Source organism: Luteibacter yeojuensis, assembly GCF_000964085.1.
GTDB classification, from domain to species: Bacteria; Pseudomonadota; Gammaproteobacteria; order Xanthomonadales; family Rhodanobacteraceae; genus Luteibacter; species Luteibacter yeojuensis_A.
Map to the genome: position 1 here is coordinate 1 of NZ_JZRB01000026.1, position 49,204 is coordinate 49,204.

Annotated in this window: 48 protein-coding genes and 2 tRNA genes; 36 read left to right on the top strand and 14 right to left on the bottom strand. The window is 68.8% G+C overall.

What is annotated here, in order from left to right:
* Positions 1–153: 153 nt before the first annotated feature.
* Positions 154–618 (bottom strand): glycine zipper 2TM domain-containing protein, encoded by a 465-nt coding sequence (locus tag VI08_RS12610; RefSeq protein ID WP_045829954.1) that lies wholly within the window; start codon positions 616–618, stop codon positions 154–156.
* 26 nt (positions 619–644) lie between these two features.
* On the bottom strand, positions 645–1,271 hold the full coding sequence (locus VI08_RS12615; protein ID WP_045829955.1) for a glycine zipper 2TM domain-containing protein: 627 nt from the start codon (positions 1,269–1,271) through the stop codon (positions 645–647).
* 145 nt (positions 1,272–1,416) lie between these two features.
* On the opposite strand from VI08_RS12615, the gene VI08_RS12620 reads away from it, so the two are divergent.
* The 21 genes from VI08_RS12620 (at position 1,417) to VI08_RS12720 (ending at position 20,092) form a co-directional block, all read left to right on the top strand.
* On the top strand, positions 1,417–2,184 hold the full coding sequence (locus tag VI08_RS12620) for a TatD family hydrolase (protein ID WP_045829997.1): 768 nt from the start codon (positions 1,417–1,419) through the stop codon (positions 2,182–2,184).
* Positions 2,185–2,299: 115 nt separating this feature from the next.
* Positions 2,300–2,815, top strand: a complete 516-nt coding sequence (locus VI08_RS12625; RefSeq protein ID WP_045829956.1) for a MarR family winged helix-turn-helix transcriptional regulator — start codon at positions 2,300–2,302, stop codon at positions 2,813–2,815.
* Entirely contained in the window at positions 2,812–4,281 is a 1,470-nt protein-coding gene (locus tag VI08_RS12630; RefSeq protein ID WP_045829957.1) for an efflux transporter outer membrane subunit, read from the top strand. Before VI08_RS12625 ends, VI08_RS12630 begins: the two co-directional genes overlap by 4 nt.
* Entirely contained in the window at positions 4,278–5,474 is a 1,197-nt protein-coding gene (locus VI08_RS12635) for an efflux RND transporter periplasmic adaptor subunit (protein WP_045829958.1), read from the top strand. Before VI08_RS12630 ends, VI08_RS12635 begins: the two co-directional genes overlap by 4 nt.
* The gene (locus VI08_RS12640; RefSeq protein ID WP_084621485.1) at positions 5,471–7,045 is read left to right on the top strand and encodes a DHA2 family efflux MFS transporter permease subunit; all 1,575 of its coding nucleotides are present in this window, start codon (positions 5,471–5,473) and stop codon (positions 7,043–7,045) included. Before VI08_RS12635 ends, VI08_RS12640 begins: the two co-directional genes overlap by 4 nt.
* A 106-nt stretch (positions 7,046–7,151) precedes the next feature.
* Positions 7,152–7,652 (top strand): polyhydroxyalkanoate synthesis repressor PhaR, encoded by a 501-nt coding sequence (phaR, locus tag VI08_RS12645; RefSeq protein WP_045829959.1) that lies wholly within the window; start codon positions 7,152–7,154, stop codon positions 7,650–7,652.
* Between the two features lie 82 nt (positions 7,653–7,734).
* Positions 7,735–9,102 (top strand): FAD-dependent oxidoreductase, encoded by a 1,368-nt coding sequence (locus VI08_RS12650; protein WP_045829960.1) that lies wholly within the window; start codon positions 7,735–7,737, stop codon positions 9,100–9,102.
* A gap of 165 nt (positions 9,103–9,267) precedes the next feature.
* Positions 9,268–9,894, top strand: coding sequence for a heme ABC exporter ATP-binding protein CcmA (ccmA, locus tag VI08_RS12655; RefSeq protein WP_045829961.1), 627 nt, complete (start codon positions 9,268–9,270; stop codon positions 9,892–9,894).
* Positions 9,891–10,577 carry a heme exporter protein CcmB gene (ccmB, locus tag VI08_RS12660; RefSeq protein ID WP_045829962.1) on the top strand — a complete coding sequence of 229 codons (687 nt, stop codon included), beginning with the start codon at positions 9,891–9,893 and terminating at the stop codon, positions 10,575–10,577. Before ccmA ends, ccmB begins: the two co-directional genes overlap by 4 nt.
* A gap of 65 nt (positions 10,578–10,642) precedes the next feature.
* The gene (locus tag VI08_RS12665; protein WP_045829963.1) at positions 10,643–11,410 is read left to right on the top strand and encodes a heme ABC transporter permease; all 768 of its coding nucleotides are present in this window, start codon (positions 10,643–10,645) and stop codon (positions 11,408–11,410) included.
* Complete coding sequence (gene ccmD, locus VI08_RS12670) at positions 11,407–11,607, top strand: heme exporter protein CcmD (RefSeq protein ID WP_045829964.1); 201 nt, start codon at positions 11,407–11,409, stop codon at positions 11,605–11,607. The genes VI08_RS12665 and ccmD overlap by 4 nt, the downstream gene beginning before the upstream one ends.
* Positions 11,591–12,058, top strand: a complete 468-nt coding sequence (gene ccmE / locus VI08_RS12675; protein WP_045829965.1) for a cytochrome c maturation protein CcmE — start codon at positions 11,591–11,593, stop codon at positions 12,056–12,058. The genes ccmD and ccmE overlap by 17 nt, the downstream gene beginning before the upstream one ends.
* Positions 12,055–14,019 carry a heme lyase CcmF/NrfE family subunit gene (locus VI08_RS12680; RefSeq protein ID WP_045829966.1) on the top strand — a complete coding sequence of 655 codons (1,965 nt, stop codon included), beginning with the start codon at positions 12,055–12,057 and terminating at the stop codon, positions 14,017–14,019. Before ccmE ends, VI08_RS12680 begins: the two co-directional genes overlap by 4 nt.
* Entirely contained in the window at positions 14,016–14,558 is a 543-nt protein-coding gene (locus VI08_RS12685) for a DsbE family thiol:disulfide interchange protein (protein ID WP_045829967.1), read from the top strand. The genes VI08_RS12680 and VI08_RS12685 overlap by 4 nt, the downstream gene beginning before the upstream one ends.
* Positions 14,558–14,992 carry a cytochrome c-type biogenesis protein gene (locus tag VI08_RS12690; RefSeq protein ID WP_045829968.1) on the top strand — a complete coding sequence of 145 codons (435 nt, stop codon included), beginning with the start codon at positions 14,558–14,560 and terminating at the stop codon, positions 14,990–14,992. The genes VI08_RS12685 and VI08_RS12690 overlap by 1 nt, the downstream gene beginning before the upstream one ends.
* A complete protein-coding gene (locus tag VI08_RS12695; RefSeq protein WP_052697894.1) occupies positions 14,989–15,657 on the top strand; it encodes a tetratricopeptide repeat protein in 669 nt (222 codons plus the stop codon). Before VI08_RS12690 ends, VI08_RS12695 begins: the two co-directional genes overlap by 4 nt.
* Positions 15,658–15,714: 57 nt before the next feature.
* Entirely contained in the window at positions 15,715–16,824 is a 1,110-nt protein-coding gene (gene metX / locus VI08_RS12700) for a homoserine O-acetyltransferase MetX (RefSeq protein ID WP_045829969.1), read from the top strand.
* 43 nt (positions 16,825–16,867) lie between these two features.
* Positions 16,868–17,446, top strand: coding sequence for a cysteine dioxygenase family protein (locus tag VI08_RS12705; RefSeq protein ID WP_045829970.1), 579 nt, complete (start codon positions 16,868–16,870; stop codon positions 17,444–17,446).
* Positions 17,447–17,469: 23 nt separating this feature from the next.
* Positions 17,470–17,556 (top strand) — tRNA-Leu (locus VI08_RS12710).
* 147 nt (positions 17,557–17,703) lie between these two features.
* Positions 17,704–19,020, top strand: coding sequence for a methyl-accepting chemotaxis protein (locus VI08_RS12715; RefSeq protein ID WP_045829971.1), 1,317 nt, complete (start codon positions 17,704–17,706; stop codon positions 19,018–19,020).
* 172 nt (positions 19,021–19,192) lie between these two features.
* Positions 19,193–20,092: a DUF3800 domain-containing protein gene (locus VI08_RS12720; RefSeq protein ID WP_052697896.1), complete on the top strand. Its 900-nt coding sequence runs from the start codon at positions 19,193–19,195 to the stop codon at positions 20,090–20,092.
* Positions 20,093–20,324: 232 nt separating this feature from the next.
* On the opposite strand, the gene VI08_RS12730 is transcribed toward VI08_RS12720, so the two are convergent.
* A complete protein-coding gene (locus tag VI08_RS12730; protein WP_157006734.1) occupies positions 20,325–20,669 on the bottom strand; it encodes a hypothetical protein in 345 nt (114 codons plus the stop codon).
* Positions 20,670–20,772: 103 nt separating this feature from the next.
* Positions 20,773–22,725 carry a formylglycine-generating enzyme family protein gene (locus VI08_RS12735; protein ID WP_045829974.1) on the bottom strand — a complete coding sequence of 651 codons (1,953 nt, stop codon included), beginning with the start codon at positions 22,723–22,725 and terminating at the stop codon, positions 20,773–20,775.
* Positions 22,726–22,831: 106 nt separating this feature from the next.
* Between VI08_RS12735 and rnd the strand changes: the two genes are divergently transcribed.
* From rnd to VI08_RS12750, 3 genes are all read left to right on the top strand, one after another.
* The gene (rnd, locus tag VI08_RS12740) at positions 22,832–23,953 is read left to right on the top strand and encodes a ribonuclease D (protein WP_045829975.1); all 1,122 of its coding nucleotides are present in this window, start codon (positions 22,832–22,834) and stop codon (positions 23,951–23,953) included.
* A 54-nt stretch (positions 23,954–24,007) separates the two neighbouring features.
* A tRNA-Ala gene (locus VI08_RS12745) sits at positions 24,008–24,083 on the top strand.
* Between the two features lie 93 nt (positions 24,084–24,176).
* The gene (locus VI08_RS12750) at positions 24,177–24,818 is read left to right on the top strand and encodes a MarC family protein (RefSeq protein ID WP_045829976.1); all 642 of its coding nucleotides are present in this window, start codon (positions 24,177–24,179) and stop codon (positions 24,816–24,818) included.
* Between the two features lies 1 nt (position 24,819).
* On the opposite strand, the gene ftrA is transcribed toward VI08_RS12750, so the two are convergent.
* On the bottom strand, positions 24,820–25,782 hold the full coding sequence (gene ftrA / locus VI08_RS12755; protein ID WP_045829977.1) for a transcriptional regulator FtrA: 963 nt from the start codon (positions 25,780–25,782) through the stop codon (positions 24,820–24,822).
* 93 nt (positions 25,783–25,875) lie between these two features.
* Between ftrA and VI08_RS12760 the strand changes: the two genes are divergently transcribed.
* From VI08_RS12760 to pgaD, 5 genes are all read left to right on the top strand, one after another.
* Complete coding sequence (locus VI08_RS12760) at positions 25,876–26,268, top strand: rhodanese-like domain-containing protein (RefSeq protein ID WP_045829978.1); 393 nt, start codon at positions 25,876–25,878, stop codon at positions 26,266–26,268.
* A 113-nt stretch (positions 26,269–26,381) separates the two neighbouring features.
* Positions 26,382–28,451 carry a poly-beta-1,6 N-acetyl-D-glucosamine export porin PgaA gene (gene pgaA / locus VI08_RS12765; protein ID WP_084621486.1) on the top strand — a complete coding sequence of 690 codons (2,070 nt, stop codon included), beginning with the start codon at positions 26,382–26,384 and terminating at the stop codon, positions 28,449–28,451.
* A 5-nt stretch (positions 28,452–28,456) separates the two neighbouring features.
* Positions 28,457–30,346, top strand: coding sequence for a poly-beta-1,6-N-acetyl-D-glucosamine N-deacetylase PgaB (gene pgaB / locus VI08_RS12770; protein ID WP_052697897.1), 1,890 nt, complete (start codon positions 28,457–28,459; stop codon positions 30,344–30,346).
* Entirely contained in the window at positions 30,343–31,593 is a 1,251-nt protein-coding gene (pgaC, locus tag VI08_RS12775) for a poly-beta-1,6-N-acetyl-D-glucosamine synthase (RefSeq protein WP_045829981.1), read from the top strand. Before pgaB ends, pgaC begins: the two co-directional genes overlap by 4 nt.
* On the top strand, positions 31,590–32,033 hold the full coding sequence (gene pgaD, locus VI08_RS12780) for a poly-beta-1,6-N-acetyl-D-glucosamine biosynthesis protein PgaD (RefSeq protein ID WP_045829982.1): 444 nt from the start codon (positions 31,590–31,592) through the stop codon (positions 32,031–32,033). The genes pgaC and pgaD overlap by 4 nt, the downstream gene beginning before the upstream one ends.
* Positions 32,034–32,121: 88 nt before the next feature.
* On the opposite strand, the gene egtB is transcribed toward pgaD, so the two are convergent.
* The 9 genes from egtB to VI08_RS12825 form a co-directional block, all read right to left on the bottom strand.
* Positions 32,122–34,302, bottom strand: a complete 2,181-nt coding sequence (egtB, locus tag VI08_RS22455; RefSeq protein ID WP_045829983.1) for an ergothioneine biosynthesis protein EgtB — start codon at positions 34,300–34,302, stop codon at positions 32,122–32,124.
* A gap of 17 nt (positions 34,303–34,319) precedes the next feature.
* The gene (locus VI08_RS12790) at positions 34,320–34,697 is read right to left on the bottom strand and encodes a DUF427 domain-containing protein (RefSeq protein ID WP_045829984.1); all 378 of its coding nucleotides are present in this window, start codon (positions 34,695–34,697) and stop codon (positions 34,320–34,322) included.
* Positions 34,698–34,825: 128 nt separating this feature from the next.
* Positions 34,826–35,908 carry an SAM-dependent methyltransferase gene (locus VI08_RS12795; RefSeq protein WP_045829985.1) on the bottom strand — a complete coding sequence of 361 codons (1,083 nt, stop codon included), beginning with the start codon at positions 35,906–35,908 and terminating at the stop codon, positions 34,826–34,828.
* Positions 35,905–36,693, bottom strand: coding sequence for a DUF1295 domain-containing protein (locus VI08_RS12800; protein WP_045829986.1), 789 nt, complete (start codon positions 36,691–36,693; stop codon positions 35,905–35,907). Before VI08_RS12800 ends, VI08_RS12795 begins: the two co-directional genes overlap by 4 nt.
* The gene (locus VI08_RS12805; protein ID WP_045829987.1) at positions 36,690–37,925 is read right to left on the bottom strand and encodes an SAM-dependent methyltransferase; all 1,236 of its coding nucleotides are present in this window, start codon (positions 37,923–37,925) and stop codon (positions 36,690–36,692) included. Before VI08_RS12805 ends, VI08_RS12800 begins: the two co-directional genes overlap by 4 nt.
* On the bottom strand, positions 37,906–38,694 hold the full coding sequence (locus VI08_RS12810) for a DUF1365 domain-containing protein (RefSeq protein WP_045829988.1): 789 nt from the start codon (positions 38,692–38,694) through the stop codon (positions 37,906–37,908). Before VI08_RS12810 ends, VI08_RS12805 begins: the two co-directional genes overlap by 20 nt.
* Positions 38,691–39,953, bottom strand: a complete 1,263-nt coding sequence (locus VI08_RS12815; RefSeq protein ID WP_045829989.1) for an NAD(P)/FAD-dependent oxidoreductase — start codon at positions 39,951–39,953, stop codon at positions 38,691–38,693. Before VI08_RS12815 ends, VI08_RS12810 begins: the two co-directional genes overlap by 4 nt.
* A gap of 3 nt (positions 39,954–39,956) precedes the next feature.
* Positions 39,957–40,907: an acyl-CoA desaturase gene (locus tag VI08_RS12820; RefSeq protein ID WP_045829990.1), complete on the bottom strand. Its 951-nt coding sequence runs from the start codon at positions 40,905–40,907 to the stop codon at positions 39,957–39,959.
* A gap of 69 nt (positions 40,908–40,976) precedes the next feature.
* A complete protein-coding gene (locus VI08_RS12825) occupies positions 40,977–41,717 on the bottom strand; it encodes a hypothetical protein (RefSeq protein WP_052697898.1) in 741 nt (246 codons plus the stop codon).
* A gap of 134 nt (positions 41,718–41,851) precedes the next feature.
* Here VI08_RS12825 and VI08_RS12830 point away from each other — a divergent pair, with 134 nt between their 5' ends.
* From VI08_RS12830 to VI08_RS22075, 7 genes are all read left to right on the top strand, one after another.
* The gene (locus VI08_RS12830) at positions 41,852–42,409 is read left to right on the top strand and encodes a sigma-70 family RNA polymerase sigma factor (protein ID WP_045829992.1); all 558 of its coding nucleotides are present in this window, start codon (positions 41,852–41,854) and stop codon (positions 42,407–42,409) included.
* Positions 42,406–43,128 carry an anti-sigma factor gene (locus VI08_RS12835; RefSeq protein WP_045829993.1) on the top strand — a complete coding sequence of 241 codons (723 nt, stop codon included), beginning with the start codon at positions 42,406–42,408 and terminating at the stop codon, positions 43,126–43,128. The genes VI08_RS12830 and VI08_RS12835 overlap by 4 nt, the downstream gene beginning before the upstream one ends.
* 113 nt (positions 43,129–43,241) lie before the next feature.
* Positions 43,242–44,738 carry a GGDEF domain-containing protein gene (locus tag VI08_RS12840; protein ID WP_045829994.1) on the top strand — a complete coding sequence of 499 codons (1,497 nt, stop codon included), beginning with the start codon at positions 43,242–43,244 and terminating at the stop codon, positions 44,736–44,738.
* Between the two features lie 56 nt (positions 44,739–44,794).
* Positions 44,795–46,612 carry a vWA domain-containing protein gene (locus tag VI08_RS12845; RefSeq protein ID WP_084621487.1) on the top strand — a complete coding sequence of 606 codons (1,818 nt, stop codon included), beginning with the start codon at positions 44,795–44,797 and terminating at the stop codon, positions 46,610–46,612.
* 20 nt (positions 46,613–46,632) lie between these two features.
* Positions 46,633–47,187: an RNA polymerase sigma factor gene (locus VI08_RS12850; RefSeq protein ID WP_045829995.1), complete on the top strand. Its 555-nt coding sequence runs from the start codon at positions 46,633–46,635 to the stop codon at positions 47,185–47,187.
* A 1-nt stretch (position 47,188) separates the two neighbouring features.
* A complete protein-coding gene (locus VI08_RS22070) occupies positions 47,189–47,992 on the top strand; it encodes a hypothetical protein (RefSeq protein ID WP_052697899.1) in 804 nt (267 codons plus the stop codon).
* A complete protein-coding gene (locus VI08_RS22075) occupies positions 47,989–48,585 on the top strand; it encodes an IMPACT family protein (protein ID WP_045829996.1) in 597 nt (198 codons plus the stop codon). Before VI08_RS22070 ends, VI08_RS22075 begins: the two co-directional genes overlap by 4 nt.
* Positions 48,586–49,204 lie beyond the last annotated feature (619 nt).

Here is a 49,204-nt window from a genome sequence, read left to right on the forward strand (position 1 = left end):
AATCCGCGAAGAACCTTTTTTTTGCCTAAAAAATGTAGGAGCGCACTCCGTGCGCGATGCTCTTCCAACAGCCACCGCGAGACGTGCGGGTGGTCGCGAAAAGATGTCGCGCGCAAGCGCGCTCCTACATGGGCTGTTTAGCCGTATAGACGGCTAGAGGCGATACACATGGTCGCCGCGGATCTCGACGTAATCGCCGGGCCGCAGGTTCGGATCCTCCTGCTGCGTGACCACCGCCGAGCGGCCGTCATCCAGGCGGATGCGCACCTGCCACGCCACGTCCTGGCCATTGCGCTTGCCGACCTGGTTGCCGACGACGCCGCCGACCACCGCGCCACCGACGGTGGCGGCCGAGCGGCCATCGCCCTTGCCGATGGTGCTGCCGAGCACGCCACCCGCCACCGCGCCAATCACGGCGCCCAGCGGCGACGACTGTCGGTCGGTGTAGATCTGCTGCACGTCGTCGACGCGCCCGCACTGCGAGCAGCGGCGTGAGCCGCCCTCGTAAACCACGCGATCCTCGCGAACCACCCGGCGTGGCTGCTCATAACACGCTGTCAGCGACAGCGGGACGATGGCGGCCATGACGAGGCCGAACTTACGGACGATGCTATGCATGGGGACGTCCTCGCGGCTCGATGGGGTTACTGGCGCGCGTCGGAGACGACCGACACGCCTTCCTGGACTTCGACGCGGTCGCCCGGGTCGTGGTCCATGCGGACCGAACGGGTCACGCCGTTATATTCGTAGCGGACATCGTAGGCGACGATCTTGTCACCACTCGTACCCGGCACGGTTGAGCACTTGCGCACCGTGCTGGTCACCGTGTTGGTCTCCTGGCGGCGCTCCTGGATCTCGTGGCCGGCGTAGCCGCCACCCACCGCACCCGCCACCGTGGCCAGCGTGCGGCCCTTGCCGCCGCCGATCTGGTTGCCGAGCAGGCCACCCGCCACCGCGCCGATGGCCGTACCGGCGATCTGGTGCTGGTCCTTGACCGGCGCACGGCGGGTCACGACTTCATCGTGGCATTCGCGCTGCGCCGCGGTGCCCGCCTGGCGGACCGGGTCGACGCTGACGACGCGTGCGTACTTCGGGCCCGCCGGCTCGGGCGCCGGGGCCGGGGCCGGGGCCGCTTCCACCGGGGCCGCGGCGGGCGCGGGGGCCGGGGCGTTCGCCACATCGGCGTTCGCATCACGGTTGCAGGCAGAAAGGCTCAGCACCAGGGCCGCGCCCAAACCGGCGTTCAGGACGGAAATCTTCAACCTGCTCATAACCCTACTCTCCTGGACAGTGCGACGTTCTGCTGGGGCCACTCGGCCCACGATTCTTCGCAAGAACGCGTCGAGGACATTTGACAATCGTTAAACTGAACGACGCCTTAGACTAGGCCCCGGAAGCAAAACGGCAATGAACCGCATGCACGAACTGGTAGACACCCACGCCCACCTGGACGACAGCGCGTTCGACACCGACCGCGGCGCCATGTTCGACCGCGCGGCCCAGGCCGGGGTGCGGCGCTGGGTGGTCCCCGCCATCGACAGGGGCAACTGGAAGGCCATCGAGCACTTGTCGGCGTCGCGTGAAGGCGTGTTCCCTGCCTACGGCTTGCATCCGCTCGTGCTGGACAAGCACCGCGACGAGCACCTGGACGAACTGCCCGCGTGGCTCGATGGCCACGGTGCCGTGGCCGTCGGCGAGATCGGCCTCGACTACTTCGTCGAAGGCCTTGACCCCGATCGGCAGCGCGACCTCTTCCTGCGCCAGTTGCACATCGCGAAGGAACACGGCCTGCCCGTGATCGTCCATGCGCGGCGCGCTTTCGAAGAGACGATCCACACGCTGCGCCGCGTCGGCGGCCTGCGTGGCGTCGTGCACAGCTTCGCGGGCAGCGAGGAGCAGGCGCGGCAGTTGTTCGAACTGGGCTTCCACATCGGCATCGGCGGCCCGGTGACATATGAGCGGGCGAACCGTATCCGCCGGGTGGTGGCGCAGATGCCGCTGGAGTGGCTGCTGCTCGAGACCGATGCGCCGGACCAGCCGTGTGCGCACCGGCGGGGGGAGCGGAATGAGCCGGCGTTCATGGTGGACGTGTTGGAGACCATTGCGGGGCTCAGGGGTGTCGAGCCGGCGGAGGTTGCCAGGGTGACTACGGGGAACGCGGTGGGGTTGTTCTCGCTCGCTTAGGGAGGGGCATCGCGCGCGAGCGCGCTCCCACAGACACAGGCCTGAGAAATATCTTGCCGCGGCAAGGAAGTGTTTGCTAGGCTGATAGTTCACCAGCGAACTATCCGCCAGCGAAATGTCTAACCTCAAAGCGTGCGTGGACGCCCTCTACGAGGGTGTCGACCGGGTGGCCGACAACATCCCGGGCCTGCCGAAGTGCGAAGTGCTGCTTATCCGCCTGCTGCTGCTGACGGGCGAGGCACTGCAGCGCGACGTGGAAAACAAGCTGAAGCCGTTCGACATGAACGACAGCGATTTCCGCACGCTGATGATGTTGTACTCGTCCGCCGACGGCAGCTCCACGCCCGGCGAGCTGTGCGCGCTGGCCGAACAGAAGCCCACCAACATGACCCGCATCACCAACCTGCTGGTGAAGCGCGGGCTGATCACGCGCAGCAACGCCACGCACGATCGCCGCCAGGTGGTGCTGACGATCACCGCCGATGGCAGGCGCTTCGTGCGCAAGCTGCTGCCGCCGATGTTCCCCGAGGTCGTGACCAAGTTCTCCTGCTTCAGCCAAACCGAGCGGCAGACCTTCGAGCGCCTGCTGAAGAAGCTTGCCCTGCACCTGGATACCGCGGACACCCCATGAACCGAACCTTGCTCCGCCCCGCCCTTCTGGCGGCCACGCTGGCCGTGGCGCTCGCGGCCTGCCACGTGCCGGCGAAGATCGACCGGCCCGCGCTGCGCGCCGACGTGCCCCTGGCCGGCCTTGACGCCGGCACCCGCGCCGGCTGGCCCGCCGCCCAGTGGTGGCGCGTGTACAACGACCCGCAGCTCGACCAGCTGATGGACATGGCCCTGCGCGGTTCGCCCGACCTCGCCCAGGCGAAATCGCGCGTGGACAGCGCGCAGCAGAACATCCGCGTCGCGGCGGCACAAGCCGGCCTGCGCGTCGATGGCAGCGCGCAGGTGACCCGCCAGCGCATGAGCGAACACGGCCTCATCCCTGCGCAGTTCCTTGGCTTCACCTGGTACAACCAGGCCGACCTGGGCGTGCAGGTGAGCTACGACTTCGACTGGTGGGGCAAGAAGCGCTACGCGATCGAGGCGGCCATCGACAGCGCGCGCGCCGCGGAAGCGGAGCGCTCGGCGTCGTCGCTGTCGATCCAGGCCATGGTGGCCGATACGTATTTCGGCTGGCTCACCGACGAAGCCCGCGTGGCGCTGGCGGACCAGGCCATCCAGGCACGCGAGCGCGCGCTGCGCATCGCCGCGCTCCGCGTGAAGCAGGGCGTGGACCTGCCCGACACGGCCCAGCAGGCGCGCGCTGAACTGTCCGCGGCCCGCCAGCAGAAGACCGCGCTGGAAGGGTCCGCCGCCATCCGCCGCGCCGCGCTGTCCGCGCTTGTCGGCGTTTCGCCCAACGCGCTCCCTGCGTTGTCACCGCGCGCCCTGCCCGACGTGGCGCCCGGCCTGCCGTCCAATGTGGGCACCGACCTGATGGCCCGCCGCCCGGATATCGCCGCTAGCCGCTGGCAGGTCGAGGCCGCGCTGCGCCAGACGGATGCGGCGCGCGCGCAGTTCTTCCCCGACGTGAGCCTCAGCGCCATGGCGGGCCTGTCCAGCATCGACATGGACAAGGTGTTCAACGCCGACAGCCGCGTGTTCTCGCTGACGCCCGCCCTGCACCTGCCGATCTTCGAAGGCGGTGCGCTGGAGGCGAACCACGGCGTGAGCAAGGCCCAGCTCGACGCGGCGGTGAGCCAGTACAACGCCACCGTGGCCTCGGCCGCGCGCGATGTCTCCACGCAGGCGCTTGGCGCCCAGCAGCTCGCCGCGCGCCGCACGCAGCAAGGCGACGCCGTGGATGCGGCCACCACGCTGCTCGCCAGCGCGAAGGCCCGCGCCGCGCGTGGCGTCCGCGACGACCGCGAGTCGCTCGCCACCCAGGCCACGCTGCTCCAGCAGCAGGACATGGCCACCGACCTGCACGGCCAGGCGCTTTCCACCGACGTGGGCCTCATCAAGGCCCTCGGTGGCGGTTACCGCGCCGACACCCCTCCTTCCCCTTCCCCTTCCACCACGCCTAGCACCGACGGAGCCCAGAGCCCATGAGCGCCACCCCCAACGACACGACGCCCCCGGCGGAAAGTGGCAACGCGCCCAAGGACAAGCGCAAGCGCGGCCGCGCGCTGCTCATCGCGTTCATCGTCCTCGTGCTGGCCGCGGCCATCTGGCTGCTGCTGTGGCTGTTCGTCTTCTCCACGCGCGAAACCACCGACGACGCCTACGTGGGCGGCAACCAGGTAGGTATCTCCGCGCAGGTGCCAGGCATCGTCGTGGGCGTGTTCGCCGACGATACGCAGCGCGTGAACGCCGGCCAGGTGCTGGTGAAGCTCGATGCCACCGATGCCGATATCGCCCTGCGCAAGGCCACCAGCGCGCTCGCGCAGGCCGTGCGCCAGGTGCGCCAGCAGACGCAGAGCGCCGCCAGCGCCGATGCCTCGCTCGTCGCCCGCCGCCAGGACCTCAAGCGCGCGCAGGATGACCTGAAGCGCCGCCTGCCCCTGCTCGCCGAGAAGGCCGTGGCGCCCGAAGAAGTGCAGCATGCCCGCGATGCCGTGACCAGCGCCGAATCCGCGCTGGAATCCGCCCAGCGCCAGGCCGATGCGGCCCGCGCGCTCGTCGATGGCGCGGACGTGGAGAACAACCCCTCGGTGCAGCAGGCCCGCGCAAGCTTCCGCCAGGCCTGGGTCGCTTCGCAGCGCAACGCCATCGTCGCGCCCATCGACGGCTACGTGGCCCAGCGCAGCGTGCAGGTGGGCAACAGCGTGCAGCCCGGCCAGCAGCTGATGACCGTGGTGCCGCTGCACGACCTGTGGGTGGATGCCAACTTCAAGGAAAGCCAGCTGCGCCACGTACGCATCGGCCAGCCCGCGAAGGTGGAAGCCGACATCTACGGCGGTGGCGTGGAATACCACGGCCACGTGGTGGGTCTCGGCGCCGGCACGGGCAGCGCGTTCTCGCTGCTGCCTGCGCAGAACGCCACCGGCAACTGGATCAAGGTGGTACAGCGCGTGCCCGTGCGCATCGCCATCGATGCCGCCGACCTCGACAAGCACCCGCTGCGCATCGGCCTCTCCACCGCGGTGACGGTGGACATCACCGACGACAAGGGCGACGTGCTGGCCAAATCGCCGTCGACCACGCCCGTGGCGCAGACCACGGTGTATGACGACGTGGCCGCCAAGGCCGATGCCGCCGCCGACACCGTCGTGCAGCAGAACCTTGGAGCAAGCGTGCCTTGAGCGACGCCATCGCCACGCCGGATGCCGCCCCCGCGCCCGCCGCGGGGCCCAAGCCGCTGCACGGCCTGCCGCTGGTCCTGGTGACCATCGCGGTCGCGTTCTCGACGTTCATGGAAGTGCTCGACATGACGATCGTGAACGTGGCCGTGCCGCATATCGCGGGCAGCCTGGGCGTGAGCGCGAACGAGGGCACGTGGGCCATCAGCTCGTACGCGCTGGCCAGCGCGGTGATGCAGCCGCTCACCGGCTGGATCGCCAAGCGCTTCGGCGAGGTGAAGACGTTCTGCTTCTCGGTCGGCCTGTTCGTGGTGTTCTCGATGCTTTGCGGCCTGGCGACGAACATGCCCATGCTGGTGCTGTTCCGCCTGCTGCAGGGCGCGGGCTCCGGCCCCATGGTGGCGCTGTCGCTATCGTTGCTGCTGTCGACGTACGCGAAGGAGAAGCAAGGCATCGCGCTGGCGATGTGGGCGATGACCGTGGTGGTGGCACCCATCTTCGGGCCGATCCTCGGCGGCTACCTCACCGACAACTTCTCGTGGCCGTGGATCTTCTACATCAACGTACCCGTGGGCGCGGCGGCCGGCGTCATCACGTGGGCCATCCTGCGCACGCGTGAAACGACGACGGTCCGCGCACCGATCGATTCGGTGGGCCTTGTCCTGCTCGTGGTGGGCGTGGGCTCGCTGCAGTTCATGCTGGACAACGGCAACGACCACGACTGGTTCGCCTCGCCGATGATCCTGGCCCTGGGGCTCATCGCGGCGGTGGCGCTGGTGTTCCTCGTCATCTGGGAGCTCACCGCCAAATACCCCGTGGTGGATCTTTCGCTGTTCGGCCGGCGCAACTTCGCCGTCGGTGTCACGGCGTTGTCGCTGGGCATGCTCGCGTTCTTCGGCATCAACGTGGTGTTCCCGCTGTGGCTGCAGACGACGCTGGGCTATACGGCGACATGGGCCGGGCTCGCCACCGCGCCGGTCGGCATCCTCGCGTTCCTCGTCTCGCCCATCATCGGCCGCAATATCCAGCGGCTGGAACTGCGCGCCGTGGTGACGTTCGCCTTCATCGTGTTCGCATTCACGTCGTTCTGGTTCGCCGGCTTCAACAGCGGCGCCTCGTATGCGTCGCTGGTGCTGCCGCGCTTCATCATGGGCATCGCCATCGCGTGCTTCTTCATCCCGTTGAACCAGATCTTCCTGTCGGGCCTCCGGCCGGACCAGATCGCGGGCGCCTCGGGGCTGGCGAACTTCTGCCGCACGCTCGCGTCGAGCGTCTCGACCGCCATCACCGTGACGCTTTGGCAGCATCGCGGCGAGGCGCACCACGCATCGCTCACCGAGTACGTGAATCCGGCAGCGCCCGCCGCCACGGCCTACATGCAGCACCTCCAGGGCATTGGCCTCCACGGCAAGGCGCAGCTCTCGGTCATCGACCAGGTGGTGACGCGCGAGGCGTTCACGCTGGCCGTCAATGACGTTTTCTGGGGCTGCGCGATCCTGTTCCTGGCCCTGATTCCGGTCCTGTGGCTGGCGAAGCCACCGTTCGGAAATGCGGGTGGCGCAGCGGGCCATTAAATCCAAGTTACGTAAATCGATCCAAATTCACATACGCGGAACGTAAACGTTTACACGCCGTGAAACCAACTGGTGCGGTGCAATACCTCGTGGTAGCGTTCGCCGCATGGCACAAACCCTACGCATCATCAAAAAGTATCCGAACCGTCGGTTGTACGACACGGAAATCTCGAGCTACATCACGCTGGAAGAAGTCCGCCAGCTGGTCCTCGACGGGGAGCATTTCGAAGTCCGGGACGCCAAGTCGGGCGAGGACCTCACCCGCTCCGTGCTGCTGCAGATCATCGCGGAACACGAGGAGCACGGGCAGCCCATGCTGTCGTCGCAGCTCCTGTCGCACATCATCCGTTTCTACGGCGATTCGCTGCAGGGCTTCATGGGCCCGTACCTGGAGCGCAGCCTGCAGGTCTTCCTCGACCAGCAGCAGCAGTTCCGCAACCAGCTCAACACGATGATGGGCCAGACCCCCTGGTCCATGCTCAACGAGATGACCGAGCGCAACCTCGACGTGTGGAAGTCGATGCAGCGCGGATTCCTCGACGCGGCCACCGCCAAGCCGGCCGCCGCCACGCACGTGCCGCCGCGCGGCGGCAAGAAAGCCAGCTGACGACCGGCACCGGCCGGGGCCTTGCCCCGGCTGGCGTTGCGGCGCACGATGCGCTGCCCCGCAATATCGCCCAGGCAGGCCCATGCCCCGTAACGACATCGCCGTGGTCGGCGCCGGCCTGGTCGGCGCCCTTGTAGCCACCCTGCTCACCCAGCGCGGTTTCCGCGTCACCGTCTACGAAAAGCGCCCCGACCCGCGGCTCGCGGGGTTCAGCGGCGGCCGCTCGATCAACCTCGCCCTGGCCGAACGCGGCCTCCATGCCCTGCGTGCCACCGGCCTCGCCGACCAGGTGCTCGGGCAGGCCGTGATGATGCGTGGGCGCATGGTCCACGACCCGGCCGGCCACAGCGGCCTGCAGCGCTACGGGGTCGACGATTCCGAAGTCATCTGGTCGGTCTCGCGCGGTGGGCTCAACACGCTGATGCTCGACGCCGCGGAAGCCGCCGGCGCCACCATCCATTTCGGCCAGGGCCTGGCCGGTGCCGATTTTGAGCGCGGCACGCTGACGTTGCATGCCGCCGATGGCAGCGAACGCACAGTGGAAGCGCCCGTGGTCATCGGCGCCGACGGCGCCGGCTCCGCGCTGCGCGCCGCCATGCACCGGCACGCGCCGCTCGGCGAGCGGGTCGAGGAACTCGGCCACGGCTACAAGGAGCTGGAGATACCCCCCGGCAGCGATCCCGGCGCGCCGTTCGCCATCGAGCGCAACGCGCTGCACATCTGGCCGCGCGGCCACTACATGTGCATCGCGCTGCCCAACCGCGAAGGCAGCTTCACCGTCACGCTGTTCCTGCCGAACGAGGGCGAGCACCCCAGCTTCCGTACCATCGCGGGCGCCGGCGCCGCCGAGGCGTTCTTCCGCACCGAATTCCCCGACGCGCTCGACCTCATGCCCGACTTCGCGGCCGATTGGTCGGAGCACCCGGTAGGCTCGCTCGCCACGCTCTACCTCGATCGCTGGCACATCGGCGGCCGCGCGCTGCTCATCGGCGATGCCGCGCACGCCATCGTGCCGTTCCACGGCCAGGGCATGAATTGCGGCTTCGAGGATGCCGCCGAGCTCGCCACCCTGTTCGCCGCCACGCCGGGCGACCCAGCCGCGGTGTTCGCGGCGTTCGAGGCCACGCGCAAGCCCAATGCCGACGCCATCGCCCAGATGGCGCTGGAGAACTACGTCGAGATGCGCGACAAGGTGGCGGACCCGCGCTTCCTGCGCATGCGCGAACTGGGCGGCCTGCTGGCCCAGCGTTCGCCCACGCACTACCTGCCCCGCTACCGCATGGTCACCTTCACCCACCTGCCCTACGCCTACGCGCTGGAACGCGGCCGCGCGCAGGACACGCTGGTGGAGCAGCTGCTGAAAGGCCACGACGACGTGGCCTCGGTGGACCTCGACGCGGCGGTGCGCACGCTCGAGGCCACGCTGCCGCCCCTGCCGCCCCTTCTCTGACGCGAACGAGCCCCCTGTAGGAGCGCGCTTGCGCGCGACATCTTGCGCCCCGCGGCATGGGATGCCGGCTCTTGTGGGAGCTTGCTTGCAAGCGATCGCGCGCAAGCGCGCTCCCACACAGAGCGGAGCCCCACAAGCACGCCCGCCGCATGTAAGAATCACCGGATGACTTCACCATCGCCCCTGCTCGAAGCCCGCGCCCTGTGCTTTTCCCGCCAGGACGAGCCCGTGTTCGGGCCGGTGGACTTCGCGCTGCATGGCGGCGAGGTGGCGCTGGTGGAAGGCGACAATGGCAGCGGCAAGACCACCCTGATGCGCGTGCTCACCGGCATGCTGCACGCGGGCGAAGGCGAAGTGCTGCTCGATGGCGCGCCGTTCGCGCTCGACACCATGGCAGGTGCGGTCGTGTTCCTCGGCCACCACCTGGGCCTGAAGTTCGATCTTTCCGCCCGCGAGAACCTCGCGGTCTCGGCCGGCCTGTATGGCGTGCGCGCGGGCACCTCCATCACCGCCGTCCTCGGCGATGTGGGCCTGGCGGGTTTCGAGGACGAGCCCGTGCGGCGCCTCTCCGCCGGCCAGAAGAAACGTGCCGCCCTGGCCCGCCTGCTGCTCCTGCCCGCCCGTGTGTGGCTGCTCGACGAGCCCTACGCCAACCTCGACCGCGAGGGCATCGCCCTGGTGAACCGCCTGCTGCGCGACCACGCCGCCCGTGGCGGCGCCGCGCTGGTGACCAGCCACGGCGCGGTCACCTTCGCCGGGGACGAGCCCCGCCGCATCCGGTTGCACGCGTGACGCCCGGCAGCACGCCCGCCGCCTGCGCCGCCCTGCTGCGACGCGACCTGACGCTGGCCTGGCGCCGGCGCGGTGACATCGCCCTGCCCGTGCTTTACGCGGTCATCGTCGTCACCCTGTTCCCCTTCGCGCTCGGGCCCGAGCCGCAGCTTCTCCAGCGCATCGCGGGCGGCGTGGTGTTCGTCACCGTGCTGCTGGCCATGCTGCTCTCGCTCGATGGCCTGTTCCGCCCCGATATCGACGATGGCTCGATGGAGCAGCTGATGCTGGCCCCGCAGCCGCTGGCGCTGCTGGTGGGCATGAAGATCCTGGCCCACTGGCTTACCGCCGCCCTGCCGCTGGTGGTAGTGGCGCCGGTGCTGGCAAGCATGCTGCACCTGCCGCCGCCAGCCATCGTGGTGCTGGTGGTGGCCCTGGCCGTGGCCACACCCCTCCTGAGCCTGCTCGGCGCCGTGCTGGTGGCGCTGGCGGCCGGCGCGAAGCGCTCTGGTATGCTTCTGGCGCTCATGTTGCTGCCGTTGTGCGTGCCCGTGGTGATCTTCGCCGCGGGGGCCGTGGCCGCCGCGCAGGACGGCCTGCCCTGGATCGCGCCCATCGCGTGGCTTGGCGCCGGCCTTGCCCTTGCCGTGGTGCTCGCGCCCCTGGCTTGCGCCGCCGCGCTGCGCATCGCGATGGATACATGAACGCACGCAACCGCGGCGGGTCCATGGGGGACTCACCGCGATGCAAGAACCGTTGACGAGGACGAATGGCTAACTGGGTTCCCCTCTGGCTGCACCGCCTGGGATCACCGCCGACTTTCTACCGCTTCGCGGGCGCCGTATACCCGTGGGCGCTGGGCCTCGCCTTCGTCCTTGGTGCCATCGCGCTCTACGGCGGCCTGGTGGTTGCGCCGGCCGATTACCAGCAGGGCGATGCGTACCGCATCATCTTCATCCACGTGCCCAGCGCATGGATGAGCCTGTTCATCTATGGCGTGATGACCCTGGCCGCGTTCATCGCGCTGGTGTGGCGCATCAAGCTGGCCGAGACGGTGGCGATGGCGTCCGCGCCCATCGGCGCCGCGTTCACCGCCATCACGCTGGCCACCGGCTCGCTGTGGGGCAAGCCCATGTGGGGCACGTGGTGGACATGGGACGCGCGCCTCACCTCCGAGCTGGTGCTGCTCTTCATCTACCTCGGCATCATCGGCCTTTGCCACGCGTTCGAAGACCGCCGCCAGGGCGCCCGCGCCGCGGCGTTCCTCGTGCTGGTGGGCGCGGTGAACGTGCCCATCGTGCATTTCTCGGTGAACTGGTGGAACACCCTGCACCAGGGCGCCACCATCCGCCTGCTTGGCCCGTCGCACATGGCCGCCAGCATGGTGTGGCCGCTGCTCACCATGATGGGCGCCACCAAGTTCTATTACATCGCCAGCCTGTTCTCCCGGGTGCGCACCGAGCTCCTCGCCGCCGAGGGCGGCAAGGCCTGGGTGCGCGAGCTGGCTGTCGCCGGCGTGGCAGGCGGCAAGGCATGAGCGCGTTCCTTGCCATGGGTGGCTACGGCTTTTACGTGTGGACCGCGTTCGCCATCTTCTTCATCGTCCTCTTGATCGATACGCTGGCGCCGCTCGCCAGGCGCCGCAGGCACTTGCGCGAGATCCGCGCACGCATCGCGCGCCAGGCCAACCGCCGCCGGCCGGGAACCCCAGCACGTAATGAATCCAACGCGTAAACGCCGCCTCGCGGTCGTCATCTCGGTCGTCGCGGCCGCCGCCATCGCGGTGGGCCTCACCGTGTTCGCCCTGCAGCGGAACATGAGCTACCTGTTCACGCCCAGCCAGGTGCAGGAGGGCCAGGCCACGCAGTACCCCACGTTCCGCCTCGGCGGCATGGTGAAGGCCGGTTCCATCCAGCGGGCGAAGGACAGCCTCAAGGTGAGCTTCATCGTCGTCGACGATGCCGGCGCCATGCCCGTGGAGTACACCGGCATCCTGCCCGACCTGTTTCGCGACAACCAGTCGGTGATCGCCACCGGCCGCATGGCCGATGGCCGCTTCATCGCCGGCGAAGTGCTCGCCAAGCATGATGAAAACTACATGCCGAAGGAACTGAAGGACGCCATGGCCAAGGCGCACCAGAAGCGCAACATCGACGACACCGCCATGAAGGACACGCCGAAGTGATCCCCGAGCTCGGCCAGTTCGCCCTCGTGCTTGCGCTGTTGCTGGCCATCGCGCAGGGCGTGCTGCCCATCGTCGGCGCATGGCGCGGCAACGGCGCGCTGATGGCCGTGGCGCGGCCCGCCGCCGCCGGCCAGGCCGTGTTCGTGTTCGCGGCCATGGGCATCCTCATCCATGCCTTCCTCGCCTACGACTTCTCGGTGGCGTATGTCGCCGATAACTCGAACCTCGCGCTGCCCTGGTATTACCGCGTCACCGCGGTGTGGGGCGCGCACGAGGGCTCCATGCTGCTATGGGTATTCATCCTCAACGTGTGGACCGTGGCCCTCGCCGCCCTCAGCCGGCACCTGCCGCAGCCGTTCGTGGCGCGGGTGCTCGGCGTGCTCGGCCTCATCGGCGTCGGCTTCCTCGCGTTCATCCTGTTCACCTCCAATCCCTTCCTGCGCGAGCTGCCCATGCCCGCCGATGGCGGCGACCTCAACCCCGTGCTGCAGGACCCGGGCATGACCTTCCACCCACCCGTGCTCTACATGGGCTACGTGGGGTTCTCGGTCGCATTCGCGTTCTCCATCGCCGCGCTGCTTGGCGGTGAGCTGGAACAGTCGTGGGTGCGCTGGGCGCGGCCGTGGACGAACGTCTCGTGGGCCTTCCTCACCATGGGCATCGTGGCCGGCAGCTGGTGGGCCTACGCCGAGCTCGGCTGGGGCGGCTGGTGGTTCTGGGATCCGGTGGAGAACGCCTCGTTCATGCCCTGGCTGGTCGGCGTCGCGCTCATCCACGCGCAGGCGGTGACGGAAAAACGCGGCTCACTGCCCGCGTGGACGGTGTTGCTGTCGCTGTTCGCGTTCTCGCTGTCGCTGCTGGGTACGTTCCTCGTCCGCTCCGGCGTGCTCACCTCGGTGCATGCGTTCGCCTCCGATCCGCGCCGCGGCCTCTACATCCTCGGCTTCCTCGTGGTCGTCATCGGCGGCTCGCTGCTGCTCTACGCCATCCGCGCGCCGAAGGTGGCCACGGGCAAGGCCTTCGCCGCCCTCTCGCGCGAGACCGGCATCATGGTCGCCAACCTGCTGTTCACCACGGCCGCGGCCATGGTGCTGCTGGGCACCCTGTTCCCGCTGATCGGTGATGCGCTCAACCTGGGCCGCGTCTCGGTGGGCCCGCCGTATTTCGGTTTCCTGTTCGTGCTGCTGATGGCGCCCGCCGTGCTGCTGCTGCCGTTCGGCCCGTACCTGCGCTGGGGCAAGGCCGAGGGCCGCCAGCTCACGGCCATGGCCCTGCGCTCGGGCATCGCCGCCATTGTCTGCACCGTCGCCGCCGTGTTCTTCGCCGAAGGGCGCCTGCGCGCCATCGCGGGCGTGGCGGGCGCCGCATGGGTGGCCGCGGGCACGCTTGCCTACGTGGTGAAGCGCTGGCGGGAGATGCCGCGTGGCCGCCGCTACCCGGCCGAGATGGCCGGCATGCTGGTCGCGCATTTCGGCGTCGCCCTTTTCCTCATCGGCGTGATGCTCTCCGAATCGCTGAGCACCGAGCGCGACGTGCGCATGGCACCCGGCCAGGCCGAGTCCGTGGGCGGCTACCAGTTCCGCTTCGACGGCGTGCGCGAAACCACCGGCCCGAACTGGCGCGCCGACGAAGGCGTGGTCACCGTCTTCCGCGACGGCACGCCCATGGCCACCATGCACCCGCAGAAGCGCACGTACTCGCGTGGCCAGGTGCAGACCGAATCCGCCATCGACCCGGGCCTGTTCCGCGATATCTACGTGGCGCTGGGCGAGCCGATGGATAGCGGCGATGTCGAAGGCGCGTGGGCCCTGCGGCTATACCACAAGCCATTCGTGCGCTGGATATGGCTCGGCGGCCTGTTCATGATGGCCGGCGGTTTCCTCGCGGCCGCCGAACGGCGTTTCCGTGCGAAAAAGGCCGCGGCCACCGCCGGCGCCCCCGCGAAGGAACAGCTCGCATGAGCCGCTTCGTTCCCCTCCTCGGCTTCGTGCTGCTCGTGGCGTTGTTCGGCTTCGGTATCTGGTGGAACACCGGGCACGACCAGCACGAGATCGTGTCGCCACTGATCAACAAGCCGGCGCCCGCGTTCTCGCTGCCGGTGCTCGGTGATGAAACGCAGCATGTAAGCAAGCAGCAGCTGCTCGGCAAGCCCTACTTCCTCAACGTGTTCGGCAGCTGGTGCATCGAGTGCGTGCACGAACACCCGGTGCTGTCGGAGCAGGTGAAGAACCTCGGCCTGCCGCTGGTCGGCTTCAACTACAAGGACGACCCGAAGGACGCCGCCGCGTGGCTCACCGAACACGGCAACCCGTTCGACCGGGTCATCGTCGACCGCGACGGCCGCGCCGGCATCGACTTCGGCGTCTATGGCGCACCGGAAACCTTCCTGATCGACGGCAAGGGCGTCATCCGCTACAAGCACGTCGGGCCCATCACGCCCGAGGTGGTCGAGAAAGAATTCCGCCCGGCCCTGGCCGCGCTGGCGAAGGAAGGCGGCTGATGCGCCGGCTCGCCATGCTCGCCGCGCTGTGCCTGCTGCCCTTGCTCGCGTTCGCGCAGGCGATCCAGCCGCTGCCCTTCCGCGACCGCGCCGAGGAACTCCGCTTCCAGCACCTTAGCGCCGAACTGCGCTGCCCCATGTGCCAGAACGAGACGCTGGCCGATTCGAACGCGCCCATCGCGCACGACCTGCGCCGGCAGATCTTCGAGATGATGCAGGCCGGCAAGAGCGACGCCGAGATCAAGGCGTACCTGGTCGACCGTTACTCCAGCTTCGTTTTGTACAAGCCACCGGTGGAACCGCAGACCTGGCTGCTCTGGTTTGGCCCACTGCTGGTACTGGCGGCGGGCGGCATCGTCGTGGCCGTGCAGGTGCGCCGCCGCTCACGCCAGGCGCCGCCTGTCGCTGCCATCGATACCGAGGACGATTGGTGACCATCGCGTTTTATCTCGCCGCGGCCGCCATGCTGGCCGTGGCCCTTGCCCTGCTGCTGGTACCCCTGGTGCGCCATGGACGCCGGCATGGGCGCTCGCGCACCGTGTTCGCCGTGGCGGCCACGCTGGCCGTCGTGGTGCCCCTGGCCAGCGTGGGCCTGTATGCCCTCGTCGGCACGCCGGCCACGCTGGGCGGCGTGGAGCCAGCGAAGGAAATGACCGTCGGCCAGGCCATCGATGCGCTCACGGCGCGCCTGAAGGCCAATCCCAACGACGTGGAAGGCTGGCTGCTGCTGGGCCAGACGTACACGATGGTGAAGCAGCCCGCGCCCGCCCGCGATGCCTACGACGGCGCGCTGAAGGCCGACCCGAAGAACGTGGCCGCCATGGTCGGCTGGGCGGAGGCCGATTCGCTGGTGCGCCCCGACCACCTTATCGAGGGCCGCGGCCTGTCGCTGCTCGAGCAGGCGGTCGCCGCGCAGCCCGATAGCCAGAAGGCGTTGTGGCTGCTCGGCATCGCCCAGTTCCAGCAAGCGCGCTACACCGACGCCGCCGCCACGTGGCGCAAGCTCCAGCCGCTGCTCGACCCGGACTCCAACGTCGCGCACGCCGTCGCCGAGCAGATCACGCTGGCTGAGAAACGTGCCTCCGGCGCGGCGCAGTAAAAGACCAACCGCACGCATCCGTGGCACCATGCGCCGCGTGGATCCAAGGAGCAACGCATGGGCGACGCCCGCCAGTACCATGACCTGAGCTCGCCGTTCGCCATGAAGCGCGGCGGCGAACTGCACGGCGCCCGCGTGGCCTACGAAACGTGGGGCACGCTCGATGCGAACCGCGGCAACGCCATCCTCATCCTCACCGGCCTCTCGCCCAGCGCGCACGCCGCTGCTAACGCGGCCGACCCCACGCCGGGCTGGTGGGAGGCGATGATCGGCCCCGGCCGCGCGTTCGATACCGATCGTTACTTCGTCATTTGCGTGAACTCGCTCGGCAGCGACAAGGGCTCGACCAGCCCCGCCTCCATCGACCCGCGCACGGGCGAGCCGTACCGGCTCACCTTCCCCGAGCTGTCGCTGGAAGACGTGGCCAACGCCGCGCACGAAGCCGTGCACGACGGCCTCGGCATCGCGCAGCTCGCCTGCCTCGTCGGCTGCTCCATGGGCGGCATGAGCGCGCTGGCGTACATGGTGCTGCACCCGGGCTCGGCGCGGACACATATCAGTGTCGACACCGCGCCACAAGCGCAGCCCTTCGCCATCGCCATCCGTTCGCTGCAGCGCGAGGCCATCCGCCTCGACCCCAACTGGCGCGAGGGCGCCTACGCCGGTGATGTGTGGCCCGACCACGGCATGAGCATCGCCCGCAAGCTCGGCGTCATCACCTACCGCTCGGCCATGGAATGGAACGGGCGCTTCGCCCGCATTCGCCTGGATGCCGACGAACGCGAAGGCAACGAACCGTTTGGCTTCGAGTTCCAGGTGGAGTCCTACCTCGAGGGCCACGCCCGCCGCTTCAACCGGCAGTTCGACCCGAACGCCTACCTGTACCTGTCGCGCGCCAGCGACTGGTTCGATATCAGCGAGTACGGCGACGGCAACGTCATGCGTGGCCTTTCCCACATCCACGTCGACCGGGCCATGGTCATCGGTGTCAGCACCGACATCCTGTTCCCGCTGGAGCAGCAGGAAACCATCGCCAAGGGCCTGGAGGCGGCGGGCGCGCGGGTGGAATTCGTGGCGCTGGACTCGCCCCAGGGCCACGACGCCTTCCTGGTCGACATCGAGAACTACAGCCGGGCCATCGGGGGCTTCCTGCAGTCCCTGCTATAATCGGCCGGCACGCCGTCCCCAGCACTTGCACGAGGTTCCACCCATGATCACGGTCGAATTCCAGGGCAGCCGAAAGCTCATCGAGGCGATCGACAACGCGGTCGCCCAGGCCACCACGCCGGCGATCACCGACACCCTGCGCAAGTCGCTCTGCCAGCTCATCCGCTCGCAGGAAGTGGTGCTGCCGGCCAGCGTCTTCGAGGCCTTCGGCGACCACTACGGCCGCCGCGAGCTGTACCGCAGCGACGAGCACGGCTACAGCGTCGTCGCCATGACCTGGGGCCCCGGCCAGGGCACCAAGATCCACGACCACGACGGCATGTGGTGCGTCGAAGGCGTCTGGAATGGCGCCCTCGAGATCGTCCAGTACGAGCTCATCGAGCACGACGCGGCCCGCTACCACTTCCGCCCGGTGGGCTCCATCGAGGCCGGCCCGGGCTCCGCCGGCAGCCTCATCCCGCCGCATGAGTACCACACCATCCGAAACCCCAGCGACGAGGCCGTGGCGGTCAGCCTGCACATCTATTCGGGCCGCATGACCCAGTGCGCGGTGTTCGATCCGCAGGGCGATGACTGGTATGTGCGCAACGAGCGCCAGCTGGGCCTCGACCGGGTGCACTGATTCCCGCATAATCGCCAGCCCATGCCGAAATGGCGGAACCGGTAGACGCGGCGGACTCAAAATCCGTTTGTAGAGATACAGTGTGGGTTCGAGTCCCACTTTCGGCACCAGTTGGATGAAAAAGCCTCCCGTCGTGGAGGCTTTTTTGTTGCCTGAACGACATGCCCGTGCAAATTGATGAAACTGCGATTTCTGGCTAAAGAGTGTCCATTCACCGCCGATATGTGATCTGGGTCACAAATCTCAGGGGTGTTGCGATGATCGGTCGATGGATACGGCGGCAGCAGGCGATGCGGGGGAAGCTCGCCGCGCTGGACAAGGTGCAGGCGATCATCGAGTTCAAGCCGGATGGCACTGTGGTGCACGCCAATGCCCTGTTCCTGCAGACCATGGGCTACCGGCTGGACGAGGTGGTCGGCAAGCACCATCGGCAGTTCGTCGACCCCGCCGAGGCCGGCTCCACGGCCTATGCCGAGTTCTGGGAGCGCCTGCGCCAGGGCAACGCCGACACCGGCCTCTATCGGCGCCTGCACAAGCACGGCGGCGAGGTGTGGCTGCAATCCTCGTACAACCCCATCACCGACGCCTTTGGCCGGGTCACCGGCGTGGTGAAGTACGCCACGGACGTGACCGAACGGCGCCGGGCCGAGGCCGACATGGATGGCCGCCTCCGGGCCATCGACCGCGCCCAGGCCACCATCGAGTTCGCCCTCGACGGGACGATCCTCGACGCCAACGCCAACTTCCTCGCCGCCATGGGCTACACGCTGGCGGAGATCCAGGGCCGCCACCACCGCATGTTCGTCGACCCGGCAGAGGCCGCGGGCGACGCCTACGCCCAGTTCTGGGGCCGCCTACGCGAGGGCCACCATGAGAGCGCCCTTTACCGCCGTTTCGGTCGGGGCGGCCGCATCGTGTGGATCCAGGCCACTTACAACCCGATCCTCGACGAGCACGGCGCGCCCGTCCGTGTCATCAAGTACGCCACGGACATCACAGCGCAGACGATGGCCGCGCAGACCTTGCAGCGCGAGGTGGTGTCGCTGTCGCATGCGGTGATCGATAACGCCGAGAAGGCGGGGCGTGCGGAAGCCCTGGCAGGTGGCGCGCGCACCGCGGCTCAGCGCGGCGGCGGTGTCGTGGCCGACGTCGTGCGCACGATGGGCGAAATCCAGGACAGCACGCGTTCGGTCGAAGAGATCCTCGGCATGATCGACGCCATCGCGTTCCAGACCAACATGCTCTCGCTCAATGCCGCCATCGAAGCGGCGCGCGCGGGCGAGAGCGGCAAGGGGTTCGCCGTGGTCGCCGACGAGGTGCGCCAGCTGGCACTGCGCAGTGCGCACGCCTCGAAGCAGATCCACGCCCTCATAGGCGATGCGCGCGGCCGTGTCGATGAGGGTGCGCAGCTCGTCGGCACGGCGGGCGCGGTGATGCAGGAAATCCTCGGCGCCGTTGCCGACGTGACGCAAGTGACCGGCGCCATTGGCGAGAGCGCGCAGGTGCAGTCGAACGGCATCGAGCGGGTCAATGCGGCGGTGACGCAGCTTGAGAGCGTCTACGGGCGGCTCTAGACGGACTGCGCGCTAAGCACTTGCTTCTGTTGAGAAACATCTGCGTTGCACAGCATGAAAGTCGGCGGTATTGTCAGCACCAGATGGACGCATCTGCCGTCGAACCGGGAAGCCGGGCGACAAATCCTAGGGCCGCGGAAGCGGCCTTAGTTGTGTCTGGGATAAGGAAATCATGCATATTTGCTACATCGACGAGGGCGGATGCCCCGGGGTGCTACCGTCCGCAACGTCGGACATTCAACCTGCCCTGATCGTCGCCGGGCTCATCGTTCCGCATGAGCAAGTGGCGCGGATCACCGAACATTTCCTTCGCCTGAAGCTCGAGTTCAACCCGAAGCTTTGCGAACAGGGATGCCGGCATTGGCTCGACCTTGCGAAGGTCGAAATCAAAGGCTCGGAGCTTCGGCGAGGCATTCGGAAGGGCAACCGGAACAGACAGCGAGCTGTATTCACGTTCCTGGACAGGATCATCGCCCTGCTCATCGATTCGGGAGCCCGGCTCATCGCCTGCGTCTACATAAAGAAGCCAGGAGGCGAGTTCGACGGGAACAGCGTCTATAACGCTGCCATCCAGTCGATCAGTGCTGGCTTTGAGCGCTACCTCGATGAATATGCGGGCATTGGGGCGTTGATCGCAGACAGTCGTTCGGCGTCACAGAACTCGTCCGTTTCGCATTCCATCTTTACCCAGAAGTTCCGGCATGGTGGCGACGCCTATGGGCACATCGTCGAGGTACCTGCGTTCGGACACAGCGAGAACCACGCCGCCCTCCAGATTACTGACTTCCTCGTTTCCGCGATCCTTATGCCGATGGCGACCGTCACGTACTGTGCGGGCCACGTCGACAACGTCCACATGCACCCAAGGGATCGTCTGATCCTCAGCCATTACGCCAAGCCACTTCACGCGCTGCTGTATTCATCCAGTGCAGAGGGTGAGCCACACGACGGGATTACCGTCCGGGACGCTATCGCTAACCGCTCTGCGGCTCAGCTCCACACGATTGCCCGCGTTGCAGGGCCATTTGCCCAAGATGACAGCGTCAGCGACAAATGCCTACAGGCGGTGTAGGCATTCAGGAAGACGCGCTTGGTCTTTCGTCGCGCATTATTGAGCACATGATCGACTCAATCGAAATTGACGGCGTGCCTGCCGTTGTCCATTTTGACGCCGGAGCGGGCCTTTTCCGCGGCGAAATCACGCTTCCGCGCGGCAGCGCTGACTTTTTTGCCCCCGATCTCCCTTCCCTTCGCGAGGAAGGCAGGGTTTCCCTCAGGGTCCTCCGGGAGGCCCTGGCACGCCTCTAGCGAGCCGCCACCGGCGCCGGGTACTCCGTCGTTGTCTCGAACTCGGCGAAGGGCTGCGAGGCTTCGCGCAGGTTGCCCAGCGGCACGCGTTCGGCCACGCCCATGAGGCGGGCGCGGAGCGCGGCCACTTCGCGGATCTTCTCCGAGGCGGCGAACGAGTACTCGTTGGTCATTTCGAACGCGGCGACGACGTTGCCGTCTTCGCTGCGCATGATCCACGGCCGGCGCGCCGTGATGAGCCCGGCCCGCTGCATGGCCTCGTAGACCTCGAGCAGGATGGCGATGACAAGGTCCGTGCGGCCCGGGAACGGGCGGTAACCCACGATGATGGATGTCGCCAAGGTGGATGCCTCTTCCGTATTAATGAACGTGACAAGCATCCGCAGGTGCACCCGGCGGCGTCAAGCCGGGCTACCTGTCAATTCGGCAAAACCGGTGCGTGGTTTATAGCTCGCGCGCCACGCGGAAGCCAACACGCGCGCTGCGCAGGTCGGCCGACGCCCCCTGGCGGTACGCCGAACGCACCTGTTCGGGCGCGCTACCCCATGAGCCGCCGCGGATGACGCGGCGGCCGCAGCCCGGGTTCACCCAGGCCTCGCCCGTGCGCGGCGCGCGGATGTAATTGTCGTGCCAGCAATCGGCTACCCATTCGGAGACGTTGCCGCCCATGTCGTACAGGCCGAACGGGTTGGTGGCGAAGCTCATCACCGGCGCCGGGCCCCAGTAACCGTCCTTGTAGCCATTGAACGCGTTGCTCCAGCGACGGCCCGAGCCCGAGCGGTCGTTGCCGCCGGTAAGGTTTTCGACCTTCGACGACGGCGGGCCGTCGCCCCACCAGTAGCGGGAGGTGGTGCCGGCCCGCAGGGCGTACTCGAATTCCGCTTCGCTGGGCAGGCGGTAGGTTTTGCCCGTGCGCTGTGAAAGCCAGTCGGCGTAGGCCTTGGCGTCGTTCCATGACAGGTTGACCACCGGCAGGCGGTCCTGGCCGGCCTTGCCGGCGTAATCGTCCTGCCAGGTGGCCGAGGAGTCGTCGCGCAGGCCGCCGCTTTGCTCGTCATAGACGCTGCTACCCATGGACTGGGATTGCGGCACGTAGCCGCTGGCGCGGACGAAATCGCGGAACTGGCCGATGGTGATGGCGCTACGGGCCATGGCGAAGCCCTTGCCCATCTCCACCTCGTGCGATGGCGCCTCGTTGCCATCGTGGCCGGCTTCGCCGTCGGGCGAGCCCATCATGAACTTGCCCGTGGGCACGACGACCATGGCCGGCGCCTGGCCGGTGGAATCCACGAAGCGGTCGGCGAATACCTGGCCCGGCTTGTAGCTGGCATACAGCTTGGCGTTGGTGACGCGCTCGTTGAAGTCGTCGATGCCGGCAAGATCGGGGCTGATCGCCTGCGCCTTCGTCGCCAGCTGCTGCGCGAGTTCGATGTTGCCGCCGTCGAGCGCGGAACGCGCCTGCGCGAGCACGCCCGCGCCGCTCTGCCGGCGCATGCCTTCGATGCGGCCGCGCGTGTCCTGCAGGGCCTGCGAGCCGGGCTCGATGGTGGCGGCCTCGGCCAGCGCGTTATCGGCGCCCGCGAAATCGTTTTGCGCCACGGCGGCGAGCGCGCGGTCGAGCACCACGTGCTGCACTTGGCTGATCCCCTGCACGGCCACGGCGTTCTGCGGATCGAGCTGGAGCACCTGGTGGTAGGTGTCCAGCGCGCTATCGCCACGCGGCGCGTTGGCGCGGCCGGCCTGCAACTGGCTCGCGGCGGTGGTGAGCAGCGGACGCACCTTGTCGAGCACGGCCAGCTGCTGCTGCAGCGGCTGCACGTCCTTCGCGCTGTTGGGCAGGCCCTTCAACGCGGCCAGTGAATCGCGCGCCGCGTCCGCATCGCCCAGCGCGATATCCTGCTCGATCTCCGCGGCCAGGCGGGCACGGATCTCGTCCATGCCGGCCAACGCACGCTGGCTGTCCGCCTTTTCCTTCAAGACACTGCCATAGAGCGTGGCCGCGCTGTCCTTGCCGCCCACGAGGCGGTCGGCGGCAAGCGCCTTGTCGGCGCGATCGAGCAACGCGGTGAGCTCGGGCGAATCGGGCGTGGCCTGCGGCGGCAGCTGTACCTCGGTGGTCTTCTCGCGGCGCCGCGCGGCGATGACCGAAGCCGGCGCGAGCACCAACGGCGGGCCGGCATCCACCTCCGATGCCACGGCCTGCGGTGCCGCCTGCGGCCGCTGGTCGAAGCCCATGGTGCCCGGCTGGCTGCGCGAGGGCGTGCGGGCCGCCTGCTGGCCCGGATCGACATGCAGGGCTTGCGGGAAGAAGTGGTAGAACAGCGCGAAGCCGAGCACGGCCACGCCCATCGCGCCGCCAATGGCGCGCTGTCGGCGGACGGTCTCGGTGTTGGGCATGGTGGGCGGTTCCGCGTGAGCCTGCTATCGTGCGGTGTCACCTTAGGGAATCGTGCGCTGCAGGGCAACACGCGCGCACGGCCCCGTTAATCTACAAGGAAGCCCCATGTCATCGAGCGCACTCGCTCCCGCCGCCCCATGGATCGATCGCCGCGACGACCTGGCCACGTGGCTTGCGCCGGTGGGCGCGGCCGCGGTCGTCGGGCTCGATACCGAGTTCATGCGGCGCAACACGTTCTATCCGCAGCTCGCGCTGCTCCAGCTCGCCCACGAGGGGCGCTACGCCCTTATCGACCCCCTCGCCTTCCCCTTCGGCGACGCCCTGCGGCCCACGTTCGCCGAGCAGCCCGTCGTCACCGTGATGCACAGCGCGGGCGAGGATCTCGAGGCCATGGCACCGTACTTGCCCGACGGCCCGCACACGCTGTTCGATACGCAGATCGCGGCAGCCTTCGTCGGCATGGGCCTGGGCATCAGCTACCGCGCGCTCGTCGCCGAACTCGTCGGCGCCGAACTTGACAAGGGCGAAACGCGCAGCGACTGGCTGCAGCGCCCGCTCACCGAATCACAAAAACTGTACGCCACGCTCGACGTCGTACACCTTCATCCCGTGCACGCCATCCTCAGCGAGCGCCTCGCCGAGCGCGGCCGCGCCGCGTGGCATGCCGAGGATTGCGCGCGCATGAAGCGCCGCGCCAGCCAGCGCGAGGGCGACCCGCAGCCGCAGCGCGGCTTCAAGCCCGCGGCGGAATGGGCGGCCGACCGCCAGGCCCTGCTCCGCCGCGTGCTGCGCTGGCGTGAGAAAACGGCGCGCGCGCTCGACAAGCCCCGCTCGTGGCTGCTCGAAGACGCCCACGCGCTGGAGCTCGTCGGCAAGATCCCTTCAAGCACCAGCCAGCTGGAAGAGCTGACCCGCGGCACGCGTTCCCTGCGCGGGCCGCAGCGCGAGGAGCTCTACGAGCTTCTGCACCGCCCGGTGGAACCGGAGGAAATCGAGGCCACGGCCCCGGTCGTCGGCCACCCGGTGGGCGACGCCAAGCGCGCCATCAACGATATGCGCAGCGCGGTCGATACCCTCGCCACCCAGCTCGATCTCCCGCCCGGCCTGCTGTGCTCCCGCAAAACGATGGAGGAGTACGTCATGACCGGCGGGCAGTGGCCGGAGGCCCTGGAGGGCTGGCGCCGCGAGGTGCTGTTCGAACGGTTGTCGGCGTTGTTGCCGGGCTGATCGCCGGGGACTTGGCGCCCCGGCCCCGCCCCTGCTAATATCCACCGCTCATGTGGGGCCATAGCTCAGCTGGGAGAGCGCGTCGTTCGCAATGACGAGGTCGGGAGTTCGATCCTCCCTGGCTCCACCACTTATCCAGGCACTGAAGCCCCGGGCGCCGCCCGGGGCTTTTTTGTTTTTGGTGCTACGCTCCCGCTCGCTACCCCGCCAGGCCGCGCGCCGCATGTCCTTCGACATCACGTTCGCCATCAAAGTGTTCACCGCGATGTTCGCCATCATGAACCCGATCGCGAACGTGCCGCTGTTCCTCTCGCTCACCGACGGCATCACCGACGCCGACCGGCGAAAGGTTGCGTGGACGGTGCTGTTCACCGTGGCGGTGGGCTGTGTCGTCAGTGCGGCTGGGGGCGCCGCCATCCTGGGCATCTTCGGCGTCTCGGTGAACGACTTCCGCCTCGCGGGCGGCGTCATGGTGTTCCTCATCGCGCTGTCGATGCTGCACGGCACGCCGAGCAGCCAGCACGCGCCCACGGTGTCGGAGGCCGAGGCCATGGCGGCGGCCGAGGATGTCGCGGTGTATCCCCTGTCGATCCCCCTGCTGCTGGGCCCCGGCGCCATCGCCACGCTCATCGTGCTGGGCCAGACCGCGCGCAATACGAACATGGCGCTGGCCTTCGCCGTGGGGCTGGGCGCGTTCCTCATCGTGCTGGCGATATCGCTGCTGGGCGCGCCCTACGTCGCGCGCTACCTTTCGCCCAAGGCGGTGGGCATCGCGCGCCGCCTCATGGGCATGATCCTCGCGGCCATCGCCGTGCAGATGATCGTCTCGGGCATCCGCAACGCGTTCCCCGCGCTGGGCGCGTGAGCTAGCCGGCGAAGCGTGCCCGGTACGCTTGCGGGCTGGTGCCGAGCTTGCGGCGGAAGTGGTGGCGCATCGTCACCGCCGTGCCGAAGCCGGCCTGCCCGGCGATGCGATCGATCGGCCACGTCGAGCTTTCGAGCAGTTCGCGGGCACGGTCGACGCGCGCACCGATGAGCCAATCCGCCGGCGTGCTACCCGTCGCCGCCTTGAACCGGCGCAGGAAGGTGCGTTCGCTCATCGCGGCCATGGCGGCCAGCTCGGCAACGGGCAGGTCATCGCCAAGTCGGCGGCGCATCGTATCCAGCAACGCCGCCATCGGATCGCGATCGCGCACAGCCACCGGCCGTTCCACGAACTGCGCCTGGCCCCCGTCGCGGTGCGGCGGGATAACGAGCCGCCGCGCGACCTGGTTGGCCACCTCGGGGCCGTGGTCGCGGCGCACCAGGTGCAGGCACAGGTCAAGCCCGGCCGCGCTGCCCGCGGATGAGAGCAACTGGCCCTCGTCGACATACAGGACGCTGGCGTCGACATCCACCGCCGGGTAACGCGCTTTGAGTTGCTGCGCGTACCGCCAGTGCGTGGCGACGCGCTTACCATCCAACAGCCCCGTGGCGGCGAGCACTGCGGCGCCCGAACAGATCGAGACCAGCCGCGCGCCACGCGCATGCGCGGAACGCAAGGCGGCGGTGATGGCCGCCGGCACCGGCACGTCGATGCCGGCCCAACCGGGGATGACCACCGTGCCCGCGGTGGCGAGCACGTCGAGCCCCGCCTCGGCACGCACCGTCGTGCCGTACTGGCCATGCACGGTGCGCTTTGTAGCGCACGTGGTGAACCGGTACCACCCCGGCCCGGCTTCGGGCCGGGCCAACCCGAACACTTCGCTCGCACACGCGAACTCAAACATGCACAGGCCGTCGTAGAGCAGCACGGTAACGAGCGGGCCAGATGGCCGGGGCTTTGGCATGATCTGATCGCATGATGGCGTTGCCGCCACTATGCCGCCTGCCACGCCCTCCCCACAATGGCTTCGTCCCCGATCCCGCCACGAGGCCCCGCCATGGACAACGCCGTTACCCGTGTACCCGCCGCCCCCGCTGACGATGCGGTGCGCCACTTCGAAGCCCAGTTCGCCTACGAAACCGATTGCTGGGATACCCACGCCGCGCTGGCGACACCCGAGCCCGGCTTCGTGCTCCTGGACGTGCGCAGCCCCGCGCTCTATGCGCGCGGCCACGTGCCCGGCGCCGTGAGCCTGCCCCACGGCAAGATCATCGCCTCGCGGATGGCGGCGTGGCCGGCCGGCACGCTCTTCGTCACCTACTGCGCCGGGCCGCACTGCAACGGTGCCGCCCGCGGCGCCGCAAAACTGGCAAGGCTGGGCTACCCCGTGAAGCTGATGGCGGGTGGCATCACGGGCTGGGTCGACGAGGGTTTCGCCCTCGTAACGTGATCCGGTTGGGGGAACGGGCACGCAAGGTTCATTGGCATCGCCTTTGCTTCTAGAATCCCAAGGGCCAACCGCGCGTCGGGCGGTTGGCGTTCCCCCACAGGTCACAAGGCACCATGCGAACCATCAACTCGACACCTCCGCGCAACGCGCGCGTGCCACGGGCGAGGCTGTGCCTTGCGTTGGCACTGGCGCTCCAGGCCCACGCCACGCTGGCTGCCACGCCCACGGACAGCCGCGACGCGCTCATGGCCCAGGTGCGGGATGAACGCGCCCAGGGGCACCGCGTGGACGCGCTGCGTCATCTCCAGGCCCTGCTCGACCGTTGGCCGGACGACCGCGAGGCGCGCGAGATGAACGTCGCCTTGTTGACGGAAATCGGCGCCACCACCCGCGCGCGCGAACTGGCCCCCGGCCAGCAGCCACCGCCATCCGCGCTTGACCTCGCGCGCCTGGAGGCTGACCACGTCACCCACGAGATCCGCTGGGCCAACGGCGAGCCCGCCAACCCGGCCGCGCCCTACGCCGAGGCCGACCAGGCCGTGGCGGACGCACGCCGCCTTGCCGACGACCCGTCGCTGCCGGCCGACCTGCGCCGGCGCGAAACCTTCGACCTGCTGGTGGCGCTCGACCAGGCCGGGCGCCCCGACGAGGCCATCCAGCGCTATGACGCGCTCAGGGCGGCCGGCGTCGAGCTGCCTGCGTACGCCGAGCGGGCCGTGGCCGATGCCATGCTGGTGCGCCGGCGCCCCGCGGAGGCCGCGCGCCTCTACGAATCCAGCATCCGCAAGGATCCTGGCCCGTACGCCGGCAGCGACATCGAACCGCGCATCGGCCTCATGTACGCCTACAACGAATCCGGCCAAACGACGAAGGCCTTCGCCACCATCGACGAGCTGGCCGCGAAGGAACAGCCGTGGGTGCGCGTCCGTGGCATCCGCCTGCCCATCCAGAACGCCCGCAAGGTGGATGCGGACCTCAACGCCGCCGTGCTGCGTGAATACGTGGGCATGCCGCGTGCCGCCTACGATCCGCTGTATGCGATGAGCCGCGAAGCGCCCATGAACACGCAGATCCGCCGCGAGCTGGGCAATGCCGAGCTCGCACGTGGCTGGCCGCGCCGGGCGCTCGACGACTTCCACATCGCCAGCACGCTCGACAGCCGCGACGTGAGCGCGCTGGTCGGCGAAGCGGAGGCCAATCGCGCCCTGAACGATTACGACGACGTGGACGCGCTGCTCGGCGTCGCGCAGACCATGGCCGACCGCAACGGCCGCGTCGACCGCGCCGTGCAGTCGTGGGATCGCCAACGCGGCTGGCAGTTCGATATCGGTACCGAGCAAGGCAAGGGCTCAAGCCCCGACTACGGCGACCGCGACGGCACCACGCAGGCCACGCTGGCCAGCCCGCTCATCGACGACCACTGGCGCGTGCTCGCGCTGGCCCGGTATTCCACCGCCGACCTGCCCGAGGGCGACGTGCGCCGCACGCGCTATGGCGTGGGCGTGCGCGGCTATGCGGAGGGCATCACGGCCTATGTGCAGGCGCTGCCTTCGGCCGATCGCTACGTGGGCAAGACGGCGCTGGAAGCCGGCTTCGACTGGTCGCTCAACGACTACTGGTCGGTGGCCGCGGACTACAGCACCGCCGGCGAAGACACCCCGTTGCGCGCGCAGTACTACGGTATCTCGGCGAAGACGCTCGATACCGCGGTGACCTGGCGTGCGAGCGAACTCACCCAGGCGCGCCTTGGCCTGTCGCGCGACACCTTCAGCGACGGCAACAAGCGCACCGGCTGGCTCGCTTCCTTCACCCAGCGCCTGCACACGGCACCGAACCTCACGGTGGACGGTGGCGTCGAACTCGGCGGCTCCTTGAACACCGACACCGACCGCCCCTACTTCAACCCGCGGCGCGACAACTCCTACGCGCTCACCGGCCGCCTCGAGAACCTGCTGGGCCAGTATTACCAGCGCGCCATCACGCAGCGCATCGACGTTGCCGTGGGCCAGTACGCCGAGAAGGGCTACGCCACCGACTGGATGGCCACCGTGCGCTATGGGCAGACGCTGCAGGCACGCGAAGGCCTGCGCTTCGGCTGGGCCATCGGCTGGCACAACCAACCCTACGATGGCCGCCGCGAGCATCGCGTCGTCCTCGACCTGACGCTCCACTGGGGAGAATGAGACCCATGCGCCCGCTGTTGCCTTTGCTCGCCCTGCTGGGGCTGGCCCTGCTCGCGCCCGCGCCCGCCGCCACCGCCCAGGCGGTGGCCCCGGCACGGCCGAACCTCATCGTGCTGGCGTACCACGACGTGCGCGACGACGTGGGCCTCGATGCCGACCGCGACCCCGACGCGACGAGCACCGACCACCTCGTCGCGCATTTCGACTGGCTCAAGGCCCATGGCTATAACGTCGTCGGCTTCGACCAGGTGAAGGAGGCCGCCCAGGGTGGCCGCCCGCTGCCGAAGGATGCCGTGCTGCTCACGTTCGACGACGGCCTGGAAAGCTTCTACACCCGCGTGTACCCGTTGCTGCGCGCCTACCACTACCCCGCGCTGGCCGCGGTGGTGGGTTCGTGGATCGACCTGCCCGAGGGCAAGCGCATGCCCTACAACGGCAGCGACTGCGACCGCAGCTGCTTCCTCACCTGGGAGCAGGTGAACGAGATGCAGAAGTCCGGGCTCATCGAGTTCGCATCGCACTCGTGGGGCCTGCACCAGGGCACGAACGCGAACCCCCAGGGCAACCAGATGCCCGCGGCCGGCTACCTGCGATACGACGCCGATACGAAGCACTACGAAACCGAGGGCGAGTACGCAGCCCGGCTGCGTGCCGACCTGTCGAAGAGCGCCGATGAAATCGCCGAACACACCGGCGTGCGCCCCCGCGCCATCGCCTGGCCGTACGGTAACTTCACCCGCGTGGGCCAGGACGTGGCCGCCAGCCTCGGCATGGGCATCTCGTTCAGCCTGGGCGATGCCGTGCCGTCGCTGGGCAGTGGCGGCACCATCCCGCGCCTCCTGGTCAGCGGCAACATCACGGCCAACCGCCTCGGCTGGCTGATGCGCCACCAGGCCCGCGTCGACGCCACGCGCGCCGTGCAGGTCGACCTCGACTACGTCTACGACCCCGACCCGGCGCAGCAGGACCGCAACCTGTCGAAGCTGCTCGACCGCATCAAGCGCATGCACCCCAGCCAGGTGTGGCTGCAGGCCTATAGCGACCCGGACGGTGACGGCGTGGCCGATGCCGTGTATTTCCCGAACCGCCACCTGCCCGTGCGCGCCGACCTGTTCTCGCGCGTCTCGTGGCAGCTGCGTTCCCGCGCCGGCGTGCGCGTCTACGCATGGATGCCGGTGCTCGCCTTCCGCTTCCCCGATGGCAAGGGCCTGCCCTCGATGGCCGGTGAGCCGAAGCCCGGCGGCGACCACTTCCGCCTCGCGCCGTACGACGCCCGCGTGAAGCAGATGGTGGGCGACGTGTACGAAGACCTCGCCATGCACACCGACGAAGCCGGCGTGCTGTTCTCCGACGATGCCTACCTGCGCGATACCGACCAGCTCGGCCCGTGGGCGAAGAACACGCCGGCGCAGAACACGCAGGCCCTTATCGACTTCACCCAGGCGCTCGCGGCGCGCATGAAGAAATGGCGCCCGCAGCTGCTCACCGCGCGCAACATGCTGGCGCGCCCGGTGCTGCAACCGAACGCCGAGGCGTGGACCGCACAGGCGCTTGGCGCATTCATCAAGGCCTACGACATGACCGCGATCATGGCCATGCCCCAGCTCGACAAGCAGGCCGACCGCCTGGGCTGGTATCGAAAACTCGTCGGCAAGGCGCTGCAGGAGCCCGGCGCCACCGACCGCGTGCTGTTCGAAGTGGCGACAACCGACTGGGCGACGAAAACGCCGTTCACGGCCCAGGCCATCGGCGACCGCCTGCGTGCCATGCAGGCCGCGGGTGCGCGCCACATCGGCTACTACCCCGACGATTTCCTCACCAACCATCCCGACCTGGAATCGATCCGGCCGTACATCTCGGCCTCCGATTACCCCTACCCGGCCCCCGCGCGATGAACCACGGCATCCTCCACTTCCTGCTCGAGTTCGCGTTCTTCTACCCGCTGGCCATGTCGCTGGTGTGGATGAGCGGCGGCGTCATCTACTACCTGCGCTGGGAGCGCAACGAGCCGCTGCGCGTCAAGCCGCCGGAGCTCGCCGCGTACCCCATGGTCACGCTGGTGGTGCCCTGCCACAACGAGGGCGAGCAGGTGCGCGAAACCATCGCCCACCTCGCCTCGCAGCAGTGGCCGAACTTCGAGATCATCGCCATCAACGATGGCTCCACCGACGACACCGGCGCGCAGCTCGACCAGCTGCTCGACCAGTACCCGAAGCTTCGCGTCATCCACATGGCATCCAACCAGGGCAAGGCCATGGGCCTGCGCGCGGCCGCCCTCGCCTCCAACGCCGATTTCCTCGTGTGCGTGGATGGCGATGCGCTGCTCGATGACTACGCCACGCACTGGATGGTGTCGCACATGCTCGATAGCCCACGCGTCGCCGCGGTGACGGGCAACCCGCGCATCCGCAACCGCTCCACGCTGCTGGGCAAGCTGCAGGTGGGCGAGTTCTCGTCCATCATCGGCCTGATCAAGCGCGCGCAGCGCGTGTATGGCCGCATCTTCACCATCTCCGGCGTCATCGCGTGCTTCCGCAAGAGCGCGCTGCACGATATCAATTACTGGAACACCGACATGGTGACCGAGGATATCGACGTCAGCTGGCGCCTGCAGATGCGCCACTGGGAAATCCGCTACGAGCCCAACGCGCTGTGCTGGATCCTCATGCCCGAAACCCTCCGTGGCCTGTGGAAGCAACGCCTGCGCTGGGCCCAGGGCGGTTCGGAAGTGTTGCTGCGCTACACGGGCAAGCTGCTGAAGTGGAGGCAGCGCCGCATGTGGCCGGTGGCCTTCGAGTATTTCACCAGCCTGGTGTGGTCGTACACCATGGGCACCATCATCGTGCTGTGGGCGCTGGGGCACCTGGTGGCACTGCCGCCGTCGCTGTACATCGAGACCCTGCTGCCGCAGTGGCATGGCGTGGTGCTCGGCATCATCTGCCTGCTGCAGTTCGGCATCAGCCTGCTGGTTGATCGCCGTTACGAGACGCGCATCGGCCGTAACTACTACTGGATGATCTGGTACCCGCTGGTGTACTGGATCCTCAACACCGCCACCTCCATCGTCGCGTTGCCCAAGGCGCTGCTCAAGCGCAAGGGCACGCGCGCGGTGTGGGTGAGCCCGGACCGGGGCCTGCGATGAAAGCCGAAGCCATTGTCATCCAGCGCCCGGAACGCCAGACGGGCGCGCAGAAAGCCCTCTTCGGGCTGGTCACCGTGGTGCTGTGGGTGGGCTGGGCCTTCCTGTGGCTACCGCTTATCACGCTTGGCGCCTGGGCCTACGGCATCCGCGACGCGCTGGCCCAGTTACACCTCCTCGACCCGATCACCGATGGCGGCGACATCGATATCGTGCTCATCGTGGCGTTCGCCAGCGCAGCCATCTTCACCGCGTGGTCGATGTACAACTACGCCCGTTTCGTTGGCAAGCAGAAGCGCCGCGGCAACTCGCCCGTGGGCGTGGCCGAGACCGCCGCCACCATCGGCGCCACCACCAACGATGCCGTGCGCCTGCAAGGCACCCGCCGCGCGGTGGTCAGCGTCTCCGACGAAGGCTTCATGACGCTGGACGACGCACGATGACCCCGCCCTAGTGCCATGTAGGAGCCCACCCCCGTGGGCGACAGCTCTTCGCGAAACGCTGTCGCCCACGGGCGTGGGCTCCTACATCTCACGTCGCGCGGAGCAGGAACACCCCGAAGGCCGGGCCTTCCGATATCCACTGCTGCTCCACGCCCCAGCCGGCTTCAGCGGCCAGCGCCGCGAAACTTTCCGGCGTGAACTTGTGCGAGTTCTCGGTGTGGATCGTTTCGCCAGCGGCGAAATCGAAGCGCTGGCCGGCGACGGTGGCCGTCTGCGCCACCGTGCTTTCCAGGTGCATCTCGATGCGTGAGCGCGCCGCGTTCCATACGGCGCGGTGCGCGAACGCCCCTACGTCGAAGTCGCCGCCCAGTTCACGGTTGATGCGGACCAGCACGTTGCGATTGAACGCCGCGGTGACGCCGTCGGCATCGTCATAGGCTGCCAGCAGCACGTCGACGGCCTTCACCTGGTCGGCACCGACGATGAAACGTGCGCCCGGGCCCAGGCGGCGGCGTACCGCGCGCATCAGTTCCACGGCTTCCGCCGGCTCGAAATTGCCGATGGTGGAGCCGGGGAAGAACGCGACCACCGGCTTGCCGGCCAGCGCGTCCGGCACCTCGATGCCCACGGTGAAATCCGCGACCACCGGCATGATCGCCAGCGATGGGTACGCCGGGCGCAGGCGTTCGGCCGCGCCCTGCAGCGCATCGGGGCTGATATCCACCGGCACGTAGGCCGACAGCGAAGGCGCGGCATCGAGCAACAGCCGCGTCTTGTCGCTGGCGCCACTGCCAAGCTCGAGCAACACGGCGCCGGGCGGGATAGCCGCTGCGAGCGCCGGCGCGATCGACGCGAGCAACGCCGTCTCGGTGCGGGTCGGGTAATACTCTGGCGTCTCGCAGATCGCTTCGAACAACGCGGAGCCCGCGCCGTCGTAGAAATACTTCGGCGAAAACGCCTTGGGCGATGCGGACAGGCCCGCCAGCGTATCGCGCAGGAACGCCTGGCGCCCTTCATCCTCTTGCACCGGCGCGAGATCGCGCGCAAGGCGCACGCCCGCGAACATCCAGCGCTGCCCGGGGCGGTAGAAGTTGCGGTACGACGGCCGTGAGTGCCCCGGCGGTGTCGCCATGGCGCCACCGCGCAGCACCATCTGGCCGTTCATGAACTTGCCGTTGTATTCGCCCACCGCATCGTCGGCGGCGCGGAACCCGGGGTACGGCGCATACGCGCTGGCCGTCCACTGCCACGCCGTATCGTCCACCTGGTCGAGGTCGTGGCGGCTGCGCACGGCGTGTTCCCACTCCGCCTCGGTAGGCAGCCGGGCGCCCGCGAAGCGCGCATAGGCCTCCGCTTCGTAATAGCTGACGTGCACCACGGCGGCATCCGGGTCCACTGCCTGCCAGCCACCCGGCGTCATGTGGAACCACGTATCGCCTTCGCGCTGCCAGTAGGCCGGCGCATCCCAGGCCTCGGCCTGGCACTGCGCCCAGCCATCGGAAAGCCAGAGCTCGGGGCGGCGGTAGCCACCCAGCGCCATGAAGGCCAGCCACTGCCCGTTCGTCACCAGCCGGTCGGCGAGCTCGAACGGCTCCAGCCACACCGTGTGGCGCGGCAGTTCGTTGTCGAAGGCGAACGGTTCGTCGGTGGCGCCGATGCGCACCGGGCCGCCCGCGACGCGGCGGAAACGCCCCGCCGGGCCAGCGGCCGTGGCGGGCCACGCCGGGTCGAAGGCCGGCTTCAGCGGCGACTGCGCGAAAAGGTGTTGCACGTCCATCACCAGCAGTTCCTGGTGTTGCTCCTCGTGCGCCAGGCCCAGCCTGAGCAGGGCTTCGCGCTCGGCATCAAGCCCCGCCGCGATGAAACGGCGCATGTGCGCGTCGACGTGTGCGCGGTAAGCACGCACCTGCTCGACGCCGGGCCGCGTGACCAGGCCACGCATGGGCCGCGGATGCCGGGGGCCGACGGCTTCGTAGTACGAATTGAAGAGATAGCCGTACGTCGCGTCGAACACCTCGTAACCGGGTACGTTCGGGCCAAGCAGGAAGGTTTCGAAGAACCACGTGGTGTGCGCGAGGTGCCACTTCGCCGGGCTGGCGTCGGGCATCGACTGCGCCTGCATGTCTTCGGGTTGAAGGGCAGCGACGAGGGCGTCGGTGCGCGCGCGTACCGCGTCGTAGCGTGCGGCGGGGGAACGCGGGCCCGCGGATGCCGCCGTGGCGGCGACGCCCGCGGTGCCCGTGGTACAGGTATCGAGGATGGCTTGCATGCGTGGGCTCCGGCGGCTTAGTCGGGCGTGTGCTCGATCGTCACGCGGTCGGGGTAGAAGGCGAGGTGGCCGCGAATGGCGGCGACCGCCTCGCTTGGCGTCTCGTAGGTCCAGATGGCGTTCGTGGCCCGTTCGCTGTCGCCAGGCAGGCTGTAATACGCGGCCTCGCCCTTGTACGGGCACCAGGTGGTGCTGGTCGAGCGGCGCAAGGCCGCCATGTCGGCGTCCTCCCGCGGCAGGTAGAACACGGCGGGGTAGCTGGCCTCCTTGAGGCTCAGCGCGCGCCGCGTGGTCGCGATAATGTGTTCACCATCACGCACCACCACCCGCCCGCGGACGGGCGTGATGCTGATCGGGTGGTCGGGGCCGGGGATCCTGACGGGGCGGGAGGACATCGCACTCTCCTTCGTGGCGGGCGGTCAGGCCAACCATCGTGGGACCACGACGGGGCCATGCCAAGCCAACAAACTGGAAAAGGTGAAATGTCCCGCAGGCACAAATGCCGGGATTGGCGATTCCTGACCTACGCGGGCCGGGTGAAACGGTAGTGGCACACGCCCCATTCCGAGCCGCCGGCGTAGCCGAACAACTCCGCGCACGCCATCCAGAACATGCGCCAGCGCTGGAACCACAGGCGCGCGGCGGGGCCATAGGCCTCGGCGAGCACGGCCATCACCGCCGCCTGCTGGCTATCCTGCCGGGCCAGCCAGTGGTTGGCGGTACGCTCGTAATGCGTGCCATCGAGCACCCAACGGCCCTCGATGCGCAGGTCGTCCTGGAACCACAGCAGCGTATCGGCCGCGGGCATCAGGCCGCCGGTGAAGAAGTGCCGCGCCATCCAGTCGCCATCGCCGTCGGTATCGAACGGGTACATCAGCGTGCGGTGGGTGAAGATGTGCACGAATAGCTTGCCGCCGGGTTTCAGCCACCGGCCGATGCGGCCCAGCAGGGTGGCGTAGTTGCGCATGTGCTCGAACATCTCGATCGAAACGCAACGGTCGAAGTCGTTGTCCCGCAGGCTCAGGGTGTTCACGTCCGCGGTGATGACCTGCACGTTGCGCAGGCCAAGCGCGGCGCAACGGGCTTCGATATGCCGGCGCTGCGGCGCGGAATTGGAGACGGCGGTGATGCGTGCGTTCGGGTAGCGCTGGGCCATCCACAGCGTGAGCGAACCCCAGCCGCAGCCCAGCTCGAGGATGGCCTGGCCATCGGCCAGCTCCGCCCGCTCGCCATAGAGGGCAAGCATCGCCTCCTCCGCTTCGTCCAGCGTCATGTCCGGGCGCGGGTAGTAGCAGCTGGAATACTTCAAGCGCGCGCCCAGGCACAGCTCGAAGAATGCCGGCGGCAATTCGTAGTGCTGGCCGTTGGCGGCATCGGTATGGATGGCGACCTCGCTGTGGCGCAGCGATGCGATGAGGTCCTGGTACCGCGCCGCCTCGGCCTCGACGCCGCCGCGATGCCCGTCGGCCAGCCGCTGCGCGCACATCCGCCGTATACCCAGCCGCACAAGCGCATCAGGCAGGTGGCCGCGTTCGGCCAGGCCGAGCAGGCCCGGGGCCACGTCGTCTTCGCGGGCGTAGCCCGTGGTGCTGGCGATGGTAGTCATGCGTCCTCGCGCGAGTGCTTGGGGAACCAGGGGAAAAACATGGGTGTATCGCGTTGGTAGCGTGCGTATTCCTCGCCGCGCGTGCGCAAGGCCTGCTTCTCGGTCAGCGGCACGCCGCTCAGGAAGCGCACGAAGAGGAACATCACCACCGGTCCCGACCACGCCAGCCACGCCAGCGGCGAGCCGATGGCGAGGAACACGTAAGTGAACCAGTGCACGCACTCGAAGAAATAGTTCGGGTGCCGCGAGTACCGCCACAGGCCCTCGCGGCAGGTCTTGCCCTTGTTTGCCGGGTCGGCACGGAACCGCGCGAGCTGGCGGTCCGCCAGCGATTCGCCGGCGACACTGCCGACCCACGTCAGCACCGCCACCACCGCCCAGCCACCCGCGCCTTCCGCGTTCGCGGCCACCGCGATGAAAGGCACGGCGAACAGGCCCACCAGGAACGCCTGGAACTGGAAGAACGCGAAGAACTTGCCCTGGTGGCCGCCCCAGTGCTCGCGCAGCGCCCGGTAACGGCCATCCTCCGCTTCGCCGCGTACACGCCGCCACAAGTGCAACGCCAGCCGCGCGCCCCATGCGCCGCCCAGCACGGCCAGCAATACACGCGGCAGCGGCGCGCCCTGCCCCACGAGCGCCGTGAACAGCGCGGCGACGCCCAGCCCCGCGGCCCACAGGGCATCGACGATGCCGGCGTTGCGCTTGCGCCACTGCCACGCCCAGCCGCCGGCCATCACCCACGCGGCCACGAGCCAGAGGGTGAGCAAGGTGGGGAAGGTGTTCATGGCGACGTGCCCGGCCGGGCGAACAGCAGGTGCGACACGCCGATGGAGCGCTCGAGGAACCCGCCCTCGCAATACGCGAGGTAGAACTCCCACAGCCGCAGGAACCGCTCGTCGAAGCCTTGCGCGCGCGCCTCCGCGCGCGAGGCCATGAAGCGTACGCGCCACGCGTGCAGCGTGCGCGCGTAGGAGAGCCCGAAATCGGCCTGCCGCATCAGGGCGAGGTCGCTGGTCCGCGCCTTCGCGGCGAGCATGGCGCTGATCGAGGGGATGAAGCTGCCCGGGAAGACATAGCGTTTGATGAAGTCCACGGCGCTCAGGGCCTGCTCGTAACGGTGGTCCTCGATGGTGATGGCCTGCAGCAGGGCTTGCCCGCCCGGGCGCAGCAGCGCGCCAAGCTTGCCGAAATACGTGTCCAGGTAGGCCGCGCCGATCGCCTCGATCATTTCGATCGACACCAGCTTGTCGTACTGCCCTGTGAGGTCGCGGTAATCCTCCAGCAGCAGCGTGACCCGGTCGCCCAGCCCCGCCTCGGCCACGCGCTGCGTGGCCAGCGCGTGCTGCTCGCGCGAGATCGTGGTCGTGGTGACATGGCAGCCGTAGTGCCGCGCGGCGTGCAGGGCGAAGCCACCCCACCCCGTGCCGATCTCGACGACGCGATCGCCGGGCTTCAGGTCAAGCCACTGGCATACGCGATCGAGCTTGCGCCGCGACGCTGCCTCGAGGGTGTCGTCCTCGCCTTCCCACAGCGCCGACGAATACATCAGGTCGGCCGACAAGAACAGGCTGAAGAAGTCGTTGCCCAGGTCGTAGTGCGCCGCGATATTGCGCCGGCTGCCATCGCGGGTGTTCCGGCGCAGCGCCGCCCACGCCTGCATGGCCCAGCCACCTACCCGCGCCATGCCGCCTTCCATGCCATCGAGCAGGTCGCGGTTGCGCACCAACAGGCGCACCAGGCCCACCAGGTCGTCGCAGGCCCAGTGGCCATCCATGAAAGCCTCGCCCGCACCGACGCTGCCGTTGCCAGCCACGGTGCGGTAGAACGCCATGTCGTTGACCGTCACATGGACCACGCGCGGGTCGCGCGCGTCGCCCAGCGAAAGCGTGCCAAGGGCATCGGTGATGACGAGGCGCCCTTCGCGCAGGGGCGCCATGCGCGCCAGCAACTGGCGGCGCAGGAACCGCAGGCCACGGCCCACCGGTGCGTGGGCGGCGTCATTGGCGATGGCGTTCATAAAGCCCCTTCGGCGCATGGCCTGGATGGTCATGGACAGGGTTGCGCTTCAGCCACAGGCGCAACGCCTCGATATGGATGGCGCCGATGACCTTGGCGGTCATCAGCGGGTAGCGCCACAGCACGCGCGCCAGCGACGCCCCCGTGAGCGACCGGCGCGAAAGCGCCAGGTGCGCATCGAACTCGCGTTCGCCATCACGCAACACGTCCATGTGCACGCCCAGGCGCGCGCCCGGTTGCGTGAAGCGCCAGCGATACGTGCGCTCCATCGGCATAAAGGGCGAGACGTGGAACGCCTTCGCGAACGTCGCATCGATCGCATGGCCGTCGGTGCCGGTAGCCGCCTGCACGTACGCGTGGCGTTCGCGCCACGGGGTGTTGGTGATCTCGGACAGCACCGCCGCCAGCGTCTCGCCATCGGCCTCGTAGCAGTAATAGAAGCTCACGGGGTTGAACACGTAGCCGGCGTAGCGCGGGTGCGCCAGCAGCCGCACGGGGCCCGCCGGCCGTCGGCCCAGGGTGTGCGCCACGCGATCGCGCACGGCATCGGCCAGCGGCACCTCGGGGGCGCCGAAGTAATCGGCCCGGCGGAATTCGGCGAGGTTGCGGCGGTTGGCCGACCAGAACCAGCGGCCGGCGAACACCGCGTCCACCTCGTCAAGGTCGAGCCACAGCTGTGCCATGCGGTAGCGGAACGCGTGCGGATGCGGCGCGTGGCGCCGGTGGGTCACGATGCCCTCGTACACGGCGCTGGCGAAACGCTCGCTCATGCCGCCACCGGCCGCATGCCGACGACGCGTTCGAATGTCGCGGCCATGTCCATGGCACTGCGGATGCCATCCTCGTGGAAGCCCCAGCCCCAGTACGCCCCGGCGAACCAGGTGCGGCGGTGGCCCTGGATCTCGCCGCGGCGCGCCTGCGCCTCGACCGAGGCATGCGAATACACCGGGTGATGGTAGACCATGCGGCGGAGCACCTTCGACGGATCGATCGCGTCGCCGCGGTTGAGGGTCACGACGAAGGGCTGGGGCGACTCCACGCGCTGCAGCAGGTTCATGCAATAGCTGACGGTGCATGCCTCGCCCGGCGTCGCGGGTACCCAGGCGTTCCAGGCGGCCCAGGCCCTGCGCGAGCGGGGCAGCACGCTGGCATCGGTGTGCAGCACGGTCTCGTTAGCCTGGTAGCGCATGGCGCCAAGCACGGCACGCTCCAGCGGGTCGGCATCGGCGAGCAGCGCAAGCGCCTGGTCCGAGTGGCAGGCCAGCACCACTTCGTCGAACGCCTCGGTGCCACGCGTGCTGGTGACATCAACGCCGTTCACGTGGCGGCGCAGCGCGTGCACGGGGGTGGAAAGATGCTCGCGCACCTTCCAGCGCGCGCGCAGGGCGTCGACGTAGCGTGCCGAGCCGCCCGTGACGACGCGCCACTGCGGCCGGCCGGAAACCTGCAGCATGTGGTGGTTCGCCATGAACTGCACCAGGTACTTCGCCGGGAACCCGAGGATGCCCGATGACGGCGACGACCACAGCGCGCAGGCCATGGGAACGAGATGCTCGTCACGGAACATCGCCCCATAACCGCCTTCCGCCAGGTATTCGCCCAGCGTGGGGCCCGGGCCCTCCACGGCGAGCAGCGCCGGCGCCTCGCGGTAGAAGCGGAACAGGTCGCGCAGCATGCCGTGGAACCGCGGCGAGACAAGGTTCCGGCGCTGGCAGAACAATCCATTGAGCGAGGTGGCGTTGTATTCGAGGCCCGTGGCCTCGCTACGCACCGCGAAGCTCATGGTGGTGGGCTGCGTGGCGACGCCCAGTTCCTCGAAGAACGCCGTGAGAAGCGGATAGTGCACGGGGTTGTGCACGATGAAGCCGGTATCGATGTCGTACGTGCGCCCGGCCTGCGCCACGCGGTGCGTGTGCACGTGGCCGCCGAGGTAATCGCCCGCCTCGAACAGTTCCACGTCATGGTGGCGCGACAGCACCCAGGCGGATGCCAGCCCCGCGATGCCTGACCCGACGACCGCCACGCGCACGGCTCAGCGCCCCATCTTCGCCACGACCCACCCCGGGATCGGCTTCAGGTCGCTGACCAGGCCCAGCTTCGACATCAGCCACAGGCCATACCAGGTCACGTCCACTTCCCACCAGCGAAAACCCTGGCGGACGGAACCGGGGAAGAAATGGTGGTTGTTGTGCCAGCCTTCGCCAAACGTGATCAGGGCCAGCCATGCGTTGTTGCGGCTGTCGTCGCGCGTGGCGAAGCGGCGCCTGCCGAAGCGGTGTGCCAGCGAGTTGATGGTGACGGTGGCATGGAACAACACCACGGTGGAAACGAAGAAGCCCCACGCCAGCATCTGCCAGCCCGTGGTGCCCAGGCCGGGCGCGACGTGCTCGAGCAGCTTGCCCAGGCCGAACAGCGCCACGGCCAGCAGCACCGGCACGGCGGTATCGAAGCGGTCGAGCCAGCGCAGTTCGGGGTACTTCGCGAAATCGGGCACGCGCTCCAGGTTCGTGCGGAAACCGCGGGGCGTCAGGAACCACCCGGCGTGGCTCCACAGGAACCCGTGCACCGTGGGCGAATGCGGATCCTGCGCGGTATCGGCATGGCGGTGGTGGTGGCGATGGTGGGCGGCCCACCACAGGGGGCCACGCTGCACGCACGAGGCACCGATGACGGCGAAGACGAACTGCACGGCGCGTGGCGCGTGGAAGGTACGGTGCGAGAAGTAGCGATGGTAGAAGCCGGTGAGCGCGAACATGCGCACGGCATACATGGCGGCGGCGACACCCAGGGCAACCGCGGATACGCCTGTCCAGAAGACCATGATGCAGGCCAGGTGCATCGCGACGAACGGGGCCGCCCGCAACCAGTCGATCCGGTCAGCCTTCGCATCGTCGGCCGGGGTCGCGTCGGTGGTATCGACCCAGCGCCGCAGCGCGGCGGCAAGCCGTGGCGGACGGGCATCGATGGCGGTATCGGGTCGCATGGGCCTGCCTCTGCTTGGTCTATCGGGGTATACGAGCGAACCCGCGCGGCGGATGCACGCCCACGGGCCTCACGTCGTGCAATGGCCATCCAGGGGGGCCTTCAGCACATCGTCCACGGCGGCGGCGGGCACGTCGAGGTCCCGCCCTGACACCGGGAAATCGATGCGCACGTCGATGCCCTTGCCCTTGGCGTTGCGCACGGTGCCCATGCCCTCGTAACGCAGCAGGCGGTGGTCCTTCGCGCCGTAGGTCATCTCGATGGTTGGCGCGGCGAACGCATACCAGGCATCGAGCTTCAGCACGAGGTGGCGCTGGCCATCGACGACCTTGCCGCCCAGGATCTTCACGTCGAAGAAGCGAAACCGGCTGGCGACGAGGAACGGTATGGTCGCCCCCGCGCCCAGGGCATCCCAGTGCGCGCGGATGTACGGGTCGAAGCCGGCATCGATAACGGCGCCGGCGGGGATGTCGATCGTCTTCGCCCGCTCGCCGTCGCCGCCACGCGCCACGTGGATATCGAGTTTTGAACCCGTGGCGCGTACCGTTTCGCGCAGGCCGCTGCGTGCATCTTCATACTGCACGTCAGGCCGTGTCGGGTCGCCATGCGTCTGCAGCAGCTTGCGCGCGAACGGCTTGCCATCCGGGCACTGGTAGCTCACCACATGGCGGCCGCCATCGATGTAATGCACTTCGCGATACAGCATGGCCCCGCCGGCGCGTGGCACCGCCTCGCCAGCGTAGCGCTCGGCGCCCTGGGCCGGCAGCACGCACAGGCCAAGCGCGGCAAGGATCAGGCGTTTCGTCGTCATAGGGGCATCCATGGCAGGCGGCTCGCCTTATGGGCTTGTACGAGGGGCAGGGTCGCCCGGATGCAGTCGCGTTTACGTGACGGCCAATCGTGGTATAGATCGCGGCACGCGATTGAGCCGAAGGGATCCCAAGCATGCCAGGCACCACGCCCGCCGAGCGCGATGCGCTGAACGACCTGCTGCAACGCACCGGCGCGCGGGATGAAAAAGCCTTCGCCTCGCTCTACAAAGCCACCTCGGCCCGCCTCTTCGGCGTGTGCATGCGCATGGTCGGCGACCGGGCCGAAGCGGACGACATCCTGCAGGAAGCCTTCGTCACCGTGTGGCGGCGCGCGGCATCGTTCGACCCGGCGCTGGCCAGCGCGTTCACCTGGCTGGTCACCGTGGTACGCAACAAGGCCATCGACCGCCTGCGCCAGCGGCCCGCGGCACCGGCCGCCGACATCGACTGGGAGGCCATCGTCGATACCGAGCCCGGCCCCGCCACGCGGGCCGAGGCCGGCGAAGCCCACGGGCGGCTCCGCGCTTGCCTCGACGAACTCGAAGCACAGCAGCGCCGATCCATCCGTGAAGCCTTTTTCGGTGGCGCTACGTATAACGAGCTAGCGGACCGCGCCAAGGTGCCCCTGGGCACGATGAAGAGCTGGATCCGCCGCGGCCTCCTGCAACTGCGCGCGTGCCTGGGCACATGAACACGACCTTCGAGAACGACAAGGACAACCTGCGTTACGCCGAATACGTGCTCGGGCTGCTCGATGCCGACGCGCGGGCAGCGGTCGCCGCCGAAGTGGCGGCCCAGCCCGAAGCCGGCGCCGCCGTCGCGCGCTGGCAGGCGTGGCTGGCCCCGCTTGCCGTCGAAGTGCCCGCCGTGGAGCCCCCTGCCCATGCATGGCCGGCCATCCAGCAGCGGCTGGGTCTCGCCGGCGCGGCGCGCCCGCGCCTGTGGGACAGCCTGGCGCTGTGGCGCTGGATCGGCGTCGGCGCCAGCGCCGTCGCCGCCTGCCTCGTGGTGCTCACGGCCACCCGGCCGGGGGCGCCACCGGCCCCCGCGCCCGCCGCGCAGGCACCGGCCGTGGTCATGGTGTCCACCTTGGCGGGCGATAACGGCCAGGCCGCCTGGACGGCGACGATGGACGTGCAGCGCGCCGAACTCACCCTCGTGCCGGCCACCCCGCAGCCGCTCGCCGCGGGCCGTGACACCGAACTGTGGCTTATCCCCCAGGGCGGCGCGCCGGTCGCCGTGGGCGTGTTCCCCTCGGCCGATGGCAAGCGTTTCTCGCTGCCGAGGGCCCTGGTGGATCGGCTCGGCCCCACCGCGGTGCTTGCCGTATCGGTCGAGCCGGCTGGCGGCTCCCCCACCGGCCAGCCCACGGGCCCGGTCGTGGCCAAGGGCAGCATCCGCGCCGCCTGAGCTTCTTCACATTTGTCGAAGAAGCGGCCGTAAGATATTGACCGCCGTGCTCAACTTCCACGCCAGGCGGCCGATATGACCATAGCGTTGCAAGCAGGGGAAACAAGCGCGCCATGAAACTCGTCATCGCCGCAGCGATCGTGCTGGCGGTCCACGCTGCCGCCCTGGTGCTCGCACCGGTGGGCGGCATGGCGATCTCGTACGGCTTCTATTTCGCCGCGGCGGTGCTCGCCATGGCCAGTACCGTGCTGGCGTGGTACCGCTCGGGCACGCCACGCGATAACCGCTGGTGGCTGTTGCTGGCCAGCCTCGCGCTGTGGACCGTCGGCATGTCGCTCTCCGCGCGGCAGAACTACGTGATGGATAACTCCAACCCGGCGCCCGGCGACAGCATGTTCTTCTACATCCTGTACGTGCTGCCGGTGCTGGTGGCCGTTTCGTCGGCGCCCGTGGCCGCGCGCAAGCGCTGGGCCCTCGCCATCGACCTGGTGCTGGCCTCGCTGCTGGGCGTGCTGTTCTACGTGCGTACGTTCTCCATCGTCTCCATCGAAGGGGCCATGGGGCCGCAGCAGGCCATCGACGTGGCCCACATGCTCGACTTCGAGAACATCTGCCTCGCCGTGGCGGCGCTGCTGCGCTTCATCGCCACCGACCGCGCCGACGACCACTATTACTTCCGCGCGGTGGCGTGGTTCTTCGTCTCGTACGCGTTCACCGGCTACTTCTACAACCACTACGTGGCCCTGGGCGGGCATCCCGATTTCGGCGACTCGCCGTGGGACATGCTGCTCGACGTGCCCTTCCTGGCCGTGGTGGTGGCCGCGGTCGCGCGCAAGCCGCAGCGCCACTGGATGCCGCCGGTATACCTGGTGCGCTTCGTCCAGAGCGCCAGCCCCACCTTCCTCGCCATGAGCGTGCTGGGCTTCGGCCTCATGGTGATCCCGAACTACCCGTCGCTGGGCATCGCGGGGGCCATCGCCGCCGTGGTCGGCATCGGCCTGCGCGGCACGCTGGCGCAGGTCGACCTGGTGGAAGAAGAGTTCCGCCTGTCGCGCAGCCGCGACGAGCTCGAGGGCCTGGTGTTCGTCGACAGCCTCACCAGCCTGCCCAACCGCCGCGCGCTCGATGAACGCCTGCTGCGCGAATGGCACCGTCCCGGCCAGCGCGAGCCGATCTCGCTGCTGATGATCGACGTCGACTACTTCAAGGAATACAACGACCGCTACGGCCACCTCGCGGGTGACGACTGCCTGCGCGCGCTGGCGTCCACCATGGTGGCGCGCGGCCTGCGCGCGGGTGACTTCCTTGCGCGCTTCGGTGGCGAGGAGTTCGCCGTGGTCGCACCCGGCACGCGCCTTGCCGACGCCCTGGTGCTGGCGGAAGACCTGCGCGCCCACGTCGAAGCGCAGGCCATCTCGCACCCGCGCAGCCCCTTCGGCGTGCTGACCATCACCATCGGTGTCGCGGCGATCCAGCCGGATGCCGCCAGCGGCCCGCTGGAGCTGCTCAACGCCGCCGACCACGCGCTGTACCGCGCCAAGCACGGCGGCCGCAACCGTATCGGCGGCCACGCCGACCAGCGCGCGGAAAATACCATCCGCGCGGTTTAACCCCGTTTCGCCCCCTGCCCCGTTTCATCGTCATGTCCCCAAGGAGGCCATGCACGATGAACACGCTACGCACCACCCTTTCCCTCGTTTTCGCCGGCCTCGTGGTCGCGGCCGGGGCCGCCGGCGCCGAGCCGCCGGCACGCCGCCACCCCACGCCCTCGCCCGCCGTGCCGCCGGATGCCAGCACCGATTGCATCGCGGGCGCCGGCCCCATGGTGATGTACGCGCCGAAGATCATGCCGCAGGTGCGCGGTGGCCGGCGCGCCGCGCCCGTGGCCGTGGCCGCGCCCGCACCGGCGGCATCACCGGAAGCGCTCGAAGCGCAGTCCGTCACCGCCGCGCCCATGCCGCCCCCGCCGCCCGTGCCGGTGGCCCCGGCGAACAGGGCGGCACCCGTCGCGCAGGCGAAGATGATGGGATACGTCGGTGTCATCGGAGGCCTGCCGCCGATGGCGGACACCAGCAAGTACACACACCGCGACACCAACCCGGTGCACCAGGCGGCCACCGACCCGGTCTCCACCTTCAGCATCGACGTGGATACCGGCTCGTACACCAACGTGCGCCACATGCTCAACGAAGGCCAGCTGCCGCCGGCCGACGCCGTGCGCAGCGAAGAATTCATCAACTACTTCGACTACGGCTACGCGCCGCCGAAGGACCGCTCGCGCCCCTTCAGCGTCACCACCGAGTTCTCGCCCTCGCCATGGAACGCGAACCGCCAGCTGCTACTGGTGGGCATCCAGGGCTACCAGGTGCCAGCCAGCGAGATCCCCGCCGCCAACCTGGTGTTCCTCGTCGATACCTCGGGCTCGATGGACGAGCCGGCGAAGCTGCCCTTGCTGAAGGCCTCGCTGAAGCAGATCGTGCCGAAGCTGCGCGCGCAGGATCGCATCTCGCTGGTGACCTACGCCGGCAGCACCTGCGTGGCGCTGCGCTCCACCCCCGGCGACCAGCACGCGAAGATCACCGCGGCCATCGATGCGCTGGGGGCCGGTGGCGGCACGAACGGCGCGGCCGGCATCGACCTTGCCTACGCCGAAGCCGCGAAGGGTTTCATAAAGGGCGGCGTGAACCGCGTCATCCTGGCCACCGACGGCGACTTCAACATCGGCACCGTGGGCACGCAGGCACTCAAGGACCGCATCGCCGACAAGCGCCGCAGCGGCGTCGCGCTCACCACCCTCGGCTTCGGCGAGGGCAACTACAACGACGAGATGGCGGTGACGCTGGCCGACGCCGGCAACGGCAGCCACCATTACATCGACAGCCTGGAGGAAGGCCGCCGCGTGCTCGTCGATGAAATGTCAGCCACGCTGATGACCATCGCCAGGGACGTGAAGATCCAGGTGGAATTCAACCCGGGCGTGGTCGCCGAGTACCGCCTCATCGGCTACGAGAAGCGCATGCTCGCCCGCGAGGATTTCAACAACGATGCGGTGGATGCGGGCGAGATCGGCGCGGGCGCCAACGTCACGGCCCTGTACGAGATCACGCTGAAGGGCGCGAAGGGCGCGAGCGTCGACCCGCTACGGTACGGTACCGATGCACCCGCCACGAAGGGCAACGAACTTGCCTTCCTGCGCCTGCGCTACAAGGCGCCCGACGGCGGTGCGAGCCAGCTGATCGAGCAGCCGCTGTCGGCCAGCGTCACCCCCGCCAGCGAACGCCTGCGCTTCGCCGCCGCCGTGGCCGCTTTCGCCGATAACCTGCGCGGTGGCAAGTACACCGAGGGCTTCGGCTACGCGAAGGTCGCCGAACTGGCCCGCGCTGCGCAGGGCAAGGATGCCGGTGGCTACCGCGCCGGCATGGCGCGCCTGGCCGACCTCGCCAGCGGCATCCAGACCCCGGCGCCTGTGGCGGGTACGCGCTGAACCCCGTAACCTCGTCGGCCATGGATGCTCCCCTGGCCGACGATGCCTCGCTGATGCTCGCCTGGGTGGGCGGGGACGCGGCCGCGTTCAAAGCCCTGTATGCAAGGCACAAGGGCCCGCTGTACCGGTTCCTGCTCAAGACGGTGAAGGACCGGGCGCTGGCCGACGAGCTGTTCCAGGAAACGTGGGCGCGCGTCATCGCGGCGCGCGACCGCTACCGGGCCGAGGCGAAGTTCAGCACGTGGCTGCTGCAGATCGCACACAACCTCGCCATCGACGCTTTCCGCAAACAGAAGCCGCAGGCCGGTGGCGACGAAGCCGACGCGGTGTTCGCCGCGCAGCCGGCGCCCGAGCGCGAACAACCCGAGCAGGCGCTGTCCGAATTCGAACTGCGCCGACGCATGCAGCAGGCCATCGACGGCCTGCCCGACGACCAGCGCGAGACCTTCGTGCTGCGCATGGAATACGAACTATCCCTGGAGGAGATCGCCGCCATCACCGGCGTGGGCCGCGAAACCGCGAAATCCCGCCTGCGCTATGCCATGGCACGCATCAAGCAGTGGTTTGCCGACTGACATGAACCCGAACACGCCCCCACCGAGCGACGACGACCTGCCCGACGAGCGCGAGCTTAAAGCGCTGTACGGCCGCCTGCCGAAGACGGAGCCCGACGCCGCGCTGGATGCGTCCATCCTGGCCGCCGCCACGCGCGCCACGCCGGTGCGGCGCCGGCCGCGCTGGCCCGTGGCGCTTGGCTCCGCGGCCGTGCTGGTGCTCGCCGCGGGCGTGGGCTGGCAGATGCGCGACGCGCCGATCCGCGATACCGCCACGGAGCGCGCGCAGAGCCTGCAACGGCCGGCGCCGCCAGCGGCCGTGGCGCCCGTGCCCGCACCTGCGATCGCACCGCCCACGGCAGCCGATGCGGCGCCCATGGCGGAAACCCGCGCCGCCGCGAAGCCGGCGGTATCGGCGCCCATGCGCAAGGCGGCCGCGCGCCACGCGCCGATGGCGGAAGGCATGGTCACATCGGCGGCGCCATGGGCGGCGCCAGCGCCTGTACCTGCGCCAGCACCCGCCCCCGCCGCGCCCGCCGAGCCCCCTTCACCACCGCCACCGCCCGCCCCACCCGCGGACCTGGCACCCGCCGCCGCGGAGCAGGCGTTCGCGCCGGCCCCGGCCCCTGCCGGCGCACCCGCGATGCAGATGCAACTGCGCGCGGCACCGAAGGTGGCACCGTTGGGTCCGGACGATCGCGTCGGCGAGATCCGCCGCTTGCTCGACCATGGCGACCGCGACGAAGCCCTCCGCAAGCTCGCCGAGCTGCGCCGTCTTTACCCCGCGTACGCCTTGCCGCAAGACCTCCGCGACCTGAAGCCTTGAGCACGTCGCTGGAAACCCTCGCCGCGCCGTTCCGCCACGAGGAAGACATCAAGAAGAGCCGCTTCCTCACCCAGGCGGCGCCCGTGGCGACGCCCGCCGAGGCGCTGGCCTTCTTCCAGGCCGTGGGCGACCCGGCGGCCACGCACAACTGCTGGGCCTACCGCATCGGCGACGCGTACCGCTTCAACGACGATGGCGAGCCCGGGGGCACGGCGGGCCGCCCCATCCTCGCCGCCATAGACGGGCAAGGCTGCGATCGCGTCGCCGTCGTGGTCACGCGCTGGTACGGCGGCATCAAGCTCGGCGCCGGCGGGCTTGCACGGGCGTACGGCGGCGGCGCGGCGGAATGCCTGCGGCTTGCACCCCGGCTGCCCATCGTCGCCATCGGGCGGCTCGCGCTGCGTGTCGAGTTCGCCGACCTCGCCCTCGTCACGGCACGCATCCGCGAGCTGGAAGGCACGATCGAAGAAGAAACCTTCGTCACCGATGGCGCCGACCTCGTCGTCGCGGCGCCCGTGGATCGGCTCGAAGGCATCACGGCACGCATCATCGATGCGACGCGGGGCAGAACGAAACCACGGCCTTCCGCTTAAGGTGTGCAACGGGTGCACGAACCGGTTCATCCGCTATCGCGAATGCATGTGTTCAGCGGCTAGCGCCGCCTTAGGCTGGTGAGGTGTCGGCAGTCGGGGGCGGGCAGGCCCTTGGGGCCGCCAGTCGCGGACCTGCGGACCGGGCCGTAGTAACGATGTCGCGATAACCGATGCATTCGGCGGCCCTCCGCTCATGTCGGCCCCAAGGGCCTGCCCGCCCCCGAGTCGATACGCCTCGTTTCGTGCGGCACAAGCCGGCGCTGCGTGATGCCACGCTCGTTCCGGCACGCCTCGCTTCGGTAGGCGTAGTGGCAGACGTACTTGATGGGCCAGCGTGCACAACGTTGCCCACGATGTACCGTGCCAAGACCCGCGCGTCACCATCCTTCGCCAGAAGGCGACCCTCGAACGTGCGCTGCCAGAGCGGGAAAGTTTGCCCTTGTGCGCAAAGCGCGCGGGTCATCCATGATCGTGCGCGTCCGCGGGCTTTTTGCTTGTGCCCCACGAAACCGGGCGCGTGGACTCGGTGGCGGGTGGGCCCCTGGGGCCGACATGAGCGGAGGGCCGCGCAACGCAACGTAATGGCCAAAGCGCAGCTACGGCCCGGTCCGCAGGTCCG

Bases quoted from the DNA above. Each gene is read 5' to 3' on its own strand.
- VI08_RS12610 (WP_045829954.1), bottom strand. From the start codon at position 618: ATGCATAGCATCGTCCGTAAGTTCGGCCTCGTCATGGCCGCCATCGTC.
- VI08_RS12615 (WP_045829955.1), bottom strand. From the start codon at position 1,271: ATGAGCAGGTTGAAGATTTCCGTCCTGAACGCCGGTTTGGGCGCGGCC.
- VI08_RS12620 (WP_045829997.1), top strand. From the start codon at position 1,417: ATGCACGAACTGGTAGACACCCACGCCCACCTGGACGACAGCGCGTTC.
- VI08_RS12625 (WP_045829956.1), top strand. From the start codon at position 2,300: ATGTCTAACCTCAAAGCGTGCGTGGACGCCCTCTACGAGGGTGTCGAC.
- VI08_RS12630 (WP_045829957.1), top strand. From the start codon at position 2,812: ATGAACCGAACCTTGCTCCGCCCCGCCCTTCTGGCGGCCACGCTGGCC.
- VI08_RS12635 (WP_045829958.1), top strand. From the start codon at position 4,278: ATGAGCGCCACCCCCAACGACACGACGCCCCCGGCGGAAAGTGGCAAC.
- phaR (WP_045829959.1), top strand. From the start codon at position 7,152: ATGGCACAAACCCTACGCATCATCAAAAAGTATCCGAACCGTCGGTTG.
- VI08_RS12650 (WP_045829960.1), top strand. From the start codon at position 7,735: ATGCCCCGTAACGACATCGCCGTGGTCGGCGCCGGCCTGGTCGGCGCC.
- ccmA (WP_045829961.1), top strand. From the start codon at position 9,268: ATGACTTCACCATCGCCCCTGCTCGAAGCCCGCGCCCTGTGCTTTTCC.
- VI08_RS12665 (WP_045829963.1), top strand. From the start codon at position 10,643: ATGGCTAACTGGGTTCCCCTCTGGCTGCACCGCCTGGGATCACCGCCG.
- ccmD (WP_045829964.1), top strand. From the start codon at position 11,407: ATGAGCGCGTTCCTTGCCATGGGTGGCTACGGCTTTTACGTGTGGACC.
- ccmE (WP_045829965.1), top strand. From the start codon at position 11,591: ATGAATCCAACGCGTAAACGCCGCCTCGCGGTCGTCATCTCGGTCGTC.
- VI08_RS12685 (WP_045829967.1), top strand. From the start codon at position 14,016: ATGAGCCGCTTCGTTCCCCTCCTCGGCTTCGTGCTGCTCGTGGCGTTG.
- VI08_RS12690 (WP_045829968.1), top strand. From the start codon at position 14,558: ATGCGCCGGCTCGCCATGCTCGCCGCGCTGTGCCTGCTGCCCTTGCTC.
- metX (WP_045829969.1), top strand. From the start codon at position 15,715: ATGGGCGACGCCCGCCAGTACCATGACCTGAGCTCGCCGTTCGCCATG.
- VI08_RS12705 (WP_045829970.1), top strand. From the start codon at position 16,868: ATGATCACGGTCGAATTCCAGGGCAGCCGAAAGCTCATCGAGGCGATC.
- VI08_RS12715 (WP_045829971.1), top strand. From the start codon at position 17,704: ATGATCGGTCGATGGATACGGCGGCAGCAGGCGATGCGGGGGAAGCTC.
- VI08_RS12720 (WP_052697896.1), top strand. From the start codon at position 19,193: ATGCATATTTGCTACATCGACGAGGGCGGATGCCCCGGGGTGCTACCG.
- VI08_RS12735 (WP_045829974.1), bottom strand. From the start codon at position 22,725: ATGCCCAACACCGAGACCGTCCGCCGACAGCGCGCCATTGGCGGCGCG.
- rnd (WP_045829975.1), top strand. From the start codon at position 22,832: ATGTCATCGAGCGCACTCGCTCCCGCCGCCCCATGGATCGATCGCCGC.
- VI08_RS12750 (WP_045829976.1), top strand. From the start codon at position 24,177: ATGTCCTTCGACATCACGTTCGCCATCAAAGTGTTCACCGCGATGTTC.
- ftrA (WP_045829977.1), bottom strand. From the start codon at position 25,782: ATGCCAAAGCCCCGGCCATCTGGCCCGCTCGTTACCGTGCTGCTCTAC.
- VI08_RS12760 (WP_045829978.1), top strand. From the start codon at position 25,876: ATGGACAACGCCGTTACCCGTGTACCCGCCGCCCCCGCTGACGATGCG.
- pgaA (WP_084621486.1), top strand. From the start codon at position 26,382: ATGCGAACCATCAACTCGACACCTCCGCGCAACGCGCGCGTGCCACGG.
- pgaB (WP_052697897.1), top strand. From the start codon at position 28,457: ATGCGCCCGCTGTTGCCTTTGCTCGCCCTGCTGGGGCTGGCCCTGCTC.
- pgaC (WP_045829981.1), top strand. From the start codon at position 30,343: ATGAACCACGGCATCCTCCACTTCCTGCTCGAGTTCGCGTTCTTCTAC.
- pgaD (WP_045829982.1), top strand. From the start codon at position 31,590: ATGAAAGCCGAAGCCATTGTCATCCAGCGCCCGGAACGCCAGACGGGC.
- egtB (WP_045829983.1), bottom strand. From the start codon at position 34,302: ATGCAAGCCATCCTCGATACCTGTACCACGGGCACCGCGGGCGTCGCC.
- VI08_RS12790 (WP_045829984.1), bottom strand. From the start codon at position 34,697: ATGTCCTCCCGCCCCGTCAGGATCCCCGGCCCCGACCACCCGATCAGC.
- VI08_RS12795 (WP_045829985.1), bottom strand. From the start codon at position 35,908: ATGACTACCATCGCCAGCACCACGGGCTACGCCCGCGAAGACGACGTG.
- VI08_RS12800 (WP_045829986.1), bottom strand. From the start codon at position 36,693: ATGAACACCTTCCCCACCTTGCTCACCCTCTGGCTCGTGGCCGCGTGG.
- VI08_RS12805 (WP_045829987.1), bottom strand. From the start codon at position 37,925: ATGAACGCCATCGCCAATGACGCCGCCCACGCACCGGTGGGCCGTGGC.
- VI08_RS12810 (WP_045829988.1), bottom strand. From the start codon at position 38,694: ATGAGCGAGCGTTTCGCCAGCGCCGTGTACGAGGGCATCGTGACCCAC.
- VI08_RS12820 (WP_045829990.1), bottom strand. From the start codon at position 40,907: ATGCGACCCGATACCGCCATCGATGCCCGTCCGCCACGGCTTGCCGCC.
- VI08_RS12825 (WP_052697898.1), bottom strand. From the start codon at position 41,717: ATGACGACGAAACGCCTGATCCTTGCCGCGCTTGGCCTGTGCGTGCTG.
- VI08_RS12830 (WP_045829992.1), top strand. From the start codon at position 41,852: ATGCCAGGCACCACGCCCGCCGAGCGCGATGCGCTGAACGACCTGCTG.
- VI08_RS12835 (WP_045829993.1), top strand. From the start codon at position 42,406: ATGAACACGACCTTCGAGAACGACAAGGACAACCTGCGTTACGCCGAA.
- VI08_RS12840 (WP_045829994.1), top strand. From the start codon at position 43,242: ATGAAACTCGTCATCGCCGCAGCGATCGTGCTGGCGGTCCACGCTGCC.
- VI08_RS12845 (WP_084621487.1), top strand. From the start codon at position 44,795: ATGAACACGCTACGCACCACCCTTTCCCTCGTTTTCGCCGGCCTCGTG.
- VI08_RS12850 (WP_045829995.1), top strand. From the start codon at position 46,633: ATGGATGCTCCCCTGGCCGACGATGCCTCGCTGATGCTCGCCTGGGTG.
- VI08_RS22070 (WP_052697899.1), top strand. From the start codon at position 47,189: ATGAACCCGAACACGCCCCCACCGAGCGACGACGACCTGCCCGACGAG.